57 protein-coding genes are annotated in these 57,441 nt (G+C 48.8%); 39 read left to right on the forward strand and 18 right to left on the reverse strand.

Translation table 11 applies throughout. The features are described 5' to 3' along the window. The 6 genes from ACQ5DJ_RS18290 to ACQ5DJ_RS18315 form a co-directional block, all read left to right on the forward strand. On the forward strand, positions 1–170 hold a 170-nt coding region (locus ACQ5DJ_RS18290), incomplete at its 5' end, for a M4 family metallopeptidase (RefSeq protein ID WP_429843810.1). 267 nt (positions 171–437) lie between these two features. Next, positions 438–746, forward strand: coding sequence for a hypothetical protein (locus ACQ5DJ_RS18295; protein ID WP_429843724.1), 309 nt, complete (start codon positions 438–440; stop codon positions 744–746). Then, positions 743–919, forward strand: coding sequence for a hypothetical protein (locus tag ACQ5DJ_RS18300; protein ID WP_429843725.1), 177 nt, complete (start codon positions 743–745; stop codon positions 917–919). The genes ACQ5DJ_RS18295 and ACQ5DJ_RS18300 overlap by 4 nt, the downstream gene beginning before the upstream one ends. A gap of 232 nt (positions 920–1,151) precedes the next feature. Then, the gene (locus ACQ5DJ_RS18305) at positions 1,152–1,850 is read left to right on the forward strand and encodes a class I SAM-dependent methyltransferase (RefSeq protein WP_429843726.1); all 699 of its coding nucleotides are present in this window, start codon (positions 1,152–1,154) and stop codon (positions 1,848–1,850) included. Between the two features lie 136 nt (positions 1,851–1,986). Next, a complete protein-coding gene (locus tag ACQ5DJ_RS18310) occupies positions 1,987–3,216 on the forward strand; it encodes a Zn-dependent hydrolase (protein WP_429843727.1) in 1,230 nt (409 codons plus the stop codon). 44 nt (positions 3,217–3,260) lie between these two features. Continuing rightward, positions 3,261–4,445: a M20 family metallopeptidase gene (locus ACQ5DJ_RS18315; RefSeq protein WP_429843728.1), complete on the forward strand. Its 1,185-nt coding sequence runs from the start codon at positions 3,261–3,263 to the stop codon at positions 4,443–4,445. An 82-nt stretch (positions 4,446–4,527) separates the two neighbouring features. Here ACQ5DJ_RS18315 and ACQ5DJ_RS18320 read toward each other — a convergent pair whose 3' ends face one another. The 7 genes from ACQ5DJ_RS18320 to ACQ5DJ_RS18350 all read right to left on the reverse strand — a co-directional run bounded on the left by ACQ5DJ_RS18320 (position 4,528) and on the right by ACQ5DJ_RS18350 (position 9,213). Next, on the reverse strand, positions 4,528–4,797 hold the full coding sequence (locus ACQ5DJ_RS18320; protein WP_429843729.1) for a DinB family protein: 270 nt from the start codon (positions 4,795–4,797) through the stop codon (positions 4,528–4,530). Positions 4,798–4,802: 5 nt separating this feature from the next. Beyond that, the gene (locus ACQ5DJ_RS18325) at positions 4,803–4,997 is read right to left on the reverse strand and encodes a hypothetical protein (RefSeq protein WP_429843730.1); all 195 of its coding nucleotides are present in this window, start codon (positions 4,995–4,997) and stop codon (positions 4,803–4,805) included. A gap of 15 nt (positions 4,998–5,012) precedes the next feature. Then, positions 5,013–5,516, reverse strand: a complete 504-nt coding sequence (locus ACQ5DJ_RS18330; RefSeq protein ID WP_429843731.1) for a HugZ family protein — start codon at positions 5,514–5,516, stop codon at positions 5,013–5,015. Positions 5,517–5,533: 17 nt separating this feature from the next. After that, positions 5,534–6,313, reverse strand: a complete 780-nt coding sequence (locus ACQ5DJ_RS18335; protein ID WP_429843732.1) for an ABC transporter ATP-binding protein — start codon at positions 6,311–6,313, stop codon at positions 5,534–5,536. A gap of 1 nt (position 6,314) precedes the next feature. Beyond that, entirely contained in the window at positions 6,315–7,310 is a 996-nt protein-coding gene (locus ACQ5DJ_RS18340; protein ID WP_429843733.1) for a FecCD family ABC transporter permease, read from the reverse strand. A gap of 12 nt (positions 7,311–7,322) precedes the next feature. Beyond that, positions 7,323–8,318, reverse strand: a complete 996-nt coding sequence (locus tag ACQ5DJ_RS18345) for a helical backbone metal receptor (RefSeq protein WP_429843734.1) — start codon at positions 8,316–8,318, stop codon at positions 7,323–7,325. A gap of 247 nt (positions 8,319–8,565) precedes the next feature. Then, a complete protein-coding gene (locus tag ACQ5DJ_RS18350) occupies positions 8,566–9,213 on the reverse strand; it encodes a hypothetical protein (RefSeq protein WP_429843735.1) in 648 nt (215 codons plus the stop codon). 283 nt (positions 9,214–9,496) lie between these two features. Here ACQ5DJ_RS18350 and ACQ5DJ_RS18355 point away from each other — a divergent pair, with 283 nt between their 5' ends. From ACQ5DJ_RS18355 to ACQ5DJ_RS18365, 3 genes are all read left to right on the forward strand, one after another. Further along, entirely contained in the window at positions 9,497–9,694 is a 198-nt protein-coding gene (locus tag ACQ5DJ_RS18355) for a hypothetical protein (protein ID WP_429843736.1), read from the forward strand. 133 nt (positions 9,695–9,827) lie between these two features. After that, positions 9,828–10,523 carry a metal-dependent hydrolase gene (locus ACQ5DJ_RS18360; protein WP_429843737.1) on the forward strand — a complete coding sequence of 232 codons (696 nt, stop codon included), beginning with the start codon at positions 9,828–9,830 and terminating at the stop codon, positions 10,521–10,523. Positions 10,524–11,119: 596 nt separating this feature from the next. Continuing rightward, the gene (locus tag ACQ5DJ_RS18365) at positions 11,120–11,578 is read left to right on the forward strand and encodes a TspO/MBR family protein (RefSeq protein WP_429843738.1); all 459 of its coding nucleotides are present in this window, start codon (positions 11,120–11,122) and stop codon (positions 11,576–11,578) included. 11 nt (positions 11,579–11,589) lie between these two features. On the opposite strand, the gene ACQ5DJ_RS18370 is transcribed toward ACQ5DJ_RS18365, so the two are convergent. Continuing rightward, positions 11,590–12,882 (reverse strand): amidohydrolase, encoded by a 1,293-nt coding sequence (locus ACQ5DJ_RS18370; RefSeq protein ID WP_429843739.1) that lies wholly within the window; start codon positions 12,880–12,882, stop codon positions 11,590–11,592. A 210-nt stretch (positions 12,883–13,092) separates the two neighbouring features. Here ACQ5DJ_RS18370 and ACQ5DJ_RS18375 point away from each other — a divergent pair, with 210 nt between their 5' ends. From ACQ5DJ_RS18375 to ACQ5DJ_RS18420, 10 genes are all read left to right on the forward strand, one after another. Then, positions 13,093–13,959 (forward strand): MurR/RpiR family transcriptional regulator, encoded by an 867-nt coding sequence (locus ACQ5DJ_RS18375; protein ID WP_429843740.1) that lies wholly within the window; start codon positions 13,093–13,095, stop codon positions 13,957–13,959. Between the two features lie 17 nt (positions 13,960–13,976). Continuing rightward, a complete protein-coding gene (locus ACQ5DJ_RS18380; protein WP_429843741.1) occupies positions 13,977–15,014 on the forward strand; it encodes a serine hydrolase domain-containing protein in 1,038 nt (345 codons plus the stop codon). Positions 15,015–15,039: 25 nt separating this feature from the next. Continuing rightward, positions 15,040–16,323, forward strand: coding sequence for an extracellular solute-binding protein (locus ACQ5DJ_RS18385; RefSeq protein ID WP_429843742.1), 1,284 nt, complete (start codon positions 15,040–15,042; stop codon positions 16,321–16,323). Between the two features lie 137 nt (positions 16,324–16,460). Then, on the forward strand, positions 16,461–17,354 hold the full coding sequence (locus tag ACQ5DJ_RS18390; protein WP_429843743.1) for a carbohydrate ABC transporter permease: 894 nt from the start codon (positions 16,461–16,463) through the stop codon (positions 17,352–17,354). Between the two features lie 33 nt (positions 17,355–17,387). Further along, positions 17,388–18,212 (forward strand): carbohydrate ABC transporter permease, encoded by an 825-nt coding sequence (locus ACQ5DJ_RS18395; RefSeq protein ID WP_429843744.1) that lies wholly within the window; start codon positions 17,388–17,390, stop codon positions 18,210–18,212. Continuing rightward, a complete protein-coding gene (locus ACQ5DJ_RS18400) occupies positions 18,199–19,179 on the forward strand; it encodes an N-acetylglucosamine kinase (protein WP_429843745.1) in 981 nt (326 codons plus the stop codon). Before ACQ5DJ_RS18395 ends, ACQ5DJ_RS18400 begins: the two co-directional genes overlap by 14 nt. A gap of 127 nt (positions 19,180–19,306) precedes the next feature. Then, positions 19,307–20,113 carry a PAS domain-containing protein gene (locus tag ACQ5DJ_RS18405; RefSeq protein ID WP_429843746.1) on the forward strand — a complete coding sequence of 269 codons (807 nt, stop codon included), beginning with the start codon at positions 19,307–19,309 and terminating at the stop codon, positions 20,111–20,113. Continuing rightward, positions 20,091–20,717 (forward strand): ATP-binding protein, encoded by a 627-nt coding sequence (locus tag ACQ5DJ_RS18410; protein ID WP_429843747.1) that lies wholly within the window; start codon positions 20,091–20,093, stop codon positions 20,715–20,717. The genes ACQ5DJ_RS18405 and ACQ5DJ_RS18410 overlap by 23 nt, the downstream gene beginning before the upstream one ends. 12 nt (positions 20,718–20,729) lie before the next feature. After that, the gene (locus ACQ5DJ_RS18415; protein WP_007725309.1) at positions 20,730–21,044 is read left to right on the forward strand and encodes a DUF3870 domain-containing protein; all 315 of its coding nucleotides are present in this window, start codon (positions 20,730–20,732) and stop codon (positions 21,042–21,044) included. A gap of 27 nt (positions 21,045–21,071) precedes the next feature. Beyond that, positions 21,072–22,286 (forward strand): sensor domain-containing diguanylate cyclase, encoded by a 1,215-nt coding sequence (locus ACQ5DJ_RS18420; protein ID WP_429843748.1) that lies wholly within the window; start codon positions 21,072–21,074, stop codon positions 22,284–22,286. Here ACQ5DJ_RS18420 and nhaC read toward each other — a convergent pair. After that, on the reverse strand, positions 22,283–23,635 hold the full coding sequence (gene nhaC / locus ACQ5DJ_RS18425; protein ID WP_429843749.1) for a Na+/H+ antiporter NhaC: 1,353 nt from the start codon (positions 23,633–23,635) through the stop codon (positions 22,283–22,285). The genes ACQ5DJ_RS18420 and nhaC overlap by 4 nt on opposite strands. Before the next feature lie 651 nt (positions 23,636–24,286). On the opposite strand from nhaC, the gene ACQ5DJ_RS18430 reads away from it, so the two are divergent. Genes ACQ5DJ_RS18430 through ACQ5DJ_RS18440 form a run of 3 tightly spaced genes read left to right on the forward strand, consistent with a single transcriptional unit; the run spans position 24,287 to position 26,072 of the window. Beyond that, positions 24,287–25,210: an NAD(P)/FAD-dependent oxidoreductase gene (locus tag ACQ5DJ_RS18430; protein ID WP_429843750.1), complete on the forward strand. Its 924-nt coding sequence runs from the start codon at positions 24,287–24,289 to the stop codon at positions 25,208–25,210. A gap of 22 nt (positions 25,211–25,232) precedes the next feature. Further along, positions 25,233–25,481 (forward strand): glutaredoxin family protein, encoded by a 249-nt coding sequence (locus tag ACQ5DJ_RS18435; RefSeq protein WP_144617206.1) that lies wholly within the window; start codon positions 25,233–25,235, stop codon positions 25,479–25,481. A gap of 36 nt (positions 25,482–25,517) precedes the next feature. Next, positions 25,518–26,072, forward strand: a complete 555-nt coding sequence (locus ACQ5DJ_RS18440) for a peroxiredoxin (RefSeq protein ID WP_007725301.1) — start codon at positions 25,518–25,520, stop codon at positions 26,070–26,072. Positions 26,073–26,171: 99 nt separating this feature from the next. Here ACQ5DJ_RS18440 and ACQ5DJ_RS18445 read toward each other — a convergent pair whose 3' ends face one another. Then, positions 26,172–27,086, reverse strand: coding sequence for an NAD(P)/FAD-dependent oxidoreductase (locus ACQ5DJ_RS18445; RefSeq protein ID WP_429843751.1), 915 nt, complete (start codon positions 27,084–27,086; stop codon positions 26,172–26,174). Positions 27,087–27,485: 399 nt separating this feature from the next. On the opposite strand from ACQ5DJ_RS18445, the gene ACQ5DJ_RS18450 reads away from it, so the two are divergent. From ACQ5DJ_RS18450 to ACQ5DJ_RS18505, 12 genes are all read left to right on the forward strand, one after another. Continuing rightward, a complete protein-coding gene (locus tag ACQ5DJ_RS18450) occupies positions 27,486–29,708 on the forward strand; it encodes a hypothetical protein (RefSeq protein WP_429843752.1) in 2,223 nt (740 codons plus the stop codon). 21 nt (positions 29,709–29,729) lie between these two features. After that, positions 29,730–30,257, forward strand: coding sequence for a hypothetical protein (locus ACQ5DJ_RS18455; RefSeq protein WP_429843753.1), 528 nt, complete (start codon positions 29,730–29,732; stop codon positions 30,255–30,257). Next, complete coding sequence (locus ACQ5DJ_RS18460) at positions 30,251–30,913, forward strand: HEAT repeat domain-containing protein (RefSeq protein WP_429843754.1); 663 nt, start codon at positions 30,251–30,253, stop codon at positions 30,911–30,913. The genes ACQ5DJ_RS18455 and ACQ5DJ_RS18460 overlap by 7 nt, the downstream gene beginning before the upstream one ends. A 17-nt stretch (positions 30,914–30,930) precedes the next feature. Further along, positions 30,931–32,373 carry a glycosyltransferase family 2 protein gene (locus tag ACQ5DJ_RS18465; RefSeq protein WP_429843755.1) on the forward strand — a complete coding sequence of 481 codons (1,443 nt, stop codon included), beginning with the start codon at positions 30,931–30,933 and terminating at the stop codon, positions 32,371–32,373. Further along, positions 32,370–33,158 carry a response regulator transcription factor gene (locus ACQ5DJ_RS18470; RefSeq protein ID WP_429843756.1) on the forward strand — a complete coding sequence of 263 codons (789 nt, stop codon included), beginning with the start codon at positions 32,370–32,372 and terminating at the stop codon, positions 33,156–33,158. The genes ACQ5DJ_RS18465 and ACQ5DJ_RS18470 overlap by 4 nt, the downstream gene beginning before the upstream one ends. Before the next feature lie 31 nt (positions 33,159–33,189). Then, on the forward strand, positions 33,190–34,551 hold the full coding sequence (locus ACQ5DJ_RS18475) for a nucleotide sugar dehydrogenase (RefSeq protein ID WP_429843757.1): 1,362 nt from the start codon (positions 33,190–33,192) through the stop codon (positions 34,549–34,551). 44 nt (positions 34,552–34,595) lie between these two features. Beyond that, positions 34,596–36,428 carry a glutamine--fructose-6-phosphate transaminase (isomerizing) gene (glmS, locus tag ACQ5DJ_RS18480; RefSeq protein WP_429843758.1) on the forward strand — a complete coding sequence of 611 codons (1,833 nt, stop codon included), beginning with the start codon at positions 34,596–34,598 and terminating at the stop codon, positions 36,426–36,428. Positions 36,429–36,485: 57 nt separating this feature from the next. Continuing rightward, the gene (locus ACQ5DJ_RS18485) at positions 36,486–36,692 is read left to right on the forward strand and encodes a hypothetical protein (protein ID WP_007728018.1); all 207 of its coding nucleotides are present in this window, start codon (positions 36,486–36,488) and stop codon (positions 36,690–36,692) included. Continuing rightward, the gene (glmU, locus tag ACQ5DJ_RS18490) at positions 36,689–37,711 is read left to right on the forward strand and encodes a bifunctional UDP-N-acetylglucosamine diphosphorylase/glucosamine-1-phosphate N-acetyltransferase GlmU (RefSeq protein ID WP_429843759.1); all 1,023 of its coding nucleotides are present in this window, start codon (positions 36,689–36,691) and stop codon (positions 37,709–37,711) included. Before ACQ5DJ_RS18485 ends, glmU begins: the two co-directional genes overlap by 4 nt. Beyond that, entirely contained in the window at positions 37,666–38,625 is a 960-nt protein-coding gene (locus ACQ5DJ_RS18495; RefSeq protein WP_429843760.1) for a hypothetical protein, read from the forward strand. Before glmU ends, ACQ5DJ_RS18495 begins: the two co-directional genes overlap by 46 nt. A gap of 3 nt (positions 38,626–38,628) precedes the next feature. Next, positions 38,629–40,311 carry a hypothetical protein gene (locus ACQ5DJ_RS18500; protein WP_429843761.1) on the forward strand — a complete coding sequence of 561 codons (1,683 nt, stop codon included), beginning with the start codon at positions 38,629–38,631 and terminating at the stop codon, positions 40,309–40,311. 68 nt (positions 40,312–40,379) lie between these two features. Beyond that, the gene (locus ACQ5DJ_RS18505) at positions 40,380–40,886 is read left to right on the forward strand and encodes a hypothetical protein (RefSeq protein ID WP_429843762.1); all 507 of its coding nucleotides are present in this window, start codon (positions 40,380–40,382) and stop codon (positions 40,884–40,886) included. Positions 40,887–40,943: 57 nt separating this feature from the next. Here the strand turns inward: ACQ5DJ_RS18505 and ACQ5DJ_RS18510 are convergent, their stop codons facing one another. The 5 genes from ACQ5DJ_RS18510 to ACQ5DJ_RS18530 all read right to left on the reverse strand — a co-directional run bounded on the left by ACQ5DJ_RS18510 (position 40,944) and on the right by ACQ5DJ_RS18530 (position 47,377). After that, complete coding sequence (locus ACQ5DJ_RS18510) at positions 40,944–41,771, reverse strand: hypothetical protein (RefSeq protein WP_429843763.1); 828 nt, start codon at positions 41,769–41,771, stop codon at positions 40,944–40,946. Positions 41,772–42,108: 337 nt separating this feature from the next. After that, positions 42,109–43,416 carry a YheC/YheD family protein gene (locus tag ACQ5DJ_RS18515; RefSeq protein WP_429843764.1) on the reverse strand — a complete coding sequence of 436 codons (1,308 nt, stop codon included), beginning with the start codon at positions 43,414–43,416 and terminating at the stop codon, positions 42,109–42,111. 41 nt (positions 43,417–43,457) lie between these two features. Next, positions 43,458–44,834, reverse strand: coding sequence for a YheC/YheD family protein (locus tag ACQ5DJ_RS18520; protein ID WP_429843765.1), 1,377 nt, complete (start codon positions 44,832–44,834; stop codon positions 43,458–43,460). Positions 44,835–44,837: 3 nt separating this feature from the next. Beyond that, positions 44,838–45,926 carry a YheC/YheD family protein gene (locus ACQ5DJ_RS18525; protein ID WP_429843766.1) on the reverse strand — a complete coding sequence of 363 codons (1,089 nt, stop codon included), beginning with the start codon at positions 45,924–45,926 and terminating at the stop codon, positions 44,838–44,840. 5 nt (positions 45,927–45,931) lie between these two features. Continuing rightward, complete coding sequence (locus ACQ5DJ_RS18530) at positions 45,932–47,377, reverse strand: YheC/YheD family protein (protein WP_429843767.1); 1,446 nt, start codon at positions 47,375–47,377, stop codon at positions 45,932–45,934. Between the two features lie 91 nt (positions 47,378–47,468). Here ACQ5DJ_RS18530 and ACQ5DJ_RS18535 point away from each other — a divergent pair, with 91 nt between their 5' ends. Both ACQ5DJ_RS18535 and ACQ5DJ_RS18540 read left to right on the forward strand, forming a co-directional pair. Continuing rightward, positions 47,469–48,626 carry a DUF445 domain-containing protein gene (locus ACQ5DJ_RS18535; protein WP_429843768.1) on the forward strand — a complete coding sequence of 386 codons (1,158 nt, stop codon included), beginning with the start codon at positions 47,469–47,471 and terminating at the stop codon, positions 48,624–48,626. Positions 48,627–48,840: 214 nt separating this feature from the next. Next, positions 48,841–50,151: a DRTGG domain-containing protein gene (locus ACQ5DJ_RS18540; protein WP_429843769.1), complete on the forward strand. Its 1,311-nt coding sequence runs from the start codon at positions 48,841–48,843 to the stop codon at positions 50,149–50,151. A 55-nt stretch (positions 50,152–50,206) separates the two neighbouring features. On the opposite strand, the gene ACQ5DJ_RS18545 is transcribed toward ACQ5DJ_RS18540, so the two are convergent. Then, complete coding sequence (locus tag ACQ5DJ_RS18545; protein WP_429843770.1) at positions 50,207–50,677, reverse strand: hypothetical protein; 471 nt, start codon at positions 50,675–50,677, stop codon at positions 50,207–50,209. Next, positions 50,608–51,480: an MFS transporter gene (locus tag ACQ5DJ_RS18550; RefSeq protein WP_429843771.1), complete on the reverse strand. Its 873-nt coding sequence runs from the start codon at positions 51,478–51,480 to the stop codon at positions 50,608–50,610. Before ACQ5DJ_RS18550 ends, ACQ5DJ_RS18545 begins: the two co-directional genes overlap by 70 nt. A gap of 128 nt (positions 51,481–51,608) precedes the next feature. Here ACQ5DJ_RS18550 and ACQ5DJ_RS18555 point away from each other — a divergent pair, with 128 nt between their 5' ends. Further along, positions 51,609–52,463 carry a helix-turn-helix domain-containing protein gene (locus ACQ5DJ_RS18555; RefSeq protein ID WP_429843772.1) on the forward strand — a complete coding sequence of 285 codons (855 nt, stop codon included), beginning with the start codon at positions 51,609–51,611 and terminating at the stop codon, positions 52,461–52,463. Positions 52,464–52,581: 118 nt separating this feature from the next. Then, positions 52,582–53,211, forward strand: a complete 630-nt coding sequence (locus ACQ5DJ_RS18560; RefSeq protein ID WP_144617183.1) for a metalloregulator ArsR/SmtB family transcription factor — start codon at positions 52,582–52,584, stop codon at positions 53,209–53,211. A gap of 241 nt (positions 53,212–53,452) precedes the next feature. Here the strand turns inward: ACQ5DJ_RS18560 and ACQ5DJ_RS18565 are convergent, their stop codons facing one another. Next, positions 53,453–53,764, reverse strand: a complete 312-nt coding sequence (locus ACQ5DJ_RS18565) for a YtpI family protein (RefSeq protein ID WP_173608878.1) — start codon at positions 53,762–53,764, stop codon at positions 53,453–53,455. A 169-nt stretch (positions 53,765–53,933) separates the two neighbouring features. Between ACQ5DJ_RS18565 and ACQ5DJ_RS18570 the strand changes: the two genes are divergently transcribed. After that, positions 53,934–57,362 (forward strand): DNA polymerase III subunit alpha, encoded by a 3,429-nt coding sequence (locus ACQ5DJ_RS18570; RefSeq protein ID WP_429843773.1) that lies wholly within the window; start codon positions 53,934–53,936, stop codon positions 57,360–57,362. Positions 57,363–57,441 lie beyond the last annotated feature (79 nt).

Genomic DNA, 57,441 nt, shown 5'->3' on the forward strand with positions numbered 1-57,441 from the left:
ATGACACAGCAAAAATCTACTACTACGCCCTAACAAACTACCTCAATCCAAACTCTAACTTCTCAGCTATGCGACAAGCAGCGATTCAATCCGCGACAGTTCTGTTCGGTGATAATTCCCAACAAGTAGAATCAGTAAGAGATGCGTATGATGCAATTGGAGTACAATAATTAGCTTAACAATTTCGTTATTCGAAATAATTGACGTACTATTTGAAAAATTGCTTTGCTCCTATTGTGGGGCAGGGCAATTTTTTGTTTGTTGGTGATAATTAATTGCGTGTGTATATGGAGTTAGAAAGGAGTACCACATCTACAAGGCAAACTTCCAGTTCCGCTGCTGACTAGAAACGCAGCGTATAAACATGAAGACGACATAGGCATCTACCAACTGTTTGCATATATTGAGGGGAAAACCATTGGGAAACAAGCGTTAAGATGCAATCTGGTCAACAGCTCATTCTCATAGACTGGGAAGGATTGAAGCTGGCTCCGGTAGAAGCCGATCTGATGTTTTTGGTAGATCAGCCTTTTTTTGAGGAGTTTATGGTTATCTATCTGAAGACACATACAAATTATGTGGTCAATCGACAAGCGTTGGAATTCTATCAAATCCGACGTATGTTGGAAGATATATGTGAACTGCTAGAGCAGCTTTTGTTTGATGAGCAGGAGGAGCAGGACCGAGTAGAGACGATTAAGCATCTGGAAGGGGAAGTGAGTAAGATTGTAAGGAGGCTAACATGATCGACGTTACTTATCTGAAACTCGATTATGCATTAACCATCATTGGTTGTTCAAAAAACCGGAAATTTATAGAAGTAATTGAGCCGTACTTGCATTCTCCGAACGATTCTATTAGGCAGGCTGCCGCAGAAGCTTTGGAGGAAATCAATTATAACGGAGTAGAATCCCCATAAGGAAAATAAGGAAGAATGCTGGGGGGACAGCTTCTTGACAGGTTGTATCAAGATAGTTATTATGGATATCTAAAGTCTCTTATCCGGACGTATCCCCCAGACTCTAACAGAGTCCTTGTAATTGTATAGGACAGCGCCAGTTTCTTTGATAATTAAGGATATTATATATCTACAAAAGGTCTATAATGAGATGCTTTTCGTGTATCGCATAATAAAACAATGGAGGTTACCAATGAACGAAGAAATTACATTCAACGCCAAAATGGTTCTTGCGTACGATGCTAACACGCGAATCTCGATTCCCACCTATGATCTTTTATTCACGATGGTCCAATCCTATTTTCGAGCTCAATTGGGAGAAAAAGCAGCATCATTGCTCGTTATTGGTGCGGGAGGTGGAAATGAACTTTCTGCATGGGGACCGTCTAACCCGAAATGGACGTTCACCGGAGTCGATCCTTCTGCCGAGATGCTTGCGATGGCGAAAAATAAAACCGTCCAACTGGGGTTGGAAAGCCGGGTCCAACTCATTCAGGGAACGATTGGCGATGTGCCTTATCCAGACTCGAAGTACGATGCGGCGAGTTGTATCTTGGTTCTTCACTTCATTAACGATGAGCAGGAGAAGCTAAAGCTACTCAGGGCCATTAAGGAGCGCTTGAAGCCGGGGGCTCCCTTCGTACTCGTTAGTGCGTACGGAGACCGCCATGATGCTGAACTTCGAAACAGATTAAACATATGGAAAAGCTTTTTTTTGGATGTGGGATACGAAGCAGCGAAAGTAGAAGAGATGGGTAATACGATCTTGACAAAAGCTTCTTTTATAGCTGAACCTAAAATCGAACAGCTATTGAGAGAATCTGGCTTTACGAATATAGGCAGGTTTCATTCTACGGGACTTTTTGGGGGATGGATTTGCCATGCGGAATGAATGGCGGCGGCAGTCTAGACTTTATTTCGGGGTCCATGGCTGCCGCCTTTTCAAAATAGACAGACTATTATACAATTAAGGACATAACCGTTAATCAACCGTTATTGGCTCTGCATAGAAGGAGGAGTGGTGCGTCATGATCAATTCGGATCGATTGTGGGATCGATTGGGACAGCTTGGCAACATTGGAAAGCAAGAGGCGGGCGGCATCACGCGGTTGTCTTTTACGCCTGAGGAACGTGCGGCAAAAGATCTCGTCACAGGCTTTATGAAGGCAGCAGGTCTCACCGTTCGCGAAGATGAGGTTGGGAACTTGATTGGGCGAAAAGAAGGGAAAAATCCGGCCGCTCCTGTCGTTTTGGTTGGCTCGCATATCGACTCCGTACCAAATGGCGGCGATTATGACGGTCCACTTGGCGTACTGGCTGGCGTAGAAGTTTTACAGACGATGCAGGAACAGGGGATCGAAACAGAGCATCCGATCGAAGTCATCGCGTTCACGGATGAAGAAGGAACGCGTTTTGGTTACGGGATGATCGGCAGCCGAGGTATTGCGGGTCTGATCAAGCGGGACGAGTTGGAACAAGCAGACAAGAATGGGGTCACGATTGCTGAAGCAATGCGGCAAACAGGGCTTGATCCGGACCGCACCAGCCTCGCTGCGAGAACTCCCGGAAGTGTGAAAGCGTATGTGGAGCTACATATCGAGCAAGGTAAGGTTCTGGAGAGCCGCGGGCTATCTGTGGGGATCGTGACAGGAGTGGCGGGTCCGCTCTGGTTGAATTTCGTGCTAGAGGGAGAAGCCGGTCATGCTGGGGCAACGCCGATGAATTTGCGTCGTGATCCGATGGCAGCAGCCGCACAGGTGATGCTTGCCATCGAGGAAGAAGCAGGACGGACAGGAACCAGCGTAGGGACGGTTGGAAGGCTACAAGCTTTCCCAGGCGGAGTGAATGTCATTCCTGGACGCGTCGAGTTTTCGCTTGATTTGCGCGACGTGGACGAAGCGATCCGCGATGAAGTGGAACAGCGCATTTATGAACGGGCAAATGCGATCTGTGCTGAGCGCAATGTGACGTTGAAAGTAGAGCTGCTGCAGCGCATAGCTCCTGCTGTATGCTCGGACGGTATCCAGAATGCTGTAGCCGAAGCGTGTGAGGCAGAGGGCTTGGAAGCATTTAGACTACCGAGTGGCGCAGGGCATGATTGCATGCAACTAGTTGAGCTGTGCCCGGTTGGCATGATTTTCGCTCGTTCCAAGGATGGCATTAGCCACAACCCGGCAGAGTTTACGACAAAAGAGGATTGTGCGAACGGAGCGCAAGTACTGTACCGCACCGTTTTATCCTTAGCAAAAAAGGCATAAGAGATAGTAAGTGGGGGAGCCACGGAAATCAGGAGGAGAGCGACATGACAGCAACGGCAGTGGTAACGCTTAATAAGGCGGTCGAAGAAATCAAGGATCAGGTAATCGCGTGGAGACGGTATTTGCACGAGAACCCTGAATTATCCTTCCATGAAGAAAAAACAGCACAGTTTGTATACGAGACATTGCTTACCTTTGGCAATCTGGAAGTGTCCAGACCGACGAAAAACAGTGTGATGGCCAGATTGATCGGTTCCGAGCCCGGAAAAGTGCTCGCCATGCGCGCTGACATGGACGCATTGCCGATTACGGAAGAGAATACGTTTGAATTCGTATCGAAAAATCCTGGCGTCATGCATGCGTGCGGACACGACGGACATACTTCCATGTTGCTCGGAACGGCAAAGCTGCTGTCTGGGATGAAGGATCAGATCAAGGGAGAGGTTCGTTTCTTCTTTCAGCACGCAGAGGAAGTATACCCAGGCGGAGCGGAGGAAATGGTACAGGCAGGTGTCATGGACGGCGTAGACATGGTGATTGGTACGCATCTGTGGTCAACGATGGAGTTTGGGACAGTGGGTATTTGCCCAGGTCCAATGATGGCAGCTCCTGATACATTCTGGATCACCGTTCATGGTAAAGGCGGACATGCGGCGCTTCCGCATGAAACGATCGACAGCATCGCAATTGCAGCACAAGTGGTGACTAACCTCCAGCACATCGTATCCCGCAATGCGGATCCGCTCGATAATCTGGTTCTCTCAATCACACAATTTGTGGGGGGAACGACACATAACGTCATTCCGGGTGCTGTAGAGATTTGCGGGACAGTCCGCAGCTTTGACAAAAATCTGCGCGAGTCCGTTCCGGGACTCATGGAACGCGTGATCAAAGGCATTACAGAAGCACATGGCGCGGGGTACAAGTTCAAGTACGAATTTGGCTATCGCCCGGTTATCAACGATGCCGAAGTGACGAGATTGATGGAAGAGGTCGTCGAAGAATCACTGGGAGCAGAATGGGTAGAGCATATGCGTCCAACCATGGGTGGTGAGGATTTCTCCGCCTTCCAGCAAAAAGCGCCAGGTTGTTTCTTCTACGTCGCTGCCGGAAACAAAGAAAAAGGTATCACCTATCCGCACCACCATCCACGTTTTACAATCGACGAGGATGCGCTCGAGGTCGGCGTGAAAATGTTCGTCAACGCGGCCAGAAAAATCGTGATGTAACGAGAGTGGCACACATGCAAAAGAACTTCCAGTCAAGAGAGACGGGAAGCTCTTTTTGGCGTGCGAAAGGCGGTATCAGACCTTAGTGGGTGAATTCTTTTTCTTTGGTGTGAAATGATTTTTGAATCTGCGAAATTTGTCCGGCATGGATACCCGTGTGATACATGAGGCGACCCAATGCTTCTAAAGGAGTAGAAGACCCCAATGGTGTTTCAACGGGTTTGTGCCAAGCTTCCTCAGATAAGTCACGCATCGCATCGATCAAGTGTTGGTTGGAAGCGGTCATGAAATCAGCGAGCTCTTGCACGTTGGTAAATGCAACTTTGGTTCCGGCAGGACCGTTTTTCGTCAACAGCTCTACGTCCGCTGGGATGCTCCGACCGAAAACCATTCGGCAAACATGTACTCGACCTCAGCGCTATGGCGCAGCATATACCCGATGGAGACTGCATTCATGCTCAAACTTAAATCTTGTTCTGGCAAGCTTTTCGCAGTTTTGTGAAAACGTTCCTGGATGGTGAGCCAAAGTGTCAATGCGGTTGAATAGGTCATGAATGATGCCCTCCGTTATTTTTTGGATGTGTGGCCATCTCGGTTGACGTGGACAAATTTATCGGCTGTCAGGTCAATGTCGTAAGCCTGACCGAAACCAGCTACATAGCGTCCCTCTGATGGCGTCAATTCGAACAAGGAAAAATCAAGGCCGCGCAGCATATCCATCATGTTTTTTCCAAATGACTGTGCAAACAGCTCGAAAATCTCATCGTAACCGGCATTACCCAAATTCAGGGCCGAACATACGAAGCGGGCGCGCTGGCGAGCAAACAGATTGGTCGCTTTCGACTCGTCTTCAATGAGCATAGCATCGACTGCTGGATTTTCTTCCATGTAGCGATAGTGATTTGCAATTTTACTAATGTAGATGTAGAACTTTCCATCGTATTTGACGAACGGGGCGTAGGAGAGAAACGGTTTTCCATGCTCGTCGACCGTGCTTAACATGAGCGTCTTCATGTTCGCAGCAAACGATTGGTACTGGGCCTTCATCGCTTCCTTATCCATCGCTTTCATACGAGCACCTCACTTGTTTAGTTTGCTTTTTTCAGTATGTGAATCCTGGGGCTAGAGCTGTCTGGCGAGTACTGAATCTCGGTTTCGACGCCGTACACGCTACGAATCAGCTCCATCGTGAGCACATCTTGAGGTTTTCCAAAAACACGCAGGCTTCCATCTTTAATCACACAAATTTTATCGCTGTAGGCGCTGGCGTGATTCAAATCATGCAGCACCATGACAACCGTCAGCTTCAAATCCTGATTCAGCTTGCGAACGAGTTCAAGTACATCTAGTTGATGGGCGATGTCCAAATAGGTAGTTGGCTCATCGAGCAGCAAAATTTTCGGTCGTTGAGCCAAAGCCATCGCGATCCATGCACGCTGTGCTTCCCCGCCAGACAGAGAGACGAGGTAGCGATCCTTGTAGCTGAGCATACCGGTTTGTTCCATAGCCCACGTGACGATCTCATAGTCTTCGCCACCCAGGCGCTCAAACCATTTTTTATGGGGAACGCGACCGTATCCGACTAGCTCTCCTACCGTTACGTCTGACGGGCACGTGTTGGATTGGCAAAGCATGCACATGATGCGAGAGATTTGCTTCATACTCAGGCTGTTCAATTCTTGATCCGCAATACATACACGGCCGCTTTCACAAGGAATCAGCCGTGAAATCGCTTTGAGAATCGATGATTTTCCTGAACCGTTTGGACCAATGATCGAAACAACCTCTCCTTTTTGGATATCGAGGGAAAAGTCATGGACGATTGTACGCGGACCGTAGCTGATGTTCAACGATTGCACCTGTAACATGTCACATGCCCCCTTTTCGCATCAAGTAAAGGAAATAAGGTCCTCCCACGATTGCCATCACAATCCCGGCAGGAATCTCCAAAGGAACGAATGCAGTTCGACCTAACGTATCGGCTACAAGCAAGACAAGAGAGCCAAGCACGAGGCTAAACGGCAAGCTCAGACGGTAATCAGAGCCGACAAGCATGCGAGCCATGTGCGGTACGACGAGTCCGATAAATCCAACAAGGCCGACAGTCGATACTGAAACGGCTGCCAGATAGACCGCGATGATAGAAAGAGAGAGGCGCAACCGATGCAAGTTCTGCCCTAAATTGTGAGCGACGTGTTCTCCCAGGCGTAAAATGTTTGCCTGCCTGATCGATAACAGCGCTGCGATCCACCCGACGAGTGAATAGGGAAGCATCACCATGACATCGCCCATGCCTTTTCCGGACAGACTGCCATTCATCCATTGTAGCGCCCCTGGTAGCTTGTCACTGTACAAGATGGACAATAACCCGATTGCTCCACCGAAGACAGCGTTAACGGCAACCCCCGATAAAATGATGCGCACAGGTGTTAATCCGCCCTGTTTTTTCCAAGCCATGGAGTAAACCATGCCTGCTGCTACTCCGCCACCAATGATGGCAGCTAGGGGTATCAAGTAAGAATAGTCAGGCATGACCAGTATGATGAACAACACCGTAACAGCTGCCCCGCTGGATACGCCAGTCAAGCCAGGATCGGCAAGCGGATTTTGCATGACTGCTTGCAGGAGGGCACCCGATGCAGCGAGATTGGCTCCAATCAATAGTGCGAGAAAAACACGCGGAATCCGGATATCCCACAGAATGGTTTGACTGGCGGCATCGCCGTGTCCGAGTATGGTTTCTATCGTTTCGGCAAGCGTGAGGCGCACGCTCCCCAGACCAATGGAGAGCAGTGTAGCTACAATGAGCATGATGCAAGCTGTCACCAAGAGAGCTGCTTTCCTGTTCGGAATGTTCTGGGTCACTGGAAAAACTCCTTATTTGTTATACAGGATGTTCGCGAGCTCCTCGTAGGCAGCTGGGACTTTTACTAGAGAGGCAATCCCGAATGTGCTGTAATCGAGTGCTTTCATTTTGCCATTTTTGAATGCGCTCAGTTTTTCCCATGCGCCGTTTTTCTTCACGTCTTCTTCGAATTTTTTGGTCACTGCGCTCGGATCGCCATGCGCTACCAGCAAAATGACATCGGGATTGGCAGCTACGATCGATTCCATGTTGAGCGGTACGTATGTCTCGGTTTGTTTCAGGACATCGGAAGCGACGTTGGATGCGCCGAGATTACGGGCAAGGCTTCCGACAAAGGTATTTTCATTCATGACCATAAGGGCTTCGGCTGAACCGAACAAGAACAATACTTTGGGAGTGGGTTTCCCTTTGGTTGCGTTTATGATGGTTTTTTCTTTTTTCATGATGGACTGGAGAAACGCTGTTGCTTTCTCTTCCTGTTTGAACAGGCGTCCGAGTACGATGGTAGACAGTTTGAGCTCGTCGATTGAGTCTACAGGCAAGTACATGGTAGGCAGCGAGGCCGGCTTGAATTTTTTATCGATGCTCGCTTGGATGGAGGTAGGGCCGAGAATGACGTCAGGCTGAAGATTCGCGACTTGCTCCAAATCAGGCTGGTGAGAAGTGCCGATACGCGGAACATTATCGAGGGAGGCTGGCAGCTTGCTGCTTGTCGTCGGTACGCCTACGGGAGTGACACCCAGTTCGTTCAGTATCTCGGTAATCGCTACGGAAACGGTCACGACTTTTGTAGGTGACTGCGTTTTGAATTGGGAAAGTAGCTCCTCTACTTTCGTTTCGTCTACGCTGATTGTATGAACGGCTTGTTGACTTGATGTCGAGGAGTCCGACTGTGAGCTGGTAGCTGTTTGTTGTGTGGCAGTTTCGGGGGACGCGGAATTGCCGCATCCAACTACACCTGTCAGTAGTAAAGCAATCATCCCGGTTTTCCATCCTGCGTGTTTCAATGTACGTAGCCTCCTGAAAATTTATGATAATGAGAATCAATCTCTTTTGGATCGATTATATAGAGAATGATTACTATTATCAATAAGAATTTTCCATAGAAAAGAATGGCGAAAACAGGAGAAAAACCGCGGAAAAAAGAGGGAAGGTAGAGGAGTTTTGTGATAAGAGCGAAGGCTGCCCGGAGCAACTGGATGGAGCGTTTATCATGCGGATTTGGCCATTGCGTAAGCGAGACATCCGGGCATCCTAAGTCAGTGGCAGCGAGAAAAAAGATAGCGACAATATAAATCTTACAACCGTATAGCGAATCCGAAAAAGCTTCTGCCAGATCGATGTTTTCCGTTCAGAGTCTCTGATTTTGGCTAACTCGATTTTGGCATCCATAATGTCATTCATTGCCTTGGTCAAGCGGCGATCACGTTCCTTTAGGTTGTTGGTAATATAGGTTTCCTGCTTTTCTACACGTGCTAACAGCGCTAAATAGGCGACGTCTTGTTGCTGGACATGGGAAGCCAAGGCATGCAGCTTTTCATCCAGCTCATCAAGGGCAGCATTATGGTTCAAAACAGGATAGGAGGAAACAGGAGGGAATGCAACCGCAACGGCCGTTTCCTTTCGGGCAGGTTCAGGTGAGCTTTGCGTAGTAACTATTCGGGCAGCTTCATCTTGTGGAATGAGTTGATCCTTTGTTAAGCTGTAAAACCGCTGAAGGCACGTAATATCTACCTGCCTGTACTCCCGACGATTCTGACTATCCCTTAAAAACCAGTAGCCGTGCTGTTCTAAGAGCATGCTCCACTTGCGCAAGGTGCTCGCCCCAATACCTAGCAGACCCGCAACATCCCTGCCACTGTACGTTCTCTCCCGCGCCAATAATTCGATAACCTCTCCCATGGAAATCCCTCCTCTGCGAAAGTCCGCTCATCTCTTGCTATACGGTTTCTGTACGTGAAAATGGTTTTCCTTGTGGAATCGTGCGACAAAATCTCACAGTGTTCGTAAACGGAAGGCTGTTTTGGCGTCATTATGCCACCAGACGACAAAGTTGGTAAGAGAGTGTAGAGCAAAATAAGGACAAATGACGGACGGGTACAAGTACATTTTCTCTTTTACTCGGCATTTGCTCAGTAGGGCTATGCCAAATGTTCATAGGATGCATGAGAAGGAGGGATTAACCATGGCATTCAAAGACCAGGTAAAAAAATTCGAAGGTAGAAATGTTAGGGTTGCCACTGTAGAAGGCACTTTTTTCGGTCGTTTGGTACAAGTAAAATCGACCACCATTATTTTGGAAGAGCGAAATGGTAATCGCCGCACCATTATTCGTGATTCGAAAATTGTTGCTGTTACAGAGCATGACGGAGACGATTGCTAAGTACTGATTGTAGAAAATTAGGATTTGTTTCTCAGGCTGTCGAGTGATCGACGGCCTTTCCTATTCTTTACACCCTGCTGCATGGTAACATAAAAAGGACTGAAAAAACGCTACGAATAGAGGGGGTACCACTATGTTGGAAATTCGGTTTCACGGACATTCTTCCGTGCAGGTAACAAGTGAAGGGCATTCAATCATGATTGATCCATTTATTTCAGGAAGCCCAGTGGCAGCAACCAAGCTGGAAGACATCTCTGTTCAGTACATCCTTCTGACACATGGACACCAAGATCATATTCTGGATACGGTAGAGTTGGCCAAGAAAAACGATGCGACAATCGTTGCAACCCATGAGCTTGCTACCTATTTGAGCTGGCAGGGAGTCAAGACCATCTCGATGAATCTGGGCGGCTCTGTCAAACTGCCATTTGGAAAAGTGAAAATGACACAGGCGTTCCACAGCTCCGGTGTCGTGCTGGATGATGAGAAACAAATCGTGTATATGGGAATGCCAGGGGGCTTTGTGATCGAGCTGGGTGGAAAAACGCTCTATCACGCAGGGGATACAGGACTGTTCGGTGACATGAAGCTGATCGGAGAGCGCCATGACATCGATTTGGCGTTCCTGCCGATTGGAGATGTGTTTACAATGGGACCTGAGGATGCACTCGTGGCTGCCGAGTGGGTACAAGCCGATTTTGTTGTGCCCATTCATTACGATACATTCCCGCCGATCAAACAGGATGGGGAAGCATTCGTAGCCGAACTAGCTGAGAAAGACATCAGAGGCAAGGCATTGAAGCCAGGGGAGACATTGCGTTTGCCATAACATGATCTCGATACATAGAACCGCTAATCTACGGAGGATGAGATTAGCGGTTTTTTTATGGGGTTCCTATGTATGTGGCTGCGGTGGGGAGAAGAATATTTCCAGTCTAGGCTCCAGGCTCCGTCCTGCGGGGAAGTATGGACTGCCCTTCTCCGCTCGGTAGGACTCCACAAGTCGCTACGTCTGGAAATATTCTTCTCTAATGTAACTGCGCACATTCTTCAATCTTTTAAGGCATTTAAGATCCGTTTAACACGGAAAGCTCGTAGAGGAAACAAGAGAAATAAGCGAAGATCTTTGGTACACCGACCGAGACGGAATGCAAAAAGCGAAACACGCCCTTAAGCGTCCATCTCTGAAAATGCATCCTGAAAGGACCACTTTGGACGCGGTTTCGCTTTTTGCATGGAGTCAGGCAGTCAATCCCCCAGCAGGTGGGACAAGAAGCTGAGCGTTTTCTCCTGTTTCCTCCCCACCACTACAGCAACACATCAAGATCTTTTCCATACCAAAAAGAAATCTCTGAATCTAGCATGAAAAGCGAAGGACCACTCATAGATATAGAAGAGAAAGAAGAGGAAAGGGTGACTGCCTGGATGAGATTGGTGCACAATATCCTTCTATTTCTTACAGGAGTGGTCGTTTATTCGCTAGGTGGTCTTGCTTTTCCAGACGGTGGGGCCTGGTATGATTCCCTTGCCAAGCCCGATGGAACACCGCCAATCTACTTGTTTCGTATCATCTGGCTCATTTTATATGCACTCATAGCCTGGTCGTTACTGATCTTGATTCGAACGAGGCAGATAGACCGCGAGCTTTTGCTTCTATATGGTATCAATTGGTTTTTTCATCAACTTTTTTTCGTGTTGTTTATCGGTTATCAACTGCTCGTACTGGCTGCGCTGGATACCATTCTGGTGATGTATTCGACATGGGTGCTCATTCGTGCCATTCGTCCCCACCACAAAATCGCATCTTCACTGCTCATTCCCTCTTTCATGTGGAGCGTGTTTGCGATGTGTCTCGCGATTGGCTTCTGCCTACTCAACCTGTGAGTACAAAATAATTACAGACCCTCGACGAGTCGGCGGGCTCGTGTTGTCGCTTCTCTCTTGATTTCCTCCCAATGGAGGGTTTGGAATTGGCGCTGATGCATCAAAATTTCCCCGTTCACAATGGTTGTATCCACATCGGCTCCCGTCGCGCTGTATGCAAGCAGGGCAGGGATGTCATGGACAGGCTGTAGGTGCGGTTTATCCAGATCGATCAGGATGAGATCAGCTCTCTTCCCGGCTTCCAGAGTTCCGACTTCGTGATCGATCGCAAGCAGTTTTGCACTTTCGATGGTAGCCATACGCAAGGCCGCTTCGGCAGGAAGTACCGTCGGATCACCGTGCTTGAGCTTTTGCATCCAAGTCGCGGCTTTGATCTCGGCAAACATATCGAGAGTCGTAGCACTGCCGGCACCGTCTGTTCCCATCCCGACAGTGACCCCAGCCTCGATCAGCTCTCTGACAGGGGCGATGCCGCAGCCGAGCTTCAAATTGCTGACAGGATTATGTGCGACGCCGCCTCTCATACCGCGCAGAAGTGCGACATCGGACTCATTCAAATGAACAGAATGTGCGAGTAAGACATGCGTGTCGTGGAACATGCCCAGTTCATGCAAATACTCCGTGGGAGTCTGATTGTACTTGGCCCGGATTTTCTCTCCTTCCTCAAGTGTTTCGGCCAGATGGATGTGGAGTGGGATTTGGCGCTTGCGGGCAAGCTCGATGACTCCTTGCAAAGGCTTCGGCGGGCACGTATAAGGAGCGTGCGGACCGAGCATCGTCGTGATTCTGCCATCGCCAACCCCTGTCCAGTTGTCGATGAGGTCTAAGGCTTCGGCCATTCGTCGTCCTCCGTCATCCTCGAAAAAGACCATGCCGCGAGTCAAGGAAGCGCGTATACCGGAATCAAGTACCGCTTGGGCAACAGCATCCATATGCACGTACATATCGGCAAAAGCGGTCGTGCCAGAAGCGATCATTTCCGCGATTCCAAGTGTGGTTCCCCAGTAGACATCTTCTCTTGTCATCCGGGCTTCAGCCGGGAGCATCTTTTTGTCCAACCAATCCATCAGCTTGAGGTCATCGGAAAAAGCGCGCAGCAAGGACATGCTGGCATGGTTGTGCGCGTTGATAAGACCGGGCATCGCGACTCTATTTTTAGCCAGTATGACACGGTCTGCTTCCTCTTCAAGGGATGGTCCGATTTTCGCGATTCGACCATCCACGATCCAAATATCCCCGAGAAATGGCTTCTCTCCCTCAACCATCGTCAATATCATGGAGTCTTTAATCAGTAACGTTTTCATAGAAAAATCCTCCTTTTTTTTTCTGTTAGCGATGCAAGCGTAAAGCTTGACGCCGCGAGAAAGTCAAGGAGGGAATTTTTAGGAAAAGAGAGAACAAATTCTGGAGAGTTGTGCTGAGCTTTGTAATTTTGAAATATTGTTTATTAGATAACAATTGACGAGAGAAATAATGCTACATAAAATGTAGATAAGATTTGGGGGAAGAAAGCGATGTCACATATGTTAAATGGAGGGCTTGTCAGCCTACAAGCAATCTTGGATCAATTGAAGCCTTCGGAGCGAAAAGTCGCTGATTATATCCTGGCTCACCCGGAAGATGTCGTGAAGCTTTCTGTCCAAAAATTGGCAGAATTGAGTGGGGTTTCCGAGGCGACGATTATCCGTTTGGCTCGCTCTCTTAATATGAAGGGATATCAGGAGCTAAAGCTGCGCGTCGCGGGAGATTTGACGAAACAGACGGCGATAGGCAGTTATCAGGAGATTATGATGGAGGGTTCCGTTGAATCGATTATGCAAGCGGTCAGCTGGAACAACATTCAATCCATCCAGGATACGCTCTCCGTCTTGTCCAACGAAGAAGTAAAGAAAGCAGTCGACGTGCTGTCAGTAGCGAGGAAGATCGATGTCTACGGCGTTGGTGCATCGGCAGTCATTGCTGACGATATCCGGCAAAAATTTTCGCGGATTAACTTGTGGTGTGAGGCTTATTCGGATTTTCACGCACAATTGACGTCGGCAGTCACTTTAACGGAAAAAGACGTGGTTATCGGCATATCTTATTCAGGACAGACCGAAGACATTATTCAATCGTTGACGGAGGCCAAGCAGCAGGGAGCAACCATCATTACCCTGACCAAATTCGGTCCTTCGCCAGTAGCCGAACTAGCTAACATCCGGCTATTCACCAGCTCGGTAGAAAAAAGCATTCGCAGCGGAGCCATGGCTTCACGCATTGCCCAATTGAACGTCATCGATATTTTGTTTATTACCATGATTAGCAGGATGCAAGAGCAAGTCATTCCCTTGTTGGAAAAATCAAGGCTTGCTGTCAGTCGGACGAAACGCTCATCGACGTAGGAGAAGGGAGGGAAGACATGGACGATCTGGAGCTGCTATTGCAAGGATGGGTGGACAACGATTTGCTCCCGGGAGCTGCCTTGCGAATCGTGCGTGATCATCGTATCTGGTATGCGTGTGATGTCGGAACAACGAGTATCACCAAAGACCAGCGGGTGACGCCGGATACCATGTTTGACCTGGCGTCGCTCACCAAAGTGACAGCGACGCTGCCTGCTATCCTCTTGCTCGTGCAGGAGGGAGTGGTAGCGCTAGATGATCAGATTGACCGATTTTTTCCCGATTGTCCCGCTGATAAAAAGCGGATCACACTCGCGCAGCTGCTTGCGCATACCTCAGGAATGCCGGCAGATTTGGCAGAGAGAAGGCGCGATAGCGCGATTGATTTGCCAGAGTTGTTGTATGCGCAAGAATTGATTCATGAGCCAGGGGCCCAGGTAGTTTACAGTGATTTGGGCATGATATGGTTGGGCCTCGTTATCGAAAAAGTAACGGGAGAGCGCTTGGATCAGTTTGTTACTCGGCGCATCTTTACCCCATTGGGCATGGCACATACCGTCTATTGTCCGGATCAACAAATTTATCGGAATATTTCGTCTACTGAATATTGCATCCTCACCAGCGCCTACATTACAGGCGAGGTTCATGATGAGAAAGCATTTGCGATGGGAGGGGTTGCCGGACATGCTGGACTATTTTCAACGGCTGACGATCTGTGTCGATACGCGATGAGCTGGTTGTACCAAGATCCTCGAATACTTGCGAGCGAATGGTACGAACTGGCGATTCGCAATCATACGGAGCAAGCAGGTGGGAGTAGAGGGTATGGCTGGGAACTCAATCAAGCTTCTACCACGCTGAGCTGTGGAAGCGGCTTGCATCGTAAGAGCTTCGGGCATACGGGCTTTACTGGAACCAGTATGTGGATCGACCCGGAGCAACAGTTTGCTGTCATCTTTCTCACAAACGCGGTTCATCTAGGCCGCAATCATCGGCTTCGGCAATTACGGCCGATTTTGCACGATGCTGTTACGGCCCAGCTTTTGCAGACCTAAGAGAAGAAAAAGGGGAGGGTTTCGCATGAAGCAATTTCGTTTTCGCTATGTAGCTTCAATCATGTTGGCTGCAGTTATGGTGGTAACAGGATGTAGCAGTGGAGGAACCGAAACAGAGTCTGGCGGCGGGCAGGGTGGAGGACAGCAGGTAACACTCTCGATGCATAGCTGGCGTGTAGAAGACACCGAGGGCTACAAAGCTATCATCAAAGCTTTTGAGGCAGACAATCCGAATATCAAGATCGATTTCAAACCATTCAAAGCAACGGAGTACAATACCATCCTGAACACGGCGCTCCAAAGCGACAGTGGTCCAGATATTTTGCAACTGCGTCCTTACGCTCCAGGGATTACCCTAGCTGAAGCTGGACATCTGGAGCCTCTCGACAATGTACCAGGAATATCTACCATACCAAAAGACGTCCTAGCAGCGGCCACAGGTAAAGATGGGAAAGTCTACGGTGTCCCACTATCCCTGAACTCCACGCAATTTTACTACAACAAGAAAATCTTCGAGCAAAACGGACTCCAGGCACCGAAAAGCTGGGATGAGTTGATCGCGACAGCTAAAACATTGAAAGAGAAAGGAATCGTCCCGATCTCTTTTGGAGCAAAGGAAGGCTGGCTCCTCTCTCTCAGTCATGGCGTGATTGCTCCGGCTAGCTACAACGGAACGGACTATCTCGACAAGCTGCTAAAAGGAGAAAGCGACCTGAAAAGCGCCGAGTTCCTTCAATCCGTGCAGCGTATGCAAGAACTTATCCCTTATTTCCCGGAAAATTATGTGGGTCTCGAATTGAATGATATGCGGACGTTATTCGCCACGGAAAAAGCAGCGATGTTCATCAATGGCAGCTTTGAATTGGAAGGAATCAAAAAGCTCAACCCCGATTTGTCACTTGATTTCTTCCCGATGCCAACCGATGACGGAAAACAAGTCCTGACAACCTGGGTAGATGGTTCCTATGCTGTCAATGCCAAGTCCAAACACAAAGCAGAGGCATTGAAATTCATGGAATTCATGGCGACGAAAAAATTCGGGGAGCTATTCGCAAATCAGTTCAAACGAATCAGCGCTGTGCCAGGTGTATCGACTGACGATTCGTTGGTAAACAAGATGGCAGAGCTGTCTCAATCAAGCGCGACACCCTATTTGATGGTCGTCAACTTCGCGGAAGGAAAACCGACCACAAAGCAAACACTGGAAAATGCCCTCCAAGGCATGTATTTAGGTAAGCTCACCCCTGAACAAGTCGTAGAAGAAGTACAAAAGTCGGCGGCTACCTGGTTTCCTCCCTTTAAAAAGTAGAAAGTAGCAGACGGAAAGGGGAGTGGACCTGAGTTGGGTTCACTCCCGGCTTCTGAACAGGCCGCGATGATTTTCGTAATAAAGGGGTGGGTATCATCGAGACGCTAAACAGGAAAAGCAATCGAACAAAGGGGCAAGTGCGTTGGCTGATTCACTTGTTCCCGCTTCCCGCGCTAGTTATTTATACGTTGTTTGTCGTGTACCCGATCTTTTCGGCATTCTTATATAGCTTGTACGACTGGAATGGCATCAAGCGCGGGGTTTTTGTCGGACTGCAAAATTTCATTACGCTGTTTACGGTAGAGCCTTTCAACGAAATGTTCTGGAATGCTTTTCGGCATAACGTCTTCTACTTTGTGGTCGAAATGATTGTGCAAAATGGGATAGCTTTCGGACTGGCTTTTCTCATCTATCGCAAAATACGAGGTTCTGGGTTCCTCAAGATCGCTTATTTCATGCCAAGGCTGTTGTCTGTTATTGTTATTGGATTTTTATGGAAATTAATCTTGAATCCGAATTACGGTGCACTCAATACGGTTTTGGAAAAAATTGGTCTGGGAGAATGGACGAGACCATGGCTCGGTGACCCGGATACAGCACTTCTCGCGATTATTTTGATTAACTGCTGGTTTGGCATCGGCTTTGCTATGCTGATCTTTTTGGCAGGACTTCAGTCGATCCCAGAGGATTTGATCGAGGCGGCGAGGTTGGATGGGGCAACGGGCTGGCGGATGTTGTGGAAAATGATTTTGCCGCTGTGCATGCCAGCGATCACGATCATGACGATATTTACCTTCATCCAGGCGTTTGAAGCGTTCGAACTCGTCTACGCCATGCAAGGCTCAATGGGTGAGCCGTTTTATTCGACGGATACGCTGGCTGTTTACTTTTATCGGATGGCGTTTAGCAGCGGAGCAGGGGATGTCACACTTGGACTCGGTTCGGCGTTGGCTGTCGTGTTGTTTTTCATCGTCGGATCTGTGTCGGCGCTGTCACTCTATTTGATGAGGAAACGAGAAGTCCAACACTAGTTGCGTATTCCTGAGTGGAAAGGAGGATGCGGTGTGAAGATGACTGTGGGTGGGAGAGCTGTATCTTATGTGCTGGCGTATTTATTTGCGTTAATCGTGCTTTATCCGATCGTACTGATGATTTCTTCTTCCTTGAAAACAAATATGGAGATATTTGCGAGTCCGCTCTCGTTTCCGAAGACGTCTAGCCTGGATACGTATAAAAAGCTGTGGGAAGCCGTGCCTTTTGCTGATTTTTTATGGAACAGTGTATTCGTCAGTGCCATGTCTGTCTTGTTGATTACGGTTTTTTCAGCGATGGCGGCCTTTTACTTGTCGCGCTTTTCTTTTAAGTGGACAGGGGGGCTATACCTCTTTTTCATTATTGGCCTGATGATTCCGATCAAGCTGGGGATCGTTCCCTTGTTTTTGCTGATGAAGAATCTCGGGCTCTTGAATTCACTGTGGTCGCTGATTCTGATTTATACGGCGAGTGGTATTCCGATCTCTGTTTTTATTTTGACGGGCTTCTTTCGGACGTTGCCGATTGAGCTGGAGGAAGCGGCGCGGATTGATGGGTGCAGCCATTTTCAGGTGTTTTGGCGCGTGCTCTTGCCGCTGATTCGTCCGGCCTTGGCTACGGTGATCATTATTAATTTCATCCATGCGTGGAACGACTTTTTCTTCCCGTTGATTTTCATTCAAGAGGAAGCGCTCAAGACGATTCCGGTAGGCATGATGGTGCTGTTTGGAGAATATGAAACGGATTGGAGCCTGCTGTTTGCTGGGCTCACGTTATCTGCCTTACCGATGATCATCGTGTTTTTGATGGCATCGCGGCAGTTTATGGAGGGGTTGACGGCAGGTGCAGTCAAGTAATGGGGAAAAGTGGTTTATCGGGATCGATGGAGGCGGAAGCAAAACCAGGGCAGCCATCTGCAATGAGGCGGGACAGGTACAGGCAATTGTGGTGGGGGAATCATCAAACCCGCTCTCCAAGAGCTGGGGGGATGTGGAAGCTACTCTGCGCCAACTCATTGATGCTGTGAGGATAAAGGCAAGTGCCAAAGAAGAGGAAGTAGCCGGGCTGTTTATCGGGCTTGGCGGTGCAGATCGTCCGCAGATCAAGGAAAGAATTCAGCAGGCCTTTGCCGATGAGTGGGGAGAACGGCTGTTGATTGATAACGATGTAATCGCAGCTCTTTACGCGGGAACATGGGGGCAGCCAGGCGTCGTTCTCCTTGCCGGTACGGGCTCGATTGCCTGTGCTTTTTCAAAAGAGGGGAAGAGGCACCGTGTAGGCGGATGGGGGTATTTGGTAGGAGATGAGGGCAGCGGGTTTGATTTGGGTAAAAAAGCGGCAATCGCTGTATTGCGCGAATACGATGGGCGCGGTGAATCGACTGTACTGACGCGACTGTTTATGAATCACTATGGCGTAGAACGTCCTGATGAGCTAATCAACCTGATCTACGGGGGAAGCAATCCGCGAATGGAGCTGGCAAAAACGAGTCCGCTCGTGGAACAAGCCGCAATACTAGGCGATCCAGTGGCGAATGCTTTGATCATGCAAGCAGTGGAGGATTTGCTAGAATTGGCCGATGCTTGCTTACGAGAGGTTCAAGAGCCTGTACCGGTCGTTTTGGCGGGAGGCTTGTTAACGGCCGGTACAATCCTTCGGGAACAACTGGTTGCGAGAGCTTCGTTTCAAACAGTGATTCCCACGGTTTCACCTGTCGTCGGAGCACTGGTCGCGTCAGTTACGAGGCTAGGGTTGACTGTTGACAATAAAATGGCAGAGCAACTGCGTGTCAGCGCAGCCGTACTGGAAAAATTGCACATTTAAATTTTCCGGGGGATGGAAACAACAGAACGAATAGGGTAAAATTGGATGAGAATAGGATTTGAGAACGTTGTAGGCTATTTCCGTAATTTGGAGTAGCCGTTTTCTCGTCCCAGGAGGGAGGGGCACGATGAAAAACTTATTGGACAGTGGATGGAGAAGTGGTCATCTCTATCGTTCCTTCTTTGATCAAATGATTCAGGCCACTTTTCTGCTCGATCAATTTGGTAGAATTTTTAAAGGCAATCCGGCCTGCCAAGTGTTGAATGGCTACTCCGTAGATGAATGGGAAGGGTCCTCATTTTGGAAGCTGGCTGTTTCGGAAGAACAAGAAATGGTACGCCTTCAAACACAATTTGCGATGAATGGCGATCCGAGGCCTTTTTACACCGCTTTTCGTCATAAAGATGGGACATGTATTCCTGTGCATATTACATATGGAACTTTTTGGGAGGAAGGCACGTCTATTGGGTATTATGCGATGGTGCAGAAGCTGCCGGCCGCGTTTGGGGACGGATATGGTTCCAAAAGGTGTAGAGTATTGGATATTTCCGGTGAAGGTGCGTTCATCTACCATGCTGGGGAGCTTCAATACGTCAACCAGGCAGGGATGCAACTAGTTGGGGCTTCTGGCTTGGACGAACTGTTATGGTATCCTTTTCAGTCGTTTTTCCATCCCCGTGATGTACCGAAGATCAAGGGACTACTCCGCATTTTGGAGGAGGGGGAAACGGCCGCGCCGATTGAGGTTGAGCTGATCCGCTTGGATGGCAGTAGGACGGAGGTAGAAGTGTGTGGAACATCCGTGCCGATGCAGGACAAGCCCTCCATGTACATACTGATCCGAGATATCACGGAACGAAAACGGGCACAAGAATTTTGCAAACTCGGAAAAACTCGCGCTAGTCGGGCAATTGGCGGCAGGGATCGCACATGAGATACGCAATCCACTTACTTCGTTAAAAGGCTTTGTGCAATTAATGGAAAAGGATGGCATGAGAAAGCCGGAGTATTTTTCGATCATGAGCTCGGAATTGGCGCGGATCGAGATGATTGTCTCAGAGCTGTTGGTCTTGGCGAAGCCGCATACTGCTGTGTTTGAAGCCCGCGATCTGACAAACCTGATCACGCATGTGGTGACGCTCTTGGAGACGGAGGCGATTTTGAAAAAGGTCATGATTCAGGTCGTTTTCGAATCGGAGGTCCCCTTGATCCACTGCGATCAGAATCAGTTGAAGCAAGCCTTCATTAACTTTTTGAAAAATGGGATCGAAGCGACCGCAGGGAATGGAGAAATTGTGATCCGACTGCGATGTGAAGATGACCGAGTCGTCATTCGGTTTGAAGACAATGGAGTGGGTATCCCGGCCCATCAGCTGGCGAGATTGGGAGAGGCTTTTTTCACGACGAAGGAAACGGGGACGGGCCTGGGATTGATGGTGAGCCGCAAAATCATCGAGAACCATCGGGGGACGCTGCGGTTGATAAGCACCCCAGGTAACGGAACGGCAGTCGAGGTATGCTTGCCGATCAGCAGCTAGGAGGACGACTGGATGAACAAAAATACGGTACTGACAGCAGGCTTCGCCCAAATCCCCAAGGGAACTACCTTGTACGAGGTTTCTACCATGGTAGGCTGTGTACTCATCATTGATGTAGACGCTGAAGTGATTTGCGATGCCAGCTTTACCTTTGTCATGGACAAGACGAGCGAGTTTTTGGTGAGCTTGCTTGTAGGCAAGACGGTTGCAGATGGAATGCAGGAGATCACAAAGGCGATCCAAGAACGTTTTTTAGCACCTGGTCAGGGAGCTGTCTTGCAAGCCATCCGTGCAGCTATTGAGCGATATCATGAAAAAAAAGCGTAAAGCTACCCAATAGCCGGAGGGTTGAATATGCATGAGAAGCACGACGTTAGAGAAGCGTATGCAAGACAGTTGTTGGAGCGTTATAGCCAATGGCTTGGCAACATAGAAGAAGTCGAGCTTGGCGAGGTGGAAGCTTTATCTCGTGAGGTAGACAGTATGCTGTCGGAACAGGATAGTGTCTTGCATGCAGAACTGCTGAAGCAGATTGTGGAGCTACGAAATAAGGTAACCGAAATGATGTGGATCTCCGAGCACATGAAGATATTGCACGACCTCAGCCACATTTTTGCGAAAACGTTTGAGGAAAGCAAAATTTTATGGAAAGCATTCGAGTTGGTCTCGCGCGTGATGCGAGCAGATGCTTTCTTTATTGCCTTTTATGATGAAGGCGACAGTGAGATCAAAATTCCGATTAGCATCGATGATGGAGTCAATTACGGTCCGCTCACGATTCCCTATGGGCAAGCGATGGTGTCCAAAGTGATTGATACACGGGAAACAATCCACATCAAGACGATGAAGAACGAGCCTAGCGAGCCAGAAATGATCCGCTGGGGAAGCCCGGAAATTGATACGAATACATGCATTTTCGTTCCACTCATGCTGGGGAATCAGATCAAAGGCGTTGTTTCTGCCCAGTCTTATCGCGAATTCGCCTATAAAAAAGAGCACGAGGAACTACTGAAAATCATTGGTTTTCAGGTAGCAAGTGCGATCGAAACCGCGCGTTTGTATGAGCGAATGTATGAGATGTCGTTTCAGGATGAGCTGACAGGGATTGCGAACTATCGCGCGTTCCATCGTGATTTGGAAAAGCTGCTGAGTGAAGAGGATACGTCTGTCTCTTTGATCATGCTGGATTCAGACAGCTTAAAAGCGGTGAACGACCATTATGGTCATCACGCAGGTGACGCACTGATTAAACAAATTGCCGAAGCGATGAAAGAAGTGGCGGGACCAGAGGATACTGCGTATCGTTATGCGGGTGACGAGTTCATGCTGCTCTGCCCCGGTTCGTCCCTGGAAATAGCGGAGGAAAAAGCGCATGCCATTCGAGAGTATTTGCGTTTGCGCCCCCTAACACAGGACGATTGCTGCATTTTGATTGCGGTCAGTGTCGGCATTGCGCGCTACCCTCAAGATGCAAACACGGCAGATGGCTTGAAGCGGGCAGCAGATGAGGCACTGTACCGCTCCAAGCGCAAAGGAAAAAACTGTACGACCGTGTATGCAGCTGGCTAAGCTTTCTGCTGACGCATGGCGAATAGAAACGTCAAAATTGGCGAGATCCACAGGTAGATGACGTAAGGCATGTATTCCAATGTGGATACATGCAAGGTAGCGGTAAAGAATGCACCACTTACCCCCCATGGAATGAGTGGGTTGACGAGTGTCCCGCAGTCTTCTAGAGTACGAGACAGTCGTCTGCCCGCCATTCCGCGAGCTGCGAATGCTTCACGGAACATCTGTCCAGGGAGTAGGATGGACAAATATTGTTCTCCTGTCAGCAGATTCACGAGAATAGAAGAAGATCCGGCAAGGCCGACCATCTCAGCGTCTCGTTTGATTCGATTGATGAATCCGGAAAAGAGTGAATGAAACACACCGCTGTATTGTAGGATTCCACCTAAAGACAAGGCAATCAAAATCAAGGCGAGGGACCAGGTCATCGACAACAGTCCACCGCGGTCCACAATTGATGCAACGGCTTCATTGGCGATATTGCTGACGAAGCCTTTTTGCATGACAGTCATCCATTCAACTGGAGAGGTAACGCCTTCCGAAAGAACAGCTGTGAGAATTCCGCTCAAAATTCCGAATACCAATGTAGGCAAAATTGGTTTTCGCAGCGCTGAACATAACAAGACGACGAATGCTGGTAGCAGCGATAAAAGGCCAAGCGAGAAGTTTTGTTCCAAAGCAAGCTGGATCTCTTGAATGGCATCTAGATTAACACTGGCACTTTGTCCTTGAAATCCGAAGAAAATCGCGGTAATGACAAGGGCAGGAATGGCAGTGCGTGACATGAACTTGACGTGCTCCGATAAGGAAACGCCTGCAATGGCTGCTGCAAAGTTGGTCGTGTCAGAGAGCGGCGACATTTTATCCCCGAAGCAAGCTCCACAAATAATGGCTCCGGCTGTAATCAATGGATCAAGTCCGAGTGCAGTCGAGACCCCCATCATAGCGACCCCTACCGTACTAATCGTGGTAAAAGAGCTTCCTGTAACAGAAGAAACGATTACCGTCAGAAACAGGGCGGAGAGTGTGAAGTACTCCGGTGAGATGATCGAAATGCCGAGATGCAGAATCATCGGAACGGTTCCACTCATCATCCATACCCCGATCAAAATTCCAATTAAGGATAGAATCAGCATGGGGGCGATCGCGGTTTGAATTCCTTTGATCAAGCCCTCCTCCATTTGCTTCCACGGAACGCCGAACAGGAAGAGAAGAGTGGCAGCTCCAATGGTTGCGAGGAAGAGCGGCATATGCGGCTCAACTTTGCCCCAGAAAAGGGCGGGAAACAAGATTCCGAATACGGTGACAAGCACCCAAATACTTTGCGAAAAAGTTAATGGCTTGTTCATAATGGCAACTCCTTGTTAAATCAGGTTGGAGCAATGAGAAGGTACATTTATACTTTCGTACTTTTGTGCTTTCTTGCTTTCTTGCTTTTTTGCTTTTGTGCGTTCAAGTGTTAGTGGTACTTTATCCTGAATTACTTGTTTCGTCAACGAGATGGGGTGAATTCGGAATCGTAAAATAATACAGATAAGTATGTAGGGGTCCGAGTGAGACGAATCGTAAGGAGAAAAGGAGAGGGACAATCCCAGAAGTCTAGTATAGACGGAAGGAATTGTCCCTTTATTTTTATAGGCAAAGTCAAACTACTCTGGAAATCTACAACACCATCCGCATGATCGCCCCCAAGTTTCTTGCCAGTAACAAAGGCGACAAAAATCTGGAGCTGGATTAGAACCAGTTTTTTTCTTTTTCAAGAGAGATCACCTCATTTCAGAAGATGTAAGGTAGCATATTCGAAAAAATTCTTATTTGATGGGACTTGTTTTCTAAACTCCTAAAAATGGACGCCCTTCAAAAGTCTTAGACGAGTCTTAAAATGCTTATTTAAAATTATTATAAAAAGATATTGACTTTAAAATTATATCAAGTACAATGATAATTGTTCCTAGTTGATAATAATTATAATTTGATAATAAAGAAAGGGGGAGCCGTTCATGTATGATGTCATCATCATCGGTGGAGGACCAGCTGGTGCTTCCGCAGCCATTTATACAGCTCGTGGAAATCTAAAGACGCTCGTCATCGATAAGGCACCCGGAACAGGCGCACTTGCCCTGACACATAAAATCGCCAACTACCCAGGAGTGGAAGACGAGATGACTGGGAAAGAACTGTTGGATAAAATGCGCAGACAAGCGGAGGGCTTCGGTGCAGAATTCATCCAGACTACGATTTCTGCGGTAGATGTAGAGGATGAGGAAAAAAGCATCTTCACGGCGCATGGTACTTTCGAAGCGAAGGCCGTGATCGTAGCGACTGGTTCCAAAGGACGTAATCGTATGCTTCCAGGAGAAGAGCAATTGCTCGGGCGAGGCGTGAGCACTTGCGCGACATGCGACGGAGCTTTTTATGAAGGTAAGCATGTTGCAGTCATCGGTGATACGGAGGAAGCATTAGAAGAAGCGCATGCACTGACCAAATTTACGGATAAAATCACTTTCTTGGTGCCGCGTGCTGATCTTCAAGGGGTAGAAGAACTACCTGAACTGCCGAACACGGAAATACATTTCCGTACACGTCCGTTGGAAATTGTGGGAGAGAAGTCGGTCGAAGGGTTGCGCATACGCACAGCAGAAGGAACAGAAGAAATGCTGTCCGTAGATGGAGTATTCGTCTTCCTGTCTGGCAGCAAGCCGGGTACCGATTTCTTGGATGGACAAGTTCCCCTCGATGAGGAAGGATTTATGATTCTAGATGAGTTCATGCAGTCTTCTGTTCCAGGTGTATTTGGAGCGGGTGAAGTGCGCAAAACACCTGTGAAGCAAGCAGTAGTCGCTGCGGCAGACGGTGCTATCGCAGCTATGGCTGTAGACAAATACATCAACAAGCGTTCCAAAGTTGTTCCTCAATATAAATAGAAGAAAAAGGAGAGAAACAAACATGGCACAAGCAATCGTATACTCCAGCACGAATTGCAACTTCTGCAAGCAATTGAAGACGTATTTGACAGAACAAAACATTTCTTTCGAAGAGCGAAACATCGATGAAAAAGAAGAGTACGGCCAGGAGCTGAGCCGTTTAGGCGTGATGTCTGTTCCCTTGACCGTCATTGGTGAGAAGCAAATTTTGGGCTTCAACCCGACACGTATCAAAAAAGCGTTGGCAGCATTGGAAGAGGCTGCGAAGTAATTTTCATCAGACACCATAAAAAAGGAGAGATTTATCATGACAACACAGCAAACGATTCAACTTCAAGTAGGAAAACCAGCACCTGACTTTAACATGCTTACGACCAAAAACCTCGAGACACTGGAAGAACGTGTGTCCCTAGCTGATTACAAAGGAAAATGGCTGATTTTGTTCTTCTGGCCGTTCGACTTCACATTCGTTTGCCCGACAGAGGTAACTTCGTTTAGTGACAACATGGAAGAGTTCGAAGATTTGGATTGCGAAGTGCTGGGCGTATCCACGGATAGCGTACATACGCACCGGGCATGGATCAAAACACCGCGCGACGAGAACGGAATCGGTGAAGTAAACTTCCCGCTTGCGAGCGACTTCAAAAAAGAGACGGCACGAGCTTATGGTGTCCTAGACGAAGAGACCGGTGCCGCTCACCGTGGTTTGTTCATCATCGATCCAGACGGCATTCTGCGCTACCAAGTGGTAACTGACATGAACGTAGGTCGCAGCGTGGCAGAGACGACTCGTATTTTGCAAGCTTTGCAAGCTGGCGGTCTGTGCCCGGCGAACTGGAAGCCAGGACAGAAGACGCTGTAATCAAAGAAAGAGCCATTGCTTCTATAATATAGAAGAGGGACAGTCCCATCAGTCGGAGGGATTGTCCCTTTTTTATGGAAGGAACTCGTGGAGATGGAGCTAACTCTGACGATTCCATGCCTCTAAAAGCAATTCGTTGTTGATACTCATTCCAGCCGCAGAGCCTAGAGCTGCGGCAGTTATCACCTGGTACTGTGTAGTTGCTGCATCGCCTGCACTGTAGACACCCGGTACGCTCGTTTTCCCAAAGTTGTCTACGATGACCGTACCTGCTTCCGTTACCTGGCAGCCTAATGCTTCCGGCAAGTCAGATCCAGCCACGAGCTTTGGAGCAAAAAAGATCCCGGTGCACGAAAGGCTATTGCCATCTGTTAGCTCAACGCGCTGCACCATCCCATCGACAGAGTCAATGCGCTCAATCGGGGAGTCAAAGACAGGAACGTGATGCTGCAACAGCTCCAACCTTTGTTCTTCTGTGAATTCATCTGGTCCATTGGTGCAAATGGTGTATTGATTAGTCCAACCAGACAGCATTTTTGCCAAGTGCAAGGCCTTTTCTCCGTTGGCGATCAAGACGAGTGGCTGATCGCGTAATTCCCATCCATCGCAATAAGGGCAGACAAAAGCACTTTTTCCATACACTTCTGCTAATCCGTTAACAGGCAAAGGGAGATCCTTCATTCCCACTGCGAACAGCAGCTTTTTGCTTTGATAAGTCGTCCCCTGAGCAGTCGTAATGAGAAAGTTTCCATCGTGTCCTGTGATCGTTACAGCTGTATCCTCCACGAAATGGACAGAGGGGTAGGCGCTGATTTGCTCCCTTGCAATGTGGCGAAAATCGCTCGGAGTGATGCCGTCTCTCGTAAGAAAACCATGCGACTCACGTGTAACGCGATTGCGTGGACGGCCTTCATCGATAACGACCACCCTTTTTCTTGCCCTGCCAAGTACGAGAGCGGCACTCATACCTGCTGGTCCGCCGCCAATAATCCCTACATCGATAGGTTGATTCATGTTCATTTTGCCACCTTTATAGATCTTTTATATCTATTATAAACGAACCTTTCTGAGAGTCAATTCGTGATGCACTTTATATTCTTTTTGTAAATAATCCCTTATGTCGACAAAATACACCGCCTTCCAAATAGTAGCAACCTACCATTTTCACTAGTGAAAAGGAAAAAAAAGGAACGAGTAAATGTACCTAGTAGCCAAAAAATGTGGGCCAGAAGACAGGGCGGGTTGCAGGACTTCCCTACAAAAAACGTAGGACGATGGAGGCGAATCCATCCCAACATTACAATTTCATGACAAATCTGAAAAATACACAATAGTGAATTTTGTCTATGGGAACGATTTGCTTCCTATGTTTCAATGACTGTGACGTGGCAACATATCGGAGGTTGACGAGAAATGGAGCCAAGAAAGAAGAGAAGATGGCGCTGGATGAGCCTGACCATGCTGATCGTGGTGGGGATAAGTGCCTTCTGGTGGTTTTGGGCAGCAGATCGTGTCGAAAGCATGGAGACGACTACAGGTGTTCAATTAAAATTTCGCGCGAATGGCGAGCTGTTCGAGGTCTATCAGAATCAGAAATGGCAGCCCTTTTTTGCGAAAGGTGTCAATCTGGGGGCATCATTACCGGGTCATTATCCGGGTGAGCTTCCCATAACAAGAGAGGATTACATGCGCTGGTTCGCGATGATCGACGAGATGGGAGCGAACGTCATTCGTGTGTATACCATCCATTCTCCTGTCTTTTATGAAGCTCTGGTCGATTACAATCGGCAAAAAGAAGGAGCCCCTCTCTATTTGATGCAGGGCATTTGGAGTCCAGAAGAGCTGTTGATTGAAAAGAAAGACGCCTATTTGCCAGAGATTCGCGAGGAGTTTCGACAGGAAATAAAGGATGCAGTCGGCGCTGTTTACGGAGACATCACCCTGCCGGAAAAACCGGGAAAGGCAAGTGGTACATACCGTGCCAATGCGGGCAAATACTTGATTGGCTGGCACACAGGGACCGAGTGGGACCCCGTGATGGTGAAAAACACCAACCGCCTGCATCAAAAAGTTGCGCCCTATCAAGGGAAGTACTTCCACGCGACAACGAATGCAACCGCTTTTGAGACATGGATTGCTGAAATGGTGGATAGTGTCGCAATAGAGGAGAGCAAATACGGTTGGCAGCATCCGATGACCTTCACCAATTGGGTGACAACTGACCCCTTATCGCATCCGGGAGAGCCGATCCATCATGAAGATTTGGTTAGTGTCGATCCTACCCATATAGAGCCAACACAGTGGGAGGCAGGCTACTTCGCTTCCTATCACGTGTACCCGTATTATCCGGATTTCTTCCGCCACGACACTACCCTGCAACAGTTGAAGAACGATGCAGGGCAAATCGATACGTACAAAGCGTATTTGCGACAACTGAAGCAGTATCACAAAAACATGCCGATCATGGTGACGGAATTCGGGGTCCCGGCATCGGTCGGAGTCGCCCATCTGGGCAATTTAGGGCGCAATCAGGGTGGTCATTCAGAAAAGCAGCAGGGAGAGATCGATGTCGAGCTTCTGCAAGAAATCCATCAGGAAGGGTATGCAGGAGCAATTGTATTCGTCTGGCAGGACGAGTGGTTCAAAAAAACGTGGAACACGATGCGTTTTGAGCTGCCGGAAGATCGGCGCTCCCTGTGGATCAACGTTTTGACCAACGAGTCTCTGTTTGGAATCCTCGGCATGTTCCCGAACAAAGAAGGCGTGCTGACCATCGATGGGAATCGCACAGATTGGGATCAGCTCGTACCGGAAGAGAAGCAACGCCTTGATGTTCAAGTCCCGGGCATCGACGAAATCTGGATGACACATGATGAAGGGTATGTCTATTTCCTTGCTCAATTGAAGGAAGAGTTTGATCCGGCAAAACAACAGCTCTATGTGGGCGTGGATACGCTTCCTGGAGGGAATAAGCATGCTGCTCCGCTTCCCGGCCTGACGCTGGATGAGGGGCTAGAGACGTTGATCGCGTTGGGAAAAACAGACGAGAGCCAGATTCAAATCGCTGCCAATTACGACTTTCATGCGCGCTTATACGGAAAACGCTACGGCATGCTTGCGGTCAAGGACGAGGAGAAAAAAGACAATTCCGGGATTTTCAAGCCGTGGAAGCTGGCCGTTAGCCTGGAGATGGAGCCGCCAGACAGCAAGAAGTACTATCCGTTGGAGGAAGTTGAGGTCGGCAAGCTGATCCGGGGAACGACAGATTCCCAAGACCCGCAGTACGACTCACGAACCGCGTGGCAAGCGAAGGGCAAAGTGGTAGAGCTGAGGGTACCGTGGATGCTGCTTGGATTTACAGACCCGAGCTCCTTGTCCGTCATGAGCTATGAAGATGATGGCAAAAGCTTCACGACGACGAAGACAAAAGGCATACGCATCCTGCCACTCCTGGTGGATACAGCGACCAAACAAATCGTCGGGCAAAACGCTTATGCAATGACGAAGCTCCCGATGTATACATGGCAAGGCTGGGAGCAGGTCGGCTATCACGAACGCAAAAAACAGAGCTATTCCATACTAAAAAAAGCATTCCATGAGATTGAGGCTCCGGTAAAGATCGGGACTCAGCCTTGATTGGATAGGAGAGTGGCAAACGTGCAAACACCATTGGCGACGGCAATTGTTTTTCTGTACGCGCTATGTGGATTGACAGTATTAGGCTTGCTTGTCTTGTTCGCACTGAAGCTGCGCAACATTTCGGTGGAGAAACAGACCATACGTTGTCTGGAAAAATATCGCGACTACTTCGTTTACCTGCAAGCACACGGGGAAGAAGAGGAGCGCTTGCAAGTGCCTTATGGCGAAGTGACGCAAAAAGAAAAGCAAGTCATTCAGAAAAAGCTGTTTGAGCTGATGGAGCGGGTCACAGGCATTCATCGGGACAAGCTGATCTGGCTCTGCGAGGATATGGGTCTCGTAGAGCTGGACATGCAAAGACTAAATGGCTGGTGGAAATGGACGAGAGTGGATGCCGCTTACAATTTGGGGATCATGCGCTCCAAGCTCGCCGTACCTGCTCTCTTAACCCTTCTGAAAAAAACACGAATGACATCAGTATTTTTATCATGGCGCGCTCCGTCGCCAAATGTGCACGCAACACAGAAGATTTGCGGGAAATGGTAACCCACGTTGTCGGAGCGAAGAAAAATGTCCACCAGCTCATCGTGGATATCATCAGTGATTCGCAGGTGGATACGGCACCGCTTTTTGCACAGTTTTTACAAGAATCCGATGCTGAACTGGTCCAAATCGGCCTGATTGGCTACACCGTTCATGTCCAGCCCGGCATTGAGCCTGGACTATACCAGCTCATCCAATCGCCTGACAAGGAAGTCCGAATCAAGGCAGTCAAGCTCATGTGTCGGGATATCCGCTATATGAATGAGCAGACAGTCACTGATTTTATGAATCACAAAGATTGGGAAATTCGGGCAATGGCAGCGAAGGCCATTGGCTCACTGAAATTGCATTCGTACATTCCCTTGCTGAAAAAGGCCGTGGGCGATGCGAACTGGTGGGTTCGACATCACAGTGCACGCAGCCTGGCACAGCTAGAGGTCGAAGGCTTTGCGGCTCTGTGTGAAATTTTGCAGGAAGAGAGAAACGGTCATAAGAGCGAGATGGCTCACCAAGTGATCCAGGAGGAGCTGGAAAAAGAGAAGCTGGTATTACAGGGTGCGACAGCGACAGAGAAGCTCGTGCAATACAACGAAAAGCTGCATCTGTACCGCAAGTCGTATCGGAAAACGATCTCAACGGTTCAGGCACTGGAAAGATAGAGCGAAAGGAGGCTGCCATGAGAGATTTTCTACTTTACTACGGAGTATTTGCGGTCTATTACGTCATCGCGATCAACTCTTTGTACTTCATTATCATGCTGTTCTCGTTCAAGAGCATCATGGGAATCTTAAAAAGCTCCATCTATTCGAGATTCCAGACACTTTCAGGCTCTGAGCACGTTCCGCCGATTTCGATTCTCGTGCCGGCTTACAATGAGGAGCTGACGATTATTGAAAATGTGAGGTCGCTCTTATCTTTGAACTATCCACGCTACGAGGTGCTCGTGGTCAACGATGGATCAAAGGATGATACCTTGCAGGTAATGATTAACGAGTTTTCACTGGTTTACTCCGAGCACATGCCGGTGCAGCCGCTTCTTCATACGTCGAAGATCAGGGGAGTCTACCACAATCCGGCTTTTCCGAATCTGTATTTGATCGACAAAGAGAACGGAGGAAAAGCTGACTCGCTCAATGCGGGGATCAATCTCTCCCACTATCCTTTGATCGCTTCTATTGATGCAGATTCCTTGCTGGAAAAAGACGCGCTGATTCGCATTGCGAAGGTGTATATGGAAAACCCAGATGAAACAGTAGCTATCGGCGGAGATATCCGCATTGCCAACGGCTGCAAGATCGAAGACGGTGTCGTGAAGGACATTCGTTTGCCAGACAAGTTTTTGCCGATGATGCAATCCGTCGAATACCTAAAGGCGTTTCTCGGGGGACGGATCGGCTGGAGCGCGATCAACGGTTTGATTATCGTTTCAGGCGCATTCGGTGTTTTTCGCAAGGATTACATCATCAAGGTAGGCGGCTATCGCGAGGGGTATCCGGGCGAAGACATGAACATCATCATCAAGCTGCACAAGTACATGCTGGAAAACAAGCTGCCGTACCGCGTGGCATTTTGCCCCGATGCGGTCTGCTGGACACAAGCGCCAGATACACTCAAAATTTTGGGCAGTCAACGGCGTAGATGGGGACGCGGCAATCTGAAAAACATGATTGAGTACGGCAGATACATGGCGTTTCGCCCCAAGTACAAGCTGTTCGGGATGCTCACGCTACCGTTCAATATCTTGTTTGAAACCTTGAATCCGTACTTTCGCATCACGGGTCTCTTGGCCCTCATCGGTTACACCTTGCTGGATATGACCAACGGCTACGTCCTCTTACTCTACGGCTTGCTCAATGTGCTGTATGGCATGCTGCTTGGCATTGGCTCCTTATTGCTGGAGGAAATCGCGTTTCGACGGTATCCGCGTTTTCGAGACATCGTCAAAATGCTTTTCTTTACAATTCTGATGTTCTTCGGCTATCGGCAAATCGGCGTCATTTGGAGATTCCTCGGTCATATTGAATATTTGCGCAACAACAACTCTTGGGGAACGATGACGCGGACGAGCTGGCAGACGAAGGGCAGCGAAAACATTTCAAGTTTGGAGGCTAGATCATGAGTAATCTCGTACCTGTTTTTTATGAGCAACTGAGCAAGATGGAAGAGAAACAATTGGCGTGTGGGGTTATTCTGGCGGCTTGCAAAACCCTCACCAAAGAGTCAATGGAGCTGATCAAGCAAGACCTGGGTACTCGTTCAGGAGACGGCTCCGAGATTGCTTTGCATTACGCGTATGACAAAAACAAGCAGCTCTTCGGGATACTGCTTGAGGGACAGAAGCTTTCGAACACCCATTTCTATGCTTTGCGTGTAAAAGACTATTTGCAAGAGCACAAACTGCTTTCTGGAAGCCTCTTGATTGCGAGTTTTCCCGAAAGCTCGCGCTCGTCCGGTCAAATGCTGATGCGCATGATCCAAGAGATGAGAGAGTTAGGCACGCAGGGAGAGATCAAGATTTACGAGCAGAATCCTGCTCAAAAAGAGGAGCCGGCAAGTATTTTGCTGGTTAACCATGATGAGACTGTCAACGAGTTTTTGAGCATCTACTTTCAGCGCAAAGGGTATCTCGTTACGGTAGCCAATGACGGGATGGACGGCATGGAAAAATATCAGGAGGTCGCCCCTGATCTTGTGATTACCGACCTGAATCTCCCAATCCTCAATGGATACCAGCTCATGGAAAAAATCAAGCATATCAGTGCTTCCATGAGCAAGATTATGGTGCTCACAGACAAACGCCTGGAAGAAGATGTGCAAAAATCGTTTGCCATGGGAGCATCTGACTACATTACCAAGCCATTTTCCCCGGTAGAACTAGAAGCTAGGGTGAAAAGGCTGATATAAATTCTAGAAAGAGAAAGGGAGAGAAACGAGGATGGCGAGATACGAGGAACTGCAACAAAAGATTCAACGGAAGACAGCGAGAGTGGGTGTGATTGGGCTTGGGTATGTAGGGCTGCCACTGGCGGTAGAGACGATCAAGAGCGGTTATACCGTAATTGGAGTCGATCTGCATGGCGGAAAAATCGAGAGCCTGAAAAGAGGAGAGTCTTACGTCCAGGATATTTCCAATGAAACCTTGCAGGAATGCCTCGCGACCAATCGCTTTTTTCCGACGACTGATTATAGCGTAATCGAAGAGCTGGATGCGATCAGCATTTGCGTTCCTACTCCGCTCAGTCCCAATCAGGACCCGGACACCTCATACATTACAAACGTTGTCGAGCAAATCAAGAGATTCATGAAAAGAGGAATGCTCATTACGCTGGAGAGCACAACCTATCCGGGAACGACTGAAGAGCTGATCCAGCGCGAATTTGAAAAGCTGGGCTATCGTGCCGGCATCGACTTTTTCCTCTGCTACTCACCGGAGAGGGTCGATCCGGGCAATCGCAAATACAGTACGTACAATACGCCAAAGGTGATCGGCGGGACGACAGAACGCTGCATGGAGTTAGGCACACTCTTGTATGGCAGTCTGGTCAAAACCGTGGTGCCAGTCTCTTCGCCAAAGGTGGCGGAGATGTCCAAGCTTTTGGAAAACACCTTCCGTAGCGTCAATATTGCCTTCATGAATGAGATGGCGATGATGTGCGACAGAATGGGCATCAATGTTTGGGAAGTAATCAAGGCCGCATCGACCAAGCCTTTTGGGTTCATGCCGTTTTACCCGGGACCCGGAATCGGTGGGCATTGCATACCGCTCGATCCGATGTATTTGTCGTGGAAGGCCAAGGGCTTTCGTTTTCACAGCCAATTTATTGAGATCGCCCAATCCATTAACGACAACATGCCGGACTATGTGCGAAACAAGACAGCACAGGTGCTCAACATTTACGCCAAAGCAATCAACAGCTCGCGTATCTTGATTCTCGGCATGGCCTACAAGCCAGAAGTAGATGACCTGCGTGAATCACCTGGGCTGGAGATTTACGAGCTGTTCACCAATAGCGGAGCAACTGTCGATTATTACGACCCGTATGCACAGAGCTTTGTGAATAAAAAAGGTGAGATCGTCCATTCCATCGCCAATGATTACGAGGCGTTCAAGACTTACGATTGCATGGTTCTCATTACGAATCACCAAAGCTTTGCCTATCAGGAGCTGGCGGACTTGGGAGTGGCCATTATCGATACACGCAATGCGTTTGAGGGCATCACGAATCCGAATGTATATCGCATTGGAACCTCCGTTGCTATCAGGCAAGAGAAGGAAGTCGTCAGCTTGCTCGCATAATACAAAGACCGAACATTTTACGCAACAAGGGAGGAACCGAAGACATGTGCGGAATTATGGGATATATCGGGAACAGGGAAGCGCAGCCGATTCTAATCAATGGGCTGCGAAAGCTGGAATACAGAGGCTACGATTCAGCTGGCATTGCGATTTGTGACGGAGCAACTATCAGCATTCGCAAGGCAAAAGGCAGAATTGATGTACTGGAAAGCCAAACCCAAAAGTCCGGCTTGCAAGGCTCCATCGGCATTGGTCATACGCGCTGGGCGACACACGGACGACCGTCAGACGAAAACTCTCATCCTCATTTTGATCAATCCGGCAAGTTCTCGATCGTGCATAACGGCATTATCGAAAACTATCTGGATCTCAAGCAGGAGTTGATCGAAAAAGGCGTGACGTTTACTTCGGAGACTGACACGGAGGTCATCGTGCACCTTTTGGCGCAGGAATACGACAACAATCTGGTTGCGGCAGTGCAGAAGGTCGCTGGCAAAATTCGCGGAGCATTTGCCCTCGGTGTGATGACGGAGCATGAACCTGACAAGCTGATTGCAGTTCGTATGGCGAGCCCGTTGATTATCGGGGTAGGGGAGAATGAGAATTTCATCGGTTCTGATATCCCGGCGATCCTGGAGCATACGCGCGATGTGTACGTTCTCGAAGACGGAGACCTAGCGATTTTGACCAAGGATTCTGTTCACGTCATGCGTCTGGATACGACGGAGCCAATCGAGCGAGAGCTGGTGCGAATTGAGTGGGACAAGGAGCAAGCGGAAAAAGACGGCTTTGCTCACTATATGCAAAAGGAAATTTACGAGCAGCCGCGTGCCCTGCGCAATACAATGACAGGTCGAATCGATCCTACCCAGCAAAAGGTTATTTTCCCTAATCTTCAGTTATCAGAAGCGAATGCCAAGTGTGTGGAGAAAATCTACATTGTCGCCTGCGGTACTGCTTATCATGCGGGCTTGATCGGCAAGCATGTGATCGAGCGACTGGCACAGATTCCGGTAGAAGTAGATGTAGCGTCGGAGTTTCGTTATCGTCGCCCACTCTTTCAACCGAATACACTTACGATTGCCGTCAGCCAATCAGGGGAGACAGCCGATACATTGGCAGCCATGCGTGAAGCCAAACGAAACGGCTCAGCAGTACTCGCTATTACGAATGTAGTCGGGAGCTCGATTGCCCGTGATGCCGATGACGTGATTACGACAAATGCAGGACCAGAAATCGCGGTGGCTTCGACGAAGGCATACACCTCGCAGTTGATTGCGTTTTACTTGCTCGGCATCTATTTGGCGCAAGCGAAGGGAACACTGGACGCTGGCACCCGTGCCTCACTGCTTCACCAACTGACCGCACTCCCGGATCAAGTCGAGCATATTCTCGCACATGCGGATGAGATACGTCATTTCGCTGAATCGATCAAGGACGAGCAGCATCTGTTTTTCATCGGACGAGGACTCGATCATGCAGTATCTATGGAAGGCTCGCTCAAGCTGAAGGAAATCTCATATATTCACTCGGAGGCGTATGCGGCAGGGGAGCTAAAGCACGGCACGCTGGCGCTGATCGAAGAGGGAACGAGAGTCATTGCCTTGGCTACCCAGGATGAGCTGCATGAGAAAATGATTAGTAATATTACAGAAGTGAAAGCCCGTGGAGCAAAAGTTCTCGGTATTACTTTAGATGGACATGTAGAGCTGCATCGCTCGGTTGATGATGTTTGCCTGATTCCGCAGACAGATGCCTTGCTTACACCTGTTCTAGGCGTTATCCCCCTCCAGCTCATTTCCTATTACACTTCTGTTGCGCTCGGCAATGACGTAGATCGTCCACGAAATTTGGCCAAAAGTGTAACAGTTGAATAAACACAAACGTCAGTCGTATTAAGACTAGAGGGTAATAGGAAAAAGGGGGAAAGATGAATGAACACCTCGAAGCGGACGTTGAATCAGGAGAAATTACTGGAGATTATGCTTCAGGCCTATCAGCTGGGCGTGCAGAGGAAAGACATTGATTTGACCATGATGATTGACACACTAACCTATGAATTGAAACCATACTTCGATCAGCAAATCCAACAAGGTCAGCTTGCAAAAGGGGAGCTGACCAAGACGGAGGCGATAGGATGAACATACATGCAGTAGTATTGGCAGCAGGAAAAGGAACCAGAATGAAATCTTCGCTCTACAAGGTCATGCATCCAATCTGCGGGAAGCCGATGATTGAACACGTCGTAGAGACATTGGAAGCATTATCACTTCGCCACTTGGTCGTCGTTGTCGGTCACGGAGCCGAAGTGGTCAAAGAGCAGTTGAAAAACCGCGTTCAGTATGCGTATCAACCGGAACAGCTTGGGACCGCTCATGCTGTTTGGATGAGCCACGAAATTCTCGGGGCACAGGATGGCGTGACGATTGTCATGAATGGTGATACACCGCTCGTACAAGAAGAGACGCTGCGAAGTTTGCTCGAGTATCACCAGCTCAAACAGGCAGCAGCCACGGTTTTGACCGCCATTGTGGACGAGCCTACTGGCTATGGCAGGATCATTCGCGACGAGAACGGCGATGTCCGAAAAATTATCGAGGAAAAAGATGCGACCTTGGGACAAAAAAAGGTGAACGAGATTAGCACCGGAATCTTTTGCTTCGACAATCAAAAGCTGTTTTCGATGCTGCCGATGGTCTCAAACGAAAACGCGCAAGGGGAGTTTTACTTGCCGGATGTTCTGGGGCTATTGCAAGAGCAAGGTCATTTGGTCGCGGCGTTTGCAACGGATGATCCCGAAGAAGGCAATGGCGTCAATGATCGTGTGCAGCTCGCTGATTTGGAACAGCTAATGCGCAAGCGAATCAACGAATTCCATATGCGAAACGGAGTTACGATGATAGACCCGAGCTCTACGTACATCGATTCTGACGTAATGATCGGACGTGATACGGTGCTCTATCCAGGAACCTGCCTTTTTGGCGACACACAGATCGGCGAAGGCTGCCAGATCGGGCCGAACGCGATGGTCAAAAACAAGAGCATTGAGGATTACACGAGAATTCAGCCGTTTTCAGCGGTTGACGGCAGTACGTTTGGTGAGCGGGCTTTTGCTTGCGTGGGAGCGACGACACAACAGTACGGTATCGACCAGCGCTGATGCAGGTACTTCGTCGATATAGCTGGCTTTGGATAGCACTGCTCCTTGTGACAGTGGCTTCGATCATCATGCTGTCGTTGGCAAACACCCACTCCGCCCTGACAAAAGCAACCTGGATATGGGATGCCAAGCAAATAGAGACCCAAACTGATGAAATGATCGAGTTTGCCGAGAAAAACGACATCAACCTGATCTATCTTCACGTTGAACCAGCAGGTGTTGCGCCAGAGAAGTATCGTACCTTCATTGAAAAGGCTAACCAGGCAGGCATCAAGGTAGAGGCGCTTGGCGGTGACCCCAATTGGGCGTTAACAGCGAATCGCCAGAGCATCGACGATCTCATCTCCTGGGTGAAGGCGTTCAATCGCAGTGCCAAGTCAGATGAACGATTCTCGGGGATTCATGTCGATATCGAGCCGTATTTGTTGCCTGCATGGAAGGAAGACCAGGAAAAAATCGTGAAGCAATGGCTGAAAAACGTCAGCTATCTGGCAGCAGAGACGAAGAAGGATACGGATCTCGCTGTCGGTGCCGACTTGCCTTTTTGGATCGACTCCGTAAACGTTCCTGGCAGTGATGAAAAAGTGAGCAACTGGATGGTGCAGCGACTCGATAGCATTACGTTAATGGCCTACCGCAATCAAGCCCTTGGGCAAAATGGGATCGTCGAAATTGTAGGAAAGATTGTCGATGATGCCAATGTACGAAAAAAAGGGTCGGTTATCGTGGGCGTCAACATCATGGAAACGATGGAAGGCGCTCATGTTAGCTTTTATGAAGAAGGCACAGAAGAGATGAACAACCAGTTGGCCATTTTACAGGAAGAGCTGTCAAACAATCCGGCGTTTGCAGGAAGTGCGATCCATGATTACGAGAGCTGGAAGCACGCAAGTCAACGAGAGGGGCAACTTTGACGAATGAAAGCTGCGCGCATCTATTTGAGTGTTCTCTGCCTGACAGTCGGCTTTCTGTTCGGCTTTTCCCCCGCGGAGAAGAAGAGTAAAGCAACGTGGATCTGGCAATCCGAAATGATCGGGAGAGATAAGCAAGAGATTCTCGATTTCTGCAAAAGTAACGATATTAATCTCGTCTACTTACGAATCGAAATGAACAAGCCCTATGAATACTACCGCGATTTTATCCGCGAAGCGACAGAGATGGGGATCGAGGTTCATGCGGTTGCTGGCCATCCGGCATGGGCACTCAAAAGCAACGAAAAGCGGATGATGAATATCGTTCACTGGGTAAAAAGCTACAACCGTGAAGCGGAAAAGAATGAGCGAATTCGCGGGATTCAGTTAGACATCGAGCCGTATCTCCTGCCGTTTTGGGAGACCGATCAGAAGAGGATTATTCGGGAATGGCAGGCTAATGTGCAGGCGTTCACTGCCGAGGTGTCAAAAGATGAGGATTTGGTTGCCAGTACAGCCATTCCATTTTGGCTGGACGATATTCCCGTTCCTGGGCCAGAAGAGATATCCTTGTCCAAATGGATGATCAGCCAGTTTGATACGGTATGTATCATGGCGTATCGTGACACACTTTCCGGTCAAAACGGCATCCTGAATTTGATTGATCAGGAAATGAAAGAAGCGGATGAATTAGAGAAGCGTGTCTTGGTCGCTGTGAATATGAAGCCACTGCTGGATGAAGACCACTCTTCGTTTGCCGAGGAAGGTCCGGCTTACATGAAACAGCAATTAGAGCAATTGCCTGCACATTTGGCACAGCATCCGTCCTTCTCTGGTGTCGCGATCCACGATTATCGCTACTGGAAGGAGGCGACTCCACTGCCCCCGGTAACGAAGCAACGCTACAAAGGCACCTACATATGGCGTGCAGAATTGATTGGCACGGAAAAGGATGAAATTCTCTCCTTTGCGGAACAAAACGGGGTGAATCTCCTCTATGTTCGTCTTGATTTGGAGCAGCCGGCTTCCTATTACCGCGATTTCGTGAGAGAGGCTCGTGAAGCGGGTATCGAGGTTCATGCGATGGGTGGTCATCCGATTTGGGCGATGTCTGAAAATCGGAGTAAGATCATAAAGCTCGTGAATTGGGTGAAAGCCTACAACGAGTCTGTCTCGACAGAAGAGCAGTTTCACGGTATTCACTTAGATATCGAGCCGTATGTCCTTCCTGTCTGGCGTGAGGATAAAGAGGAAGTCTTGCGCCAGTGGATGGGCAACGTCGAGGCTTTCGTTGAGGAGACCAAGAAAGGGACTTCCTTGGAAGCGAGCGTCGATCTCGCTGCATGGCTGGACAAGACACCGACTCCGGGTCAGCCCGAATTGCCGTTTTCGCATTGGATGATCAAACAGCTTGATCATACGACCTTGATGGCATTTCGCGACCAGGCTCCTCGCATCATCGGCTTGGTTGAAAATCAGATGAAGTACGCAGAGAGCATCCAGAAAAAGTTGGTCGTCGCCGTGGAGACAAAAGAGAGCCACGAAGGGAACGGGATCACCTTTTACGAGGAAGGCATGGGCGAAATGGATCGGCAGCTGGATCTGGTGACAAAAGTGCTGGATCGGTACTCCTCTTATTGGGGGCTCGCCATTCATGCTTATGACTACTGGAAAAACGGGAAAGAGTAGGCTGCCTGCATCGTGCACCATTGTTGTACAATAGAAGAAAACGAGCGTCGGAACGAGGAGAACAAGCCATGCGAGATGTGCAAAACCGACATCGAAATCTTCCGCAGCGTACGCCAGAGATGTTGTACAACGTGGTGCGCAAGTTTTACCGTGGAGCAGTCAGTCATTTTGACCTGATTCAGGAGAAAAAGCAGGAAGCATGTGCAGCCTTGGAAGCTGGTGACCACGACAAAATCCGTGCAGCTGTACACACGTTATTTTTGGAGTTCCATTTTTATGTGACCTGCTGGCTCCAGATTGAGCTTGCCCTGTATCGGCTGGCCCGTCAGGATGAACGCCTTGGGCAAGTGGTGGAAAGATATCGACAGTCGTTGGAAAAGCATGTAGCGGTACGGCAACTACTGGATCAGACGGAGGCGTGTGTGGAGGCGCAGTTTCAACCAACCAGGGATGGATGGTCCTGCGTGCAGAATGATGCCTACGTGTTTGGCAGCATCATTTTTACAGTGGATGAAGAGAGTCTGCAAGATTTGCATGCCGTGTATCAGGCGATTTGGGAAAAGGCAGACCGCTAAACTACCACTTATAACAAAAAGCGTGACCATCGCGATGGATGGTCACGCTTTTCTCATTTAGAAAGTGCCAGGGAAAATGGAGCCTGTGTGGGGAGCCATCTGGCCTGGGGTGTTCAATTGGTGAACCTCTTGTGTGTTCGTGCCAGCAAAGCCGGGAGAGAAGATCGATTGTGCTCCTGCGCCAGCCTGATTGCTGTACGCTTGATTGGCATATGCCTGTGGCTGCAGCTGAGGTTGCTGCTGCTGACCTTGTTGCGCTTGCATGCCGTAGCCAGTGTTATTCAACTGGCGAACTTCCTGGACATTGGTATTGGCAAAGCCAGGCGCAAACATACTGCCAGTCATCGCTGGTGGATACGCTGCTTGATTCGTATAGCCAGCTTGTCCTCCGTAACCGCTATAGCCAACTTGATTGCGGGCTTGAACCTCTTGAACATTCGTGCCGGCAAAGCCCGGAGAGAAAACGGAGCCTTGTCCAACTGATTGCTGATAAGAAGGCTGTGCTTGTATGTAGCCAGCTTGTTGGCCTTGTGCATAGCCTGCGAATTGGTTTTGCATGGACTGGAGAGCTTGATTTTGCCCATAGCCATATTGCGGCTGATGATGTTGTTGGTGGTGAGGATAACCAGCCTGATTGAGCTGTCTTACTTCCTGGGTATTGGTATTCGCAAAGCCAGGGGCAAAAATCGATTGTGCACCACCGTAGGACATGCCCGTTGCAGGGGTACCGATGGATTGGGCATGCCCTCCGTGGTTCCAATGCTGTACTTCCTGTACGTTTGTTCCGGCGTATCCTTGTTGGAACATCGCGCCTGCAGGGCTCATTGCTCCAAAAAATTGCGGTTGTTGCTGGGAATGCATCATATTGTTAAGTATATGGGTCATGGTTAAGACCACCTCCATGGAGTATTTTTTCCAAGGTCGATCAGGTCATGCATCCGAAAACGAAAAAAACATGCCGGAGTCTAAACGGCATGTTCCTTTAGATCAAAACGTGAGACTTGCCTCATTGTTCAGTGCTACCCGCACGTACAGCTAGCATGCCGATTCACCTATTGCGGTAGCGTTTATCTACAATCAGGAAGGATTGACCCATTATGAGCCAACAGCCTGGGGGTCAATCGCGTCAGCCAGTCGTTCGTTGGGTGATGCGACGTTCCCCTTCCTGACGGGCAAATCGCACCAAGGTCGTCTGTGAATCAGCTAGTGCTGCTCGACTCCCTTATCCTGCGGCAATCCCTCGCTTGTTTTGCAAGCGGGAGACATGCTGTGCGTAGTGAATCAAATTCGCTAACGATAATCGTCGAATCGATGGTTCATCGAATTTCTCCGGCTTTGCATTCGCTTCAAAGAGCCAGAGCTTTCCTTCTTCTGTCAAGCCAAGGTCCATCGACATCTCAGCCAAATCCGTCCATTCTGCATTTAAAGACCGTGCGACGGCAAGTGCCGTATCGTGAATGTGTCTTTCCATTTGCTCGTGATTATTTGTAAACAAGGCTTGCATAACGGTTGATAACGAGTGGATCGAGCCGCCGCGTGGCACATGAGTGGTGATACTTTGCGAGCCAGACCTTCTGATGCCAACTCCGGTTACGCACCACTCGCCCTCGCCATCTTTCTGTACGAGGACACGCACATCAAAAGGTTTGCCGTTGTAACGGGCACGACGGATACCCTGCTGCATGATGTACTTCTGTTGTTTGACATGAAGTCTAATATGCTTCCATACGTCATTCAAATTGGAAAAGCGGCGAGTAATGGCCTTTTGCTCCTTTAACCGTTGCAGGAACCACTTATCGTTTTTAAAATCAATGCGCATAATTCCCTGACCAGCTTTACCGAGCACAGGTTTCAAGTAGACAAAGCGATGTTCCGTGCAAAAGCTTCGAAAGCGAGCCAAGGTGTCCAGCTGTTTCGTCTCCGGTAGAAAATCTTGCACCTCCAGGTGAGACTCAAGCATCGTAAACAGCTGGTGCTTGTCAAAAAAGCCGCGATTAAACAATGTGACATTTGGCATTTCATGAATGCGGTTCAATGCTCTTCGGACTTCAGGTCGCCGTTCTGCTTTCCTCGTCGGAATTCGGTTGTAAACCACATGGGGGAAAGGTAGAATCACCTCTTGCCACGAGTTTAGACGATTGTTGTACAAATAGCCGCGTACCTTTTTCTTCTCCCAATTGATTCCTTGTGGAGTGAACACATATACGAGTGCTCCCCATTGCTTTCCCGATTGGGTAATATCCTTGAAGTTCTCGCGATTTCCTAAAAATGTTGCCCCTTCACCAACGGTCAATATGCCAAATAATGGGCCAAGCTTCAGGGAGTCGTCCGCCATTTTCCAGTTAATGCGTGTACGAATACGGCTTGCTTGCACGCGGGGTAAACCAGCGTATATCCGTTTCGTATGAGAAAAGGGACCGAGACTGGCGACCAGTGGCTTTGGCGAGCGTTTAAGGACTAGCCGAGGTAACTGTACGAACCATCTACCGCTAGGGAGGATCGTCAGCCACCCGGAGCGCTGCTGAAGCATGGTGTTCCTCCTTCCAGAAAAACGGTACAGATCGCGTGCGACTAGAAATTGGCCAAGTAACAGCTATAATCGACGAGCAGCTTGCGTGATTCGTGATCAGCCTGCTTGAGACGGGCGTGCTTGAATATAGAACGGCCAGGCTTGGAATTTGCTTCGAACATCCAGACATGGCCTTGCGTATCAATCCCCATGTCCAGCCCCAATTCGCCTAAATCAATCCCTTTGGCCAGTTCAATTGCGGTAGCGAGTCGGATCGACGCGTCAGAAATGCGCTGAGTCATGAGGGGTTTTTGTCTGCCAAACAGGTGCTGCAACAGGTCATCGCCGGGGATGACAGTTCCACCTGTGCGTACGTGAGTAGTTACGCTGCCAGAACCGGCAACCTTAGCTGCCGTGCAGGAGACGACCCACTCATTTTGCTGGTTTTTATGCAAGTGAACACGGAAATCAAACGGTCGTCCATGGAATGTCATTAGTGAAATGCCCTGTTGTGCCAGATACGCGCTGACGCGACGACTGCGGAAGACATGCTGATAAAGGCTGGACAGCTTGGCAAATTGTTTTTTTACATTGCCGCTGCCTGTATGGTAGGAGGCAGTAAAGCCAGCGCCTGCCTGGCGAACAACTTTGACAATACCGTACCCGAGACTTCCGTTTTTGGGCTTCAAATAAACGATAGGGTATTTACGCAGCAAGTTTCGAACAGTTGTAAGAGAAGGAGAGGTGTATGTCTCCGGGATATGCTCATTCACTTCTGGATTCGGGTACAGCAGCTGGTGAACACCCCATTTGTTAAAAAAGCCCTGATTGAACATCGGTAAATTGGGGTAACTGGCGAGTCGATACTTGAATTCCTGAACGGCTTCATGTTTTTCTGCCGAACGAGAGGGGATACGATCATAGACGACATCAGGCATGGCGGTAACATGCTTTTTCCAAAAGTAGGCGCCTGACTTGCTTCTGCGCAAAAACCACGCTTTGACCGTACTGGATTCCCAGTCAACATCGGTGGGGGAAAATATATAGTAGAAAACGCCTTTCCCTTCTTGAGCCTGTAACAGATTTTGAAAAAACGAGGTGCGAGGGCCAATTGGCTGCTTGGGATCTCGTCTAATGCCAGTCGTAACGATCCCGATTGAAGGACCGATTCGGAGTGCAGAGCCTTCTAATTTGAGTTGGATCAAGCCAGGGTGAGGAATGCCCAGCTCCGTTTGCAAGAGCGTCGTCACTTTCATGACGTTCGCATCCGGATTGCTTTTATCTTGTAAGACAGTTGCGACTACTTCCTTTTTACCCAGTAAGACTTTAATTTTTTGGCGTTGCCGTAGCTGGAGCTGTTGGAAGAGAGTAGCTGGCAGGATAATCCCACTGATACGGGGGTTGGAAAGGAAGCGAAGCCGCATTCTGAACGTTTCCATGCTTTAACCTCCTACACGCTCTTTCATGAGATAGTGGGCGTAGCGAACAGGCTGAGTAATCGAATGCAGTTGTGCAGTCGGGTCGTCAATCATGCGAAAAACGGTTCGCCCTGGTCTGCTGTTTACCTCGATGATCCAAACATTACCTGCGGTGTCGATGCCAATATCGATTCCCAGCTCAACGAGTCTGCCGTGTGACTCTTCCAAGAAACGGGGAAGTTCTTCTGCCACTCGGTTGATTGTTTGCTCGATGCGTGCCGCTTTTGCGGATGTGAAGTGAAGGGGCAGGAAAGAGGCCAGAGGTGTTGCTTTCCCTCCTCCGTGCAAATTGGAGGTGATACTGCGTTTGTCTCCCAGACGCACAGCTTTGCCAGTTGTCCCCCATTTACCCAGCCCGTTTTTTTGAACCAGAACACGGACATCGAATGGGGTACCATCCGGGGTATGCAACTCCAAATAGGGCTGTACCAGGAACTTGCGGCCGGCAGTAAAGACAGACACAAAACTTTTTAACCCGGCAGTGTCACGAATTCGCTTGGTGAAAGGCTTATTGTCTCGGTTTCGTCCAGAAGCTTCATAGCCACTGTGCATTTCTTTGATTCTCACGACGCCAATACCGTGAGTTCCCGCCATCGGCTTGATGATGGCTGCCCCGTATTTTTGCAAGGTTGCATGGAGCACTGGATATGAGAATATTTCAGTAGGCGGGAGCAGCGGGGCGAGGAGAGAGGACTTCACGAGCATCTGGTGCACCTGCCATTTTCCAGACAGACCATGCCCCAAAAACGTAATGTTGCGATCGTTTTGCAACTTTTCCACAAATGGTTTATAGTGGCGATAAGATGGGCCCACAAAGCAACGATCATAGATAAAGGCGGGGATTGGGAAGTCTTTTGCGTGCCAGGACCCATTGCGATATTCGAAGCCTTTTACCATACGAATGGAAAAGTTAACTTGACGTGGTGAAAAAACGAAGACGCGAATGCCGTGCTTGCGTCCATAGAGCGTAAGCTTTTTGTAGTACCCTTTGTCTACAAAGTGGGAGCCTTGGCACCGGGCCATGATACCAAGACTTTTCTCGGATGCTGTCATGTAGGTCACCTTCGCCTGTTTTTGTTACACTTCGGTCTTCTTTTTATCGTCTTTTGTGGTTGAATGGTCCGGGGAAAACCACTTAGAAAGGCGGAATAATCCAGCATGCGAACGACAGAAGGGCGAGCGCGCCGAGGCAGCTCTTCGGCACCCTCAGGCAATGGAACTGTTTTGGCTGACTTGGATGGCTTGCTGTTGACCTCCAATAGCCACACCCGTCCATGGACATCGACTCCCAGATCAATTCCGAATTCTGCGTACTGCCCAGGCAGTGATTCTTCTAAAAGGATTGCGAGCTTAAGTGCTACTGCGTGTAACGTTTGAGGGGATGGTCGAATCGTGCCCGCCCGTGGTCCACAAACTCGCAGGGCCTGAAGGGGAGTCATCATCTGCCCGCCTCTGGATATATTGGAAACAATATGGTTTAATCCCAGGCGAGCTACCATGGAAGTGATGGACCATTCGCCTTTTCGGTCTTTTTGTACCAATACACGAAAATCTGTCGGACGTCCTTGGATGCCGATTAACGGTAAACCTTGTTGCAGCAAATAGGATGTGCCTTTTGTCCTTTTTTGCAAATACTGATGTAAGCCCTGAATGCTAGCAAATGATTTGCGCAATCCTCCGGGGAACGCGAGCCGATATCCCTCGGGCGAACTGCGAACTCGAATGATCCCGCGTCCCATGCTACCGTTAGCGGGTTTTGCATAAACGGTGCGATACGTAGATAGCATTTGCCGTATGTCTTCCTGTTTCAAATAACGAACCATACTGGGAAGATGTTCGGAGGCTGTCGGTTGATTCTCGAGAGCGGCGTGTACATGCCACTTATTCAAAAAACGCTCGTTAAAAAAGGGAATGGAAGCGTCTTTGCAGCGCTGAACCCAGTTGGCCATCTGTTCACTTCGTTCGCGTTGGCGGGATACGAGTCGGTTGTAAATGCATTGTGGAAGCGGAAGTAAGGTTTGTCTCCAGACGCCTCCTTTTCTAACGATTCCGCGCACGATTCCCGCATCCCAGTTGACATCCTGAAGCCGAAATGCGCAAAGGATACCTCCGCGTTTACGGGTGATATCGGACATCTCCTGGAAGAAAGAGTTTAGGTGTCCAAACGGTGCTTGCGAGAACGCTGCATTGTAGCTAGAAACAAGAACACCTACATACGGTCCGAAAACGATTGTCTTCTGACTCGCATCATAACGGACTAAGAGTGAAACGCCCCTGGGCAGATGTAGTGATTGAGCTAAAGATGGTCGAATGAAGGTTTTACCCGAGGTTTTGGCTCCCCGTTCCCAACTGCCTACGCGTGCGGAAACGGTTTTGCTCCCAAATTGAACCGCAATGGTGGACGGTGTTGAAAGATTCCATTTGCGCAAGTGCGCCTGGGGCAGGTAAAGGTCTACTTCCGATATTATCTCGTTTTCGACAACGATTGTTGGAATGTAGGACATGAGTATCCCCTTCCCATCAGGCAAAGTTAGTCTATGGTATGAGCACCCAAAACGTTTGGTGCCATGTAGAGAAGAGAGGTTGTTAGGATTTATGAACGCTTGGATACTATTAGTGAATATTGCAGTAGGCTCTGTCATTGGTGGAGTGACGAATGATTTAGCCATCCGAATGCTGTTTAAACCAGTAAAACCGTGGTATATAGGCAGGTGGAAAGTGCCTTTTACCCCGGGATTGATCCCGAGAAGACGGGACGATATCGCGATACAAATGGGCAGACTCGTCGAAGAACATTTGCTGACAACAGAGGGGGTCAAGCGTGCGCTGAATCAGAGTGGTTTGGAGAGCACCCTGACTGGATGGATGAACACCATCGCTCGAGACTGGATGACAGATGAGCGCAGTCTACGTCAAGTATTGCAGACGGTGACGCCACAGTTATTTAAGGAAGATGGAACGTGGAGTGAGGGTGTCCGCGCGCCTATCGAGGCGAAATGGGGTACTTTTGTCGAACAGGTTCTGGCTCAATATGAAGAGAAAAAACTGAGAGAGTTGATTACGGACAACGGACGTGAGCGTCTGGATGCTGCACTTGGCAGTGTGAGCGAACTGCTTTTGAACCGTTTCCGCGAATATTTACATTCCCCGGAAGGCCAGCAAACCTTACAAAACATGGTTCGCGGATTGCTCGGTGGAGGCGGAGGCATGTTTGGTGGCTTAGTCGGGATGTTTCTTGGGGATGACAAGATTTTGGGCAAAATTCTCCCGTATCTCGATGAGCTTTTGCAAAGCAGAGAGCTTTCGGAGCGCGTGCATTACTTTTTGCATAAGGAAGCGGACAAGCTCTTGGACAAAAATGTGGGCGAAGTGGTTGCCTGGATTGGGCGAGATCAAGTGGACGATTGGGCGCGGAAGCTTTTTGCCAAGCTGGAGGAGCAAAGCCTGCGCATCGTGGACGAGCCTCTGTCTCGTTTGACAGCGCCTTTTTCTGCGACGGTGACAACGGAACTCGTTCCTCGTTTGGCAAAGTGGATGGTGGACACGTTGCAACAAAACATCGAGAGAATATTTTCGCGCCTGGCCATCCGAGAGATTGTTACACGGCAAGTAGAGGGTTTCCCGATTGAAAGAATTGAAGAGATGGTAGTCGGGATCTCAGGTAAGGAATTCCGCATGATTACGGTTCTCGGATTTATTCTTGGCGGTATTATTGGGCTGGTCCAAGGTTTATTGTCCAATTTGGTCAGTTAAACAAAACTGAAAAGAAACTGTAACTGTGTTGTAATAATCCTGTAATATTCCTTGGGTATGATAAAAGCACGATGAAAACCCCCTTAATGATATACTTTCTGGTCGGTAGCTTTCGAAAAAGCTACCCTTTTTTTTTGCCCCGCCTTCGGGTATATTGGTCGAAGGAGCGCACGTACATGGAACGGGTGGGAGAAAAGGAAGGGGGAATAGCAATATGGCAACGAAGCATGAACAAATCTTGCAACATATTGATCGCCTTCCGATCGGTTCGAAGATTTCCGTGCGGCAGATCGCGAAAGACCTGGATGTTAGTGAAGGGACTGCATACCGCGCGATCAAGGAAGCGGAGACACAAGGATACGTCAGCACGATTGAGCGTGTCGGTACGGTGAGAATCGAGAAGAAGCAAAAAGAAAATATTGAACGTTTGACCTTTGCGGAGGTTGTGAACATCGTCGATGGTCATGTGCAAGCTGGACGTGAAGGCTTACACAAGACCTTGAATAAATTTGTAATAGGGGCCATGCAGCTCGAAGCCATGATGCGCTATATTGACGCCGGGAGTCTCTTGATTGTCGGTAACCGCTATCAGGCGCACAAAATCGCTTTGCAGCAAGGGGCTGCTGTATTAATTACCGGGGGATTCGATACAAGCGAGGAAATCAAGCAGCTAGCTGACCGCTTAGCGCTGCCAATCATCTCCTCCAGCTACGACTCCTTTACGGTAGCATCGATGATTAACCGAGCCATTTACGATCGCCTTATCAAAAAGGAAATCGTAATGGTAGAGGATATTTTGAAGCCGCTTGCAGAAACGCCTGTCTTATTGACATCAGATTCTGTTGCCAAGTGGCACCAGTATACGGAGCTGTATCAGGACACGAGATTCCCCGTCGTAGATGAGCAGATGCGCCTGATCGGGATTGTTACCTCCAAAGACATTATCGGTCATGAGGAAACTGCGACGATCGACAAGGTCATGACGAAAAACCCGATCACGACCTCGCCGCGGGTATCCGTAGCATCATCTGCGCACACCATGGTGTGGGAAGGAATCGAGCTATTGCCTGTCGTAGATAACTATCGCAAGCTCGTAGGGGTCTTGAGCCGCAACGACGTGTTAAAAGCGCTGCAATTTACAGCTAAGCAACCTCAGATGAGTGAAACGTTCCCGAATCTGATCATGTCGCATTTCCGTGAGGAGCGCCAAGCAGATGAGATGGTTTATCTGGGTGATGTAAGCCCACAAATGACCAACCATCTCGGTACGATTGCCAGCGGAATCATGACGACGGTCATGGTCGAGGCTGCTTGTAACCTGCTACGCCACCATCGTCGAGGCGACATGGTACCGGAAAATATCACCGTCTATTTCCTAAAGCCAGTCCAGATGGAAAGTCATATCGAAGTGAAACCGCGCCTATTGGACATCAGCCGCCGCTTCGGAAAAGTCGAAGTATCCGTGTTCCACGGTGAACAGCTCGTGGGGCAGGCCATGATTACTGCGCAAATTATTGAGCGTTAAAAGAAAGGAACAGTCTTTTATGGACTGTTCTTTTTCGTGTCTCGTCGTCTGTTTACTAATTTTCCTTTTGTTCAAAACCTTGCTCGCGCCTTCTTTTTTCAATGCGAAGAAATGGAATATGCATGAAAATTTTAGCCAGCATTCCTACTCCCAATACAAATACAGCATAAATCAATTCGATCGACTCAAACAGCGCTCCGTATAATTGAAAACCGATCAGCCTGCCTAAAGCAAACAGCATGACCATCACGGAAATAAATCTTCCCAACATATGCGGTTCGATGGTTTGCTGATAAAAGGTACGGAAAAATACACCATAGATATTGAACATGGAAAATAGAAAAAAGCTCACAAATGAATAAAATAGTAATACGGCAAGTGGATTGGATTGCAGGAGCTGAAAAAAGGAATCACTGCCTAAGAGAAGCAGGGGAAAGACGGCTACAACGATTCCGATCAGACCGATACCAATATTATGGGAGATCGAAAAACGTTTTGCAAAAGGATCACCCCAAGAATCGAACATATGGAGCCAGCGGTCTGTGCGCTTTCTACCAGTCCGAAATCGATGTCCGATCCGCCAAATATCTGCTTAATCATATACGGGAAGCCAAGCATAACAAACGGAAAGAGAAAAATATGGGTAAGAAGACCGTTGAGTACAAGTGAACTGATTCGATAATCCTTGGCGAAAATCTGTAAACCCTCCTGTAGTTCCTTTATAATCGAAGAAGAACTAGCCGTTCTTGGGAGCGTAGGAAGCTTCATGAAATGCATAGATGCAGCTGAGATCAAGGAAAGCACGGCGTTTAGTAAAAAGACCGCTCCAATCCCGCTAACACTATACAGAACTGTTCCAGTAAGTGGGGCAAGCACACGAACCGTCTCCACTACAGTGGTATCCAAAGCGATAGCGTCAGTCAATTCTGTTTTCTTCACAACATGCTGCAAGAGCGTGGTATACGCGGGAACCGTCAGTAGATTACATACAGAAAAAAATAGAACGGCCACATATATAATTGTTTCTTTGATGGGCTGAAACAGCGAGAGAAAGAACAGCGACAGAAGAAAAATTCCATAAATGAGATCGATGGCGCCCAATAGCATGCGCTTGTCCAGACGGTCAGTCCATACTCCTGCAAATGGACCTAACAGGATTTGCGGGAGCACCCCTAGCGCCAGTATGGAAGCAAATTTTCCTGCTGATCCTGTGAGCGCCAGAATGTACAGGGAAAAGGAAACACTTAGGCAGATTGTTCCAAACTCGGTAGTAGAATGGCGAAACAGAAACAATGAGAAATTAGGGTTGGCAAACAAATGAACCTTCATAGCTGATCCCTCCAGGCGCTATAGGCAAAATACATATTTTAATTGTAGATGGATCAAGAAAAAAAGCGCGGCAAATTTTGCTGTGACGATTGAGCAAAAATTGACATCGGAAGGTGGGCAGGGGAACGATGAGTCAGATTACCAAGCCGTTAACTCTGAAGATTGTGAACAGCGCAATTACCATCTATCAGATGGAGGCAGGCGTTTCTGATGAGCTACATCAGCACGATACTTGTTTTCAAATCAGCATGTTGCTTCAGGGAAATCCGATGGTGCAATGTGAACAGCAATTTCGCAAGCTGGCCGGACGTCAGCGCCTGGTTGCATCGCCGGGCTGTCTGCACCGTCATTTTTCCGAGGCAGAGGCTATGCGGTTGATGCTCTTCTTTCTCAGCCCAAGCCTGCTGGAGAGTGTCTATGCTGACAAAATGGAGGCAGTTAGCGGACCGATTGAATTTGTCCCATGGTCGGAAGATGAAACGGATGGTTTTCAAAGAATCGCGGAAACGGTTTGTACACAAATGATTACACAGCAGATGGAAAAGCTGGAGCTTGAACAGATAGAATGGGAGCTAGCCAGCCTGCTGTTAAATGTGCAGGAAGGATCGCACACGCAAAAATGGCGGGGCAAGCATCTATCCGCTTATCCCTCGATTCCTGTATCGATCCATCCTGTCCTGAAAAGGGTGACGGATTTGATCCAGGATGATGTAACCGTGGATTGCTCACTGGATACACTGGCGGGAGTTGCGGGTATCAGCAAATTTCATCTGATTCGTCTATTCCGTGAGCAGATTGGTCGCACTCCTGCGCAATATGTGACAGATCAACGTGTAACCCGGGCCGCCTGGTTGCTCCGACATAGTAAGCTCGCCGTTACGGCCATTGCTTTTGAAGCGGGCTTTGGTAGTGTAAGCACATTTGAGAGGGCCTTTAGAAAAAAATATAGAGTAAGTCCGCTCGATTACCGTAATAGCATGTAGGTACGTACGAAGCTTCGTCACCGATGAATTGACAGGGTAAGGAATGTAACTTATCATCTAATTAGAAAATTATCTAATTAGATTCGGACAATAACCAATCGAGAAAGGAGTGCCCCTTTTGCAACTCGACCAACTCGTCACCTTTTATAAAGCACTCGGAGACCCGACGCGCGTACGCATTCTCGCGATTTTAGCAAATGGCCCCCTGCACGGACAGGCGTTGGCAGGCAAGCTCGGCGTGACACCTCCCACCATCACCCACCATATGGCAAAGCTTCGAGATGCAGGTGTCGTTTACGAACGACGTGATAAAAACACCATTTACTTTTATTTGCACGAAGCCAATGTAACACGCCAGTCGCAAGCAATCGTGAATGTCATGGAAAAAGCAAAGGATTCGACAGCAGAGGACATTTTTGCGCAAGACAACTCACACGTTCAGAGGAGGCATCAGATGGCAGCAGAAAAAATGCAGGTCATTCGCAGCTTTATTACACCAGATGGCAAGCTGAAACAAATCCCGTCCCAGCGTAAGAAAAAGCTGATCGTCTTTGAACACATGGTCCGTGGGTTAGAAAAAGGTCGCAAGTACAAGGAACAAGAGATCAACGAATACATTCGCCAATTCCACGAGGATTATGCTACGATTCGCCGGGAATTCATCATGAATCATTATATGTATCGAGAAGAGGGCATCTATGAGCTGAACCCGGAGGAAATCTGGGCAAAAGCCGAAGACCTGCAATAGCAGGAAATCGTTTCCTTCTGAATTGAACAGAAAAAAGGACAACCTTCGGCACTGCCGCTCAGGTTGTCGAAGCAATAGAATGTCACACAAATTCATTATAGCGAGAGCTCTAACAGGTTTGTATGATAAACAGCTGGGAATAGAGGAAAAGTATTTCCAGTCATCGTTTTCCTAAAAATGAAAAAGGCATGCGGAACGTAAAGCTGTTCCCATGCCTTTTTCTTATTGAGGTTTTGAACACTTATACCCCTTTTTTCAATTCTGCCTGCCAAGCTGTACGATAACGGAAATAATTGCGAGTTCCCAAAAATAAATTCATAGCCCCTACAATCAGCATGATCAACGCAACGACAATGCGGATCGTATCGAGAGAATCAAAAGTAAACTGATTGATGCCGAACAAAGAAACGAGTATCCCCAATGACACATTCATTTTCCCCAGCAACATACGCGATTCAAGCGGATGGATGCCTCGTCTGCGCGCATGGATACTATAGTAGACACTGGCAACCAGGGAAGCGAGAATACCGGTCATGTAAAAGGCAGACCACATATATGGATTCATCCTTTCTAGCCATTCTGGTATTACCCATCCTACCAAAATCAGGGGAGAGCGGTCAAATACAAGTAAGAACGTTTGTTCTTAACGTCCGTATGCGCTATACTTCCGGTATAATGTAAGAGAGAAAGTTTCCATTGTAAAAATTGAGAGGGGTAATATCATGACCTCCTTTGTCCATTTGCATGTTCATACGGAGTACAGTCTGCTGGATGGAGCAGCACGTATCGATGCACTAGTGAAGCAAGCCAGCGAGTTGGGCATGCATGCACTGGCTATGACAGACCATGCCAATCTGCACGGGGCGATCCCGTTTTATAAAGCTTGTCTGGAGGCAGGCATCCAACCGATTATCGGAATGGAAATATACGTAATAGAGGGAAATCTTCAAGATCGCGTGCGAAATGCACCGCCGCCTAGTCATCTGATCGTTCTCGCTGAAAACGAAACGGGCTACCGGAATCTCCTGAAGCTGGCGACAATCGCGAATACAGACGGCAACTACATTCTTCCGCGTCTCAACAAAGAGGCGTTGGCAAAGCATACAGACGGCCTCATTGCACTGAGCGGCTGCCAGCAAGGGGAAGTAGCCAAGCTATTACTGGCTGGAGAAGCGGACGTTGCGAAAGACGCAGCCCTCCGATATCAGCGAATGTTTGGTGAACAGTATTTTTATTTGGAACTGGCTGATCATGGACTGGAAGTGGAGCGCAGGCTGAATACTCGTCTCGTGAAACTGAGCCAGGAAACGGGGATTCCGCTGATTGCGACGAACAATGTTCACTACATCTACAGGGAGGATCACCAGCAGCATGATATCTTGTTGGCGATCAAAGAAGGCAAGACGATTGGCGAAGAAAACCGTTTTCGTTACGAGACGGATCAATACTATCTGAAAAGTGCCGAGGAAATGGCGGCGCTCTTTGCCTTTGCGCCCCAGGCATTAGCGAATACTGTAGTTGTTGCAGATAGGTGCAAGCTGGACCTTACCTTTGGCGCGCATATTTTGCCGGAATTTCCCTTGGCAGGGGGACAAGATGCAACGCAGTATTTGCGTGAACTGTGTGAAAAGGGATGCTTGGAGCGATACGGCGAGATTACGCCAGAGGTGCAAGCGCGTCTGGATCACGAGCTGGCAATTATTACAGGGACGGGCTTCACCGATTACTTCCTGATTGTATGGGATTTCATGCGGTACGCCCACGAAAACGGGATACCGACTGGACCTGGACGCGGATCTGCGGCAGGTAGTCTCGTCGCGTATGTTTTGAAAATCACGAATGTCGATCCACTTCGCTTTCAGTTGCTCTTTGAACGCTTTCTCAACCCGGAGCGGGTGACGATGCCTGATATTGATATCGATTTTTCCGTAGAGCGCCGTGACGAAGTCATTCACTATGTAGCGAGCAAGTACGGTCATGATCGTGTTGCCCAAATCATTACCTTTGGAACGATGGCGGCTCGTGCAGCAGTGCGTGACGTTGGGCGGGCGTTAGGCTTGTCTTTGGGCATCGTGGATCGCGTGGCCAAAATGATTCCGCAATCGCCAGGCATGACGATTGAACGAGCGATGCAGATCAACCCGGATATCGGCAAGCTGTGCGCGGAAAACAAACAGGCAGCACAACTGATCGAAACGGCAAGGGGAGTAGAAGGCTTGCCGCGCCACGCCTCCACACATGCGGCGGGTGTCGTCATTTCGCGTGAACCGCTGACGAATTACGTTCCATTACAGACGGGCAATGAAGGCTTGGCGCTCACGCAGTATCCGATGGAGATTCTCGAAGAAGTCGGTCTGTTGAAGATGGACTTCCTCGGCTTGCGCAATTTGACCATCATTCAGGAAACATTGCGTCATTTGCAGGAGCAGGGAATATCGCTTGATCTGGATCAGCTGCCGACAGACGATGAGAAAACGTTTCGTATGCTCTCCCGTGGGGAGACAACCGGTATTTTCCAACTGGAATCTTCGGGGATGCGCAGTGTGCTGCGAGATTTGAAGCCGAGCAGCCTCGACGACATCATTGCGGTCCTGGCTTTGTATCGCCCGGGGCCGATGGAGATCATCCCACAGTACATCGCCGCTAAACACGGACAGAGCAAAGTACAGTACGCTCATCCTGTTCTCGAGCCGATTTTGCGGGAGACGCATGGTTTTATGATTTATCAGGAGCAGATCATGCAGATTTCCTCGACACTGGCAGGCTTCAGTCTTGGTGAGGCAGATATTTTGCGCCGAGCAGTCGGGAAAAAGAAACGGGAGCTATTGGCGGAGCAGCGGGAGAAGTTCGTGGCTGGTTGTGTCCGACAAGGGTACGGAGAAGAGCTGGGCAATCAAGTCTACGATTTGATCGTACGCTTTGCCGATTATGGCTTCAACAAAGCCCATTCGGTGGCTTATGCGGTCATCGCTTACCAGATGGCTTATTTGAAAGCAACTTATCCGCTTGCGTTCATGGCAGCGCTACTCTCATTGTCCATCGGCAGTCAAACGAGAATTGCCGAGTACACGGAAGAAGCGCGGCGATTACATCTTACCGTGCTCGGGCCTGACGTGAATAAGAGCCTTGCCTACTTTACAGTGGAGCAGGAGGCGATTCGCTTCGGTCTGGCAGCAGTGAAAAACGTCGGCTACAGTGCCATTGAATCGATCGTGAAAGAGCGCAAAGGCAGACCGTATCGTGACGTCTTTGATTTTTGTGCCCGCGTGGATGCACGGTTAGTCAATCGCAGAGTAGTAGAGTCGCTCACTTTATGCGGCGCGCTGGACTCGTTGCCAGGACATCGCAGTCAGCTTTTGCTATTACTGGATGAAGCGGTAGGGAAGGCAAACAGTAAAAGAATCGAACGTGACGCCAACCAGCTCAATCTATTTGCGGGAGAAGAAGATGCGGCACCATTGCGCGAGCCGGCAGAATATCCCGAGGTACCACCGCTCTCACATACCCAGCAATTAAAAGAGGAGAGGGATTTGATCGGGGTATACATCTCCGGTCATCCACTTGACCAGTTTGCCCATGTCGCGAGTCGCCCGGAAGTAGCCGTTATCTCTTCATTGGGGGATGTGCCGCGCGACAAGACGGTGAAAGTATTCGGAATGATAACGGAAGCCAGACGCATCCAAACGAAAAAAGGGGACCCAATGGCGTTTATTACGCTAGAGGACAAAACGGCGCCAGTAGAGCTGGTCGTCTTTCCACAGGTGTATGCGAAGTATGCGCCACTGCTCGAGCGTGAACAAATCGTCGTGGCAGAAGCCCGAGTCGATCATCAGGACGACATGGTCAAGCTCATGGCTTCTCGTTTCTGGGATGCACAAACGCTGCCGCAGCCGAAGTCTGAGACCGTATTATTTGTCAAAATATCGGTAGAGCAAGAGCACGATTCGACGCTGCAAAGACTTTCACGCTTGTTTGTCGAAAAAAAAGGAGCGATTCCCGTTATCCTCTTCTATGAAGGGAAAAGACAGACAATTCGCCTGCCAGAAGCAAATTGGGTAGACGTAGATGAGTCATTTTTGGAGCAAGCGCGAGAAATTGTGGGTCCTGACAGCGTAATTCGGAAAGAAATGCCTATAAATTGGGGAGGATGAGGAATGTCCTCCCTTTTTCGCCGTTTTCGGCAGGTTTACAGGAGAACAGTTTTTTATTATATTGAGATCATAACTCAAT

The organism is Brevibacillus sp. FIR094, assembly GCF_050477165.1.
GTDB lineage: Bacteria > Bacillota > Bacilli > Brevibacillales > Brevibacillaceae > Brevibacillus.

Coding starts and splice junctions, on each gene's coding strand:
- ACQ5DJ_RS18350 (WP_429843735.1), bottom strand. CDS start 9,213: ATGGGAGAGGTTATCGAATTATTGGCGCGGGAGAGAACGTACAGTGGC.
- ACQ5DJ_RS18440 (WP_007725301.1), top strand. CDS start 25,518: ATGACAACACAGCAAACGATTCAACTTCAAGTAGGAAAACCAGCACCT.
- ACQ5DJ_RS18545 (WP_429843770.1), bottom strand. CDS start 50,677: ATGTTCGATTCTTGGGGTGATCCTTTTGCAAAACGTTTTTCGATCTCC.
- ACQ5DJ_RS18485 (WP_007728018.1), top strand. CDS start 36,486: ATGAACACCTCGAAGCGGACGTTGAATCAGGAGAAATTACTGGAGATT.
- ACQ5DJ_RS18520 (WP_429843765.1), bottom strand. CDS start 44,834: ATGGAAACGTTCAGAATGCGGCTTCGCTTCCTTTCCAACCCCCGTATC.
- ACQ5DJ_RS18475 (WP_429843757.1), top strand. CDS start 33,190: ATGGCGAGATACGAGGAACTGCAACAAAAGATTCAACGGAAGACAGCG.
- ACQ5DJ_RS18360 (WP_429843737.1), top strand. CDS start 9,828: ATGTTGGAAATTCGGTTTCACGGACATTCTTCCGTGCAGGTAACAAGT.
- ACQ5DJ_RS18510 (WP_429843763.1), bottom strand. CDS start 41,771: ATGACCCATATACTTAACAATATGATGCATTCCCAGCAACAACCGCAA.
- ACQ5DJ_RS18330 (WP_429843731.1), bottom strand. CDS start 5,516: ATGAAAGCGATGGATAAGGAAGCGATGAAGGCCCAGTACCAATCGTTT.
- ACQ5DJ_RS18405 (WP_429843746.1), top strand. CDS start 19,307: ATGAAAAACTTATTGGACAGTGGATGGAGAAGTGGTCATCTCTATCGT.
- ACQ5DJ_RS18415 (WP_007725309.1), top strand. CDS start 20,730: ATGAACAAAAATACGGTACTGACAGCAGGCTTCGCCCAAATCCCCAAG.
- ACQ5DJ_RS18380 (WP_429843741.1), top strand. CDS start 13,977: ATGGACGATCTGGAGCTGCTATTGCAAGGATGGGTGGACAACGATTTG.
- ACQ5DJ_RS18500 (WP_429843761.1), top strand. CDS start 38,629: ATGAAAGCTGCGCGCATCTATTTGAGTGTTCTCTGCCTGACAGTCGGC.
- ACQ5DJ_RS18385 (WP_429843742.1), top strand. CDS start 15,040: ATGAAGCAATTTCGTTTTCGCTATGTAGCTTCAATCATGTTGGCTGCA.
- ACQ5DJ_RS18445 (WP_429843751.1), bottom strand. CDS start 27,086: ATGAATCAACCTATCGATGTAGGGATTATTGGCGGCGGACCAGCAGGT.
- ACQ5DJ_RS18450 (WP_429843752.1), top strand. CDS start 27,486: ATGGAGCCAAGAAAGAAGAGAAGATGGCGCTGGATGAGCCTGACCATG.
- ACQ5DJ_RS18565 (WP_173608878.1), bottom strand. CDS start 53,764: ATGTGGTCTGCCTTTTACATGACCGGTATTCTCGCTTCCCTGGTTGCC.
- glmU (WP_429843759.1), top strand. CDS start 36,689: ATGAACATACATGCAGTAGTATTGGCAGCAGGAAAAGGAACCAGAATG.
- ACQ5DJ_RS18365 (WP_429843738.1), top strand. CDS start 11,120: ATGAGATTGGTGCACAATATCCTTCTATTTCTTACAGGAGTGGTCGTT.
- ACQ5DJ_RS18305 (WP_429843726.1), top strand. CDS start 1,152: ATGAACGAAGAAATTACATTCAACGCCAAAATGGTTCTTGCGTACGAT.
- nhaC (WP_429843749.1), bottom strand. CDS start 23,635: ATGAACAAGCCATTAACTTTTTCGCAAAGTATTTGGGTGCTTGTCACC.
- ACQ5DJ_RS18550 (WP_429843771.1), bottom strand. CDS start 51,480: ATGAAGGTTCATTTGTTTGCCAACCCTAATTTCTCATTGTTTCTGTTT.
- ACQ5DJ_RS18355 (WP_429843736.1), top strand. CDS start 9,497: ATGGCATTCAAAGACCAGGTAAAAAAATTCGAAGGTAGAAATGTTAGG.
- ACQ5DJ_RS18430 (WP_429843750.1), top strand. CDS start 24,287: ATGTATGATGTCATCATCATCGGTGGAGGACCAGCTGGTGCTTCCGCA.
- ACQ5DJ_RS18535 (WP_429843768.1), top strand. CDS start 47,469: ATGAACGCTTGGATACTATTAGTGAATATTGCAGTAGGCTCTGTCATT.
- glmS (WP_429843758.1), top strand. CDS start 34,596: ATGTGCGGAATTATGGGATATATCGGGAACAGGGAAGCGCAGCCGATT.
- ACQ5DJ_RS18470 (WP_429843756.1), top strand. CDS start 32,370: ATGAGTAATCTCGTACCTGTTTTTTATGAGCAACTGAGCAAGATGGAA.
- ACQ5DJ_RS18325 (WP_429843730.1), bottom strand. CDS start 4,997: ATGACCTATTCAACCGCATTGACACTTTGGCTCACCATCCAGGAACGT.
- ACQ5DJ_RS18435 (WP_144617206.1), top strand. CDS start 25,233: ATGGCACAAGCAATCGTATACTCCAGCACGAATTGCAACTTCTGCAAG.
- ACQ5DJ_RS18525 (WP_429843766.1), bottom strand. CDS start 45,926: ATGACAGCATCCGAGAAAAGTCTTGGTATCATGGCCCGGTGCCAAGGC.
- ACQ5DJ_RS18530 (WP_429843767.1), bottom strand. CDS start 47,377: ATGTCCTACATTCCAACAATCGTTGTCGAAAACGAGATAATATCGGAA.
- ACQ5DJ_RS18370 (WP_429843739.1), bottom strand. CDS start 12,882: ATGAAAACGTTACTGATTAAAGACTCCATGATATTGACGATGGTTGAG.
- ACQ5DJ_RS18335 (WP_429843732.1), bottom strand. CDS start 6,313: ATGTTACAGGTGCAATCGTTGAACATCAGCTACGGTCCGCGTACAATC.
- ACQ5DJ_RS18295 (WP_429843724.1), top strand. CDS start 438: ATGCAATCTGGTCAACAGCTCATTCTCATAGACTGGGAAGGATTGAAG.
- ACQ5DJ_RS18515 (WP_429843764.1), bottom strand. CDS start 43,416: ATGCTTCAGCAGCGCTCCGGGTGGCTGACGATCCTCCCTAGCGGTAGA.
- ACQ5DJ_RS18420 (WP_429843748.1), top strand. CDS start 21,072: ATGCATGAGAAGCACGACGTTAGAGAAGCGTATGCAAGACAGTTGTTG.
- ACQ5DJ_RS18555 (WP_429843772.1), top strand. CDS start 51,609: ATGAGTCAGATTACCAAGCCGTTAACTCTGAAGATTGTGAACAGCGCA.
- ACQ5DJ_RS18310 (WP_429843727.1), top strand. CDS start 1,987: ATGATCAATTCGGATCGATTGTGGGATCGATTGGGACAGCTTGGCAAC.
- ACQ5DJ_RS18570 (WP_429843773.1), top strand. CDS start 53,934: ATGACCTCCTTTGTCCATTTGCATGTTCATACGGAGTACAGTCTGCTG.
- ACQ5DJ_RS18465 (WP_429843755.1), top strand. CDS start 30,931: ATGAGAGATTTTCTACTTTACTACGGAGTATTTGCGGTCTATTACGTC.
- ACQ5DJ_RS18505 (WP_429843762.1), top strand. CDS start 40,380: ATGCGAGATGTGCAAAACCGACATCGAAATCTTCCGCAGCGTACGCCA.
- ACQ5DJ_RS18540 (WP_429843769.1), top strand. CDS start 48,841: ATGGCAACGAAGCATGAACAAATCTTGCAACATATTGATCGCCTTCCG.
- ACQ5DJ_RS18460 (WP_429843754.1), top strand. CDS start 30,251: ATGGTAACCCACGTTGTCGGAGCGAAGAAAAATGTCCACCAGCTCATC.
- ACQ5DJ_RS18315 (WP_429843728.1), top strand. CDS start 3,261: ATGACAGCAACGGCAGTGGTAACGCTTAATAAGGCGGTCGAAGAAATC.
- ACQ5DJ_RS18375 (WP_429843740.1), top strand. CDS start 13,093: ATGTCACATATGTTAAATGGAGGGCTTGTCAGCCTACAAGCAATCTTG.
- ACQ5DJ_RS18300 (WP_429843725.1), top strand. CDS start 743: ATGATCGACGTTACTTATCTGAAACTCGATTATGCATTAACCATCATT.